Source organism: Streptomyces sp. KLMMK, assembly GCF_036961605.1.
GTDB lineage: Bacteria > Actinomycetota > Actinomycetes > Streptomycetales > Streptomycetaceae > Streptomyces > Streptomyces telluris.
The window spans coordinates 1-57,671 of record NZ_JBAMDC010000002.1 but is presented as its reverse complement, the minus strand read 5'-3'; the positions used below and the strand labels follow the sequence as shown (position 1 = coordinate 57,671).

The 57,671-nt window shown below is 72.6% G+C and carries 35 protein-coding genes and 2 pseudogenes (1 of these 37 running past the window's edge); 14 read left to right on the top strand and 23 right to left on the bottom strand.

Going from position 1 to position 57,671, the window contains the following annotated elements:
- From V7793_RS00830 to V7793_RS00820, 3 genes are all read right to left on the bottom strand, one after another.
- A protein-coding gene (locus V7793_RS00830) for a non-ribosomal peptide synthase/polyketide synthase (protein WP_335580890.1) crosses the window boundary here: on the bottom strand, positions 1-17,276 show its 5' portion. Its footprint begins 6,751 nt before the window's first position; the window shows 17,276 of its 24,027 coding nt (coding positions 1-17,276); its start codon is at positions 17,274-17,276; the stop codon falls past the left edge of the window.
- Between the two features lie 134 nt (positions 17,277-17,410).
- Complete coding sequence (locus V7793_RS00825; RefSeq protein WP_335580889.1) at positions 17,411-18,205, bottom strand: phytanoyl-CoA dioxygenase family protein; 795 nt, start codon at positions 18,203-18,205, stop codon at positions 17,411-17,413.
- Between the two features lie 244 nt (positions 18,206-18,449).
- A complete protein-coding gene (locus V7793_RS00820; protein ID WP_335580888.1) occupies positions 18,450-21,395 on the bottom strand; it encodes a helix-turn-helix transcriptional regulator in 2,946 nt (981 codons plus the stop codon).
- Positions 21,396-21,832: 437 nt separating this feature from the next.
- On the opposite strand from V7793_RS00820, the gene V7793_RS00815 reads away from it, so the two are divergent.
- From V7793_RS00815 to V7793_RS00805, 3 genes are all read left to right on the top strand, one after another.
- Positions 21,833-23,047: a cytochrome P450 gene (locus tag V7793_RS00815; protein ID WP_335580887.1), complete on the top strand. Its 1,215-nt coding sequence runs from the start codon at positions 21,833-21,835 to the stop codon at positions 23,045-23,047.
- A gap of 88 nt (positions 23,048-23,135) precedes the next feature.
- Positions 23,136-23,960, top strand: a complete 825-nt coding sequence (locus V7793_RS00810) for an FkbM family methyltransferase (protein WP_335580886.1) — start codon at positions 23,136-23,138, stop codon at positions 23,958-23,960.
- Entirely contained in the window at positions 23,957-24,760 is an 804-nt protein-coding gene (locus V7793_RS00805; protein WP_335580885.1) for a thioesterase II family protein, read from the top strand. The genes V7793_RS00810 and V7793_RS00805 overlap by 4 nt, the downstream gene beginning before the upstream one ends.
- 117 nt (positions 24,761-24,877) lie before the next feature.
- Here V7793_RS00805 and V7793_RS00800 read toward each other — a convergent pair whose 3' ends face one another.
- The 3 genes from V7793_RS00800 to V7793_RS00790 all read right to left on the bottom strand — a co-directional run bounded on the left by V7793_RS00800 (position 24,878) and on the right by V7793_RS00790 (position 28,589).
- Positions 24,878-26,158 (bottom strand): cytochrome P450 family protein, encoded by a 1,281-nt coding sequence (locus tag V7793_RS00800; RefSeq protein WP_335580884.1) that lies wholly within the window; start codon positions 26,156-26,158, stop codon positions 24,878-24,880.
- A gap of 332 nt (positions 26,159-26,490) precedes the next feature.
- Positions 26,491-27,282 carry a response regulator transcription factor gene (locus V7793_RS00795; RefSeq protein ID WP_335580883.1) on the bottom strand — a complete coding sequence of 264 codons (792 nt, stop codon included), beginning with the start codon at positions 27,280-27,282 and terminating at the stop codon, positions 26,491-26,493.
- Positions 27,279-28,589 (bottom strand): sensor histidine kinase, encoded by a 1,311-nt coding sequence (locus tag V7793_RS00790; RefSeq protein ID WP_335580882.1) that lies wholly within the window; start codon positions 28,587-28,589, stop codon positions 27,279-27,281. The genes V7793_RS00795 and V7793_RS00790 overlap by 4 nt, the downstream gene beginning before the upstream one ends.
- 202 nt (positions 28,590-28,791) lie before the next feature.
- Between V7793_RS00790 and V7793_RS00785 the strand changes: the two genes are divergently transcribed.
- Positions 28,792-30,315: an alpha/beta hydrolase gene (locus V7793_RS00785; RefSeq protein WP_335580881.1), complete on the top strand. Its 1,524-nt coding sequence runs from the start codon at positions 28,792-28,794 to the stop codon at positions 30,313-30,315.
- Between the two features lie 79 nt (positions 30,316-30,394).
- Here V7793_RS00785 and V7793_RS00780 read toward each other — a convergent pair whose 3' ends face one another.
- Positions 30,395-31,681, bottom strand: a complete 1,287-nt coding sequence (locus V7793_RS00780) for an MFS transporter (protein WP_335580880.1) — start codon at positions 31,679-31,681, stop codon at positions 30,395-30,397.
- 303 nt (positions 31,682-31,984) lie between these two features.
- Positions 31,985-32,764, bottom strand: a complete 780-nt coding sequence (locus V7793_RS00775; protein WP_335580879.1) for a DeoR/GlpR family DNA-binding transcription regulator — start codon at positions 32,762-32,764, stop codon at positions 31,985-31,987.
- Between the two features lie 270 nt (positions 32,765-33,034).
- Here V7793_RS00775 and V7793_RS00770 point away from each other — a divergent pair, with 270 nt between their 5' ends.
- Genes V7793_RS00770 through V7793_RS00755 form a run of 4 tightly spaced genes read left to right on the top strand, consistent with a single transcriptional unit; the run spans position 33,035 to position 37,814 of the window.
- Positions 33,035-34,588, top strand: a complete 1,554-nt coding sequence (locus V7793_RS00770; protein ID WP_335580878.1) for an FGGY-family carbohydrate kinase — start codon at positions 33,035-33,037, stop codon at positions 34,586-34,588.
- The gene (locus V7793_RS00765) at positions 34,581-36,119 is read left to right on the top strand and encodes an FGGY-family carbohydrate kinase (protein ID WP_335580877.1); all 1,539 of its coding nucleotides are present in this window, start codon (positions 34,581-34,583) and stop codon (positions 36,117-36,119) included. The genes V7793_RS00770 and V7793_RS00765 overlap by 8 nt, the downstream gene beginning before the upstream one ends.
- Positions 36,116-36,742 carry a histidine phosphatase family protein gene (locus V7793_RS00760; protein WP_335580876.1) on the top strand — a complete coding sequence of 209 codons (627 nt, stop codon included), beginning with the start codon at positions 36,116-36,118 and terminating at the stop codon, positions 36,740-36,742. The genes V7793_RS00765 and V7793_RS00760 overlap by 4 nt, the downstream gene beginning before the upstream one ends.
- Positions 36,743-36,773: 31 nt before the next feature.
- On the top strand, positions 36,774-37,814 hold the full coding sequence (locus V7793_RS00755) for a 2-hydroxyacid dehydrogenase (protein ID WP_335580875.1): 1,041 nt from the start codon (positions 36,774-36,776) through the stop codon (positions 37,812-37,814).
- 66 nt (positions 37,815-37,880) lie between these two features.
- On the opposite strand, the gene V7793_RS00750 is transcribed toward V7793_RS00755, so the two are convergent.
- The 5 genes from V7793_RS00750 to V7793_RS00730 form a co-directional block, all read right to left on the bottom strand.
- Positions 37,881-38,360: a hypothetical protein gene (locus V7793_RS00750; RefSeq protein WP_335580874.1), complete on the bottom strand. Its 480-nt coding sequence runs from the start codon at positions 38,358-38,360 to the stop codon at positions 37,881-37,883.
- Between the two features lie 17 nt (positions 38,361-38,377).
- Complete coding sequence (locus V7793_RS00745; RefSeq protein WP_335580873.1) at positions 38,378-39,715, bottom strand: NucA/NucB deoxyribonuclease domain-containing protein; 1,338 nt, start codon at positions 39,713-39,715, stop codon at positions 38,378-38,380.
- A gap of 257 nt (positions 39,716-39,972) precedes the next feature.
- Complete coding sequence (locus tag V7793_RS00740) at positions 39,973-40,974, bottom strand: alpha/beta hydrolase (RefSeq protein ID WP_335580872.1); 1,002 nt, start codon at positions 40,972-40,974, stop codon at positions 39,973-39,975.
- A gap of 228 nt (positions 40,975-41,202) precedes the next feature.
- Positions 41,203-42,795 carry a serine/threonine-protein kinase gene (locus tag V7793_RS00735; RefSeq protein ID WP_443057817.1) on the bottom strand — a complete coding sequence of 531 codons (1,593 nt, stop codon included), beginning with the start codon at positions 42,793-42,795 and terminating at the stop codon, positions 41,203-41,205.
- 63 nt (positions 42,796-42,858) lie between these two features.
- Positions 42,859-43,671, bottom strand: a complete 813-nt coding sequence (locus tag V7793_RS00730; protein WP_335580871.1) for a serine/threonine protein kinase — start codon at positions 43,669-43,671, stop codon at positions 42,859-42,861.
- A gap of 190 nt (positions 43,672-43,861) precedes the next feature.
- On the opposite strand from V7793_RS00730, the pseudogene V7793_RS00725 reads away from it, so the two are divergent.
- A pseudogene (locus tag V7793_RS00725) lies at positions 43,862-45,295 on the top strand (hypothetical protein); the annotation flags it as partial.
- A 50-nt stretch (positions 45,296-45,345) separates the two neighbouring features.
- Here V7793_RS00725 and V7793_RS00720 read toward each other — a convergent pair.
- A complete protein-coding gene (locus V7793_RS00720; RefSeq protein WP_335580870.1) occupies positions 45,346-45,768 on the bottom strand; it encodes a winged helix-turn-helix transcriptional regulator in 423 nt (140 codons plus the stop codon).
- A 143-nt stretch (positions 45,769-45,911) separates the two neighbouring features.
- On the opposite strand from V7793_RS00720, the gene V7793_RS00715 reads away from it, so the two are divergent.
- Complete coding sequence (locus V7793_RS00715; RefSeq protein ID WP_335580869.1) at positions 45,912-46,832, top strand: NADP-dependent oxidoreductase; 921 nt, start codon at positions 45,912-45,914, stop codon at positions 46,830-46,832.
- Between the two features lie 162 nt (positions 46,833-46,994).
- The gene (locus V7793_RS00710; RefSeq protein ID WP_335580868.1) at positions 46,995-47,336 is read left to right on the top strand and encodes a hypothetical protein; all 342 of its coding nucleotides are present in this window, start codon (positions 46,995-46,997) and stop codon (positions 47,334-47,336) included.
- 42 nt (positions 47,337-47,378) lie between these two features.
- Here V7793_RS00710 and V7793_RS00705 read toward each other — a convergent pair whose 3' ends face one another.
- Together V7793_RS00705 and V7793_RS00700 are read right to left on the bottom strand one after the other, a co-directional pair.
- Entirely contained in the window at positions 47,379-47,549 is a 171-nt protein-coding gene (locus tag V7793_RS00705; RefSeq protein ID WP_335580867.1) for a hypothetical protein, read from the bottom strand.
- A 248-nt stretch (positions 47,550-47,797) separates the two neighbouring features.
- Positions 47,798-48,997: an alginate lyase family protein gene (locus V7793_RS00700; protein WP_443057816.1), complete on the bottom strand. Its 1,200-nt coding sequence runs from the start codon at positions 48,995-48,997 to the stop codon at positions 47,798-47,800.
- Between the two features lie 339 nt (positions 48,998-49,336).
- Between V7793_RS00700 and V7793_RS00695 the strand changes: the two genes are divergently transcribed.
- Both V7793_RS00695 and V7793_RS00690 read left to right on the top strand, forming a co-directional pair.
- Positions 49,337-50,956, top strand: coding sequence for an alpha/beta fold hydrolase (locus V7793_RS00695; protein ID WP_443057815.1), 1,620 nt, complete (start codon positions 49,337-49,339; stop codon positions 50,954-50,956).
- 72 nt (positions 50,957-51,028) lie between these two features.
- Positions 51,029-51,153, top strand: a pseudogene (locus V7793_RS00690) (RidA family protein); the annotation flags it as partial.
- A gap of 12 nt (positions 51,154-51,165) precedes the next feature.
- Here V7793_RS00690 and V7793_RS00685 read toward each other — a convergent pair.
- Both V7793_RS00685 and V7793_RS00680 read right to left on the bottom strand, forming a co-directional pair.
- A complete protein-coding gene (locus V7793_RS00685) occupies positions 51,166-52,050 on the bottom strand; it encodes an NmrA family NAD(P)-binding protein (protein ID WP_335580865.1) in 885 nt (294 codons plus the stop codon).
- Complete coding sequence (locus tag V7793_RS00680) at positions 52,047-52,475, bottom strand: nuclear transport factor 2 family protein (protein WP_335580864.1); 429 nt, start codon at positions 52,473-52,475, stop codon at positions 52,047-52,049. The genes V7793_RS00685 and V7793_RS00680 overlap by 4 nt, the downstream gene beginning before the upstream one ends.
- Positions 52,476-52,567: 92 nt before the next feature.
- Between V7793_RS00680 and V7793_RS00675 the strand changes: the two genes are divergently transcribed.
- Entirely contained in the window at positions 52,568-53,158 is a 591-nt protein-coding gene (locus tag V7793_RS00675; protein WP_335580863.1) for a TetR/AcrR family transcriptional regulator, read from the top strand.
- 39 nt (positions 53,159-53,197) lie between these two features.
- On the opposite strand, the gene V7793_RS00670 is transcribed toward V7793_RS00675, so the two are convergent.
- The 5 genes from V7793_RS00670 to V7793_RS00650 form a co-directional block, all read right to left on the bottom strand.
- Entirely contained in the window at positions 53,198-54,019 is an 822-nt protein-coding gene (locus V7793_RS00670; protein ID WP_335580862.1) for an alpha/beta fold hydrolase, read from the bottom strand.
- 32 nt (positions 54,020-54,051) lie between these two features.
- On the bottom strand, positions 54,052-54,675 hold the full coding sequence (locus V7793_RS00665; RefSeq protein WP_335580861.1) for a TetR/AcrR family transcriptional regulator: 624 nt from the start codon (positions 54,673-54,675) through the stop codon (positions 54,052-54,054).
- A gap of 196 nt (positions 54,676-54,871) precedes the next feature.
- Positions 54,872-55,861 (bottom strand): tectonin domain-containing protein, encoded by a 990-nt coding sequence (locus V7793_RS00660; protein ID WP_335580860.1) that lies wholly within the window; start codon positions 55,859-55,861, stop codon positions 54,872-54,874.
- Between the two features lie 365 nt (positions 55,862-56,226).
- Positions 56,227-56,631: a hypothetical protein gene (locus V7793_RS00655; RefSeq protein WP_335580859.1), complete on the bottom strand. Its 405-nt coding sequence runs from the start codon at positions 56,629-56,631 to the stop codon at positions 56,227-56,229.
- A 182-nt stretch (positions 56,632-56,813) separates the two neighbouring features.
- Positions 56,814-57,671, bottom strand: an 858-nt coding sequence (locus V7793_RS00650; RefSeq protein ID WP_335580858.1) for an alpha/beta hydrolase, incomplete at its 5' end; no start/stop codon positions are given.

Sequence of the window (57,671 nt, the reverse complement as noted above, 5' to 3'; positions counted from 1 at the left end):
GGATAGGACGGGTCCACCGGGAGGAACGCCGCACCGCTCTTCGTCACACCGAGCACGGCCGCGATCTGGGCCGCTCCCCGCGGCAGGAGCACTCCGACCACGTCGTCCGGGCCCACGCCCCGCTCCCGCAACCTCCGGGCAATCCCGTCCGAGGCCGCGTCCACCTGGCCGTACGACCAGCTCCGCGCACCGTCGACCACAGCCACCGCATCCGGCCGGGCAGCGGCCTGCCGCTCCCACAACCGGCCAAGCGTGACCGCCTCGACAGAAGCGTCCGTCGCCTCCGCACGCCCCCAGTCGTCGAGCAACCGCACCCGCTCGTCGGCCCCGAGCAGATCCACCTCGCCCAACCGGCTCCCAGGCGCCGAAACCATCGCCCGCAGCATCCGCACCCAGCGGCGCGTGAACGCCTCCACCGTCGACCGCTCGTACAGATCGGTCGCGAACTCCACAACCCCCGTCAGCCCCGCCAGACCTCCGTCGGCGCCGGTGCGTTCGGTGATGCTCAGCGAGACGTCGAACCGGGAGGTGCCGGTGCCGTGTCCCTCCTGCCGGACCCGCAGGCCCGCGAGGTCGAAGTCGGCCTCGGCGTTGTTCTGGAGGACCAGGGCCACCTGGAACAGCGACTGGTGGGCCGCGGAGCGCTGCGGGTTGAGCGCCTCGACCACCTGCTCGAACGGGACGTCCTGGTTCGCGTACGCCGCCAGGCTGGTCTCCCGCACCCGGGAGAGCAGTTCGGCGAAGTCGGGGTCGCCGGAGGTGTCGGTGCGCAGCACCAGCATGTTGACGAAGAACCCGACCAGGTCGTCCAGCCGCTCGTCGGTGCGGCCCGCCACGCCGGCGCCGAGCACCACGTCGGTCCCCGCGCCGAGCCTGGTGAGCAGGCCGGCCAGGGCCGCCTCCAGGACCATGAACAGCGTCGAGCCGGTCGACCGGGCCAGCTCCATGAGGTCGCCGTGCAGCTCCGCGTCGACGGCGAAGGTGCTGATGCCGCCGACGTACCCGGCGATCGCGGGGCGCGGGTGGTCGGGGGGCAGGGTGACCTGGTCGGGCAGGTCCGCCAACTGCCGTGTCCAGTAGTTCAGCTGGCGGCTGAAGGCGCTGTCCGGGTCGGTGTCGTCTCCGATCAGGTCCCGCTGCCAGAGCGTGTAGTCCGCGTACTGCACGGGCAACGGCGCCCATGCCGGGATCCGCCCGCGGCACCGGTCGCCGTAGGCGGCGGCGATGTCCTGGGCCAGCGGGCGCAGGGACCAGCCGTCGGCGGCGATGTGGTGCAGGACCAGCGCGAGCACCCACTCGTCGTGCCCGAGGGCGAACAGCTCGGCCCGCACCGGGAGCTCGTGGGAGAGGTCGAAGGGGTGGCGCGCGGATTCCAGCAGCAGCCCCTCGACCTCGTCCTCGGCCGCCTCGCGCACCGGCAGCCCGACCTCGGTGTCGTCGAGGACCTGCTGGAACGGCGCGCCCTCCCGTTCCCCGAACACCGTCCGCAACGCCTCGTGCCGGCCCACCACATCGGCGAGCGCCGCCCGTAGCGCCGCCACGTCCACCGCGCCGGACAGCCGCAGCACCAACGGCATGTTGTAGGTGGGCGAGGGGCCCTCAAGCTTGTGCAGGAACCACAGGCGCTGCTGGGCGTAGGACAGGGGCAGCACGTCCGGCCGTGGCATCCGGTCCAGAGCGGTACGCGCTCCGGCGGGCCCGTCGTCGAGGCACCGGGCGAGAGCAGCCGGGGTCGGCATCTCGAAGAGGGTCCGCAGCGCCACCTCGGCGCCGAGCGCGGCCCGGATCCTGCTGATCAGCCGGGTCGCGAGGAGGGAGTGGCCGCCGAGGTCGAAGAAGCTGTCCTCCACCCCCGCCCGGGACACGCCCAGCACGTCGGCGAAGAGGGCGCACAGGATCTCCTCCAGCGGCGTACGCGGAGAACGGCTCCCCTCGGCCACGTCGAAGCCGGGCTCCGGCAGGGCGGCCCGGTCGAGCTTCCCGTTGGGCGTCACCGGAAACTCGGCCAGGACCACTACGGATGCCGGCACCAGGTGGTCGGGCAGCGTACGGCGCAGCTGCTCACGCAGGTGTGCGCCGGAGGCCGTCTGCGGATCGGCAAGGACGTACGCGTGGAGCGTCAGGAAGCCCTGTTGGTCGGGCCTGGCCAGAACGGCGGCCCGGGCGACGCCGTCCTGCCGCTCCAGCGCGGCCTCCACCTCACCGGGCTCCACCCGGAACCCTCGGATCTTCACCTGCTCGTCGGACCGGCCCAGGTATTCGAGCTCGCCGTCCGCGTTCCACCGGGCCACATCGCCCGTGCGGTACATCCGGGCGCCGGATCCCGCGAACGGATCCGCCACGAACCGGGACCCGGTCAGCCCCGGCCGGCCCAGATACCCCCGTGCGACTCCGGGGCCGGCGATGTACAGCTCGCCCCGCACGCCCGGGGCCACCGGCCGGAGGAAGTCGTCGAGGACGTACGTCCGCGTCCCTGCCAGGGGCGCGCCGATCGGGTACGACTCCCCCGACAAGGGACGGCTGATGGTTGCTGCCACCGTCGTCTCGGTCGGTCCGTACAGGTTCGTCATGCGCCGGCCCGCCGACCATCGCCGCACCAGGTCGGCCGAGCACGCCTCACCCCCGACCACCAGGCTCCGCAAGCCCGCCAGGCCCTCCGGCGGCATCGTCGCCAGCACCGACGGCGGGACGAAGGCGTGCGTCACCCCTGCCTCCGCGACCAGCGAGGCCAGCTCCGCGCCCGCCGAACGCGCCTCCTTCACGATGACGAGTGCCGCCCCGGCCCCGATGGCCATCATCAGCTCGAGTACGGAGGCGTCGAAGCTCGGCGAGGCCAGCTGGAGGACGCGGCTGCCGGCGTCGACGCCGGCGCGCTCCACAGCTCCGGCCGCCAGGACGGCCAGGCCCGCGTGCGTGACCACGGTCCCCTTCGGCCGCCCGGTCGAGCCGGATGTGTAGATCACGTAGGCGGCGTTCTCCACCCGCGACGGGACGCGGCGATCGCCGTCGGCCGGGTCGCGATCCACGCCGCCGGGGCCGCCGCCGGGGCCGCCGCCGGGGCCGCCGCCGACGACGATCGTCTCGACGCCGGAGACCGCATCCCGGCCCGCCTCGTCGGTCAGCATCACCTTCGGGGCCGCGTCGGCGAGCAGGAACCGCACCCGCTCCGCCGGATAGCCGGGGTCCACCGGCAGGAACGCCGCCCCGGCCTTGGCCACTCCCAGGATCGCCGCGATCTGCCACGCCCCACGCGGCAGGAGCACCCCCACCACGTCCTCCGCGCCCACACCCCGGTCCAGCAACGACCAGGCGACGGTGTTCGCCCGCGCGTTCAGCTCCGCGTACGACCAGCTCGACTCCCCGTCGATCACCGCCACCGCATCCGGCGAGGCTGCCGCGCGATGCTCGAACAGGGCCGACAGCGTCGAGGGCGGCTCCGGCGCCACGCGCGACCAGCGGTCGAGGACCTGCTCGCGCTCGTCCGCGCCGAGCAGCTCCACCTGGCCGATCCGCTGCTCCGGGTTCCGCACGACGGCGCGGAGGAGTCGCAGCCATCGCTCGACGAACGCCTCGACCGTGGACCGGTCGTACAGGTCGACGGCGAACTCGACGGCGCCCGTGACACCCGCCGGGCCGTCGGCGTCGCGCCGCTCGCCGAGGCTGATGAACAGGTCGACCCGGGACAGGCCGGTGCTCACGCCCTCCAGGCGCGTACGCAGCTGCGGCAGTTCGAAGCCCGCGTCGGGGTTCTCCTGCAGCCCGAGCAGGATCTGGAAGAGGGGCTGGTGGGCGGCCGAGCGCTGCGGGTTGAGCTTCTCGACCAGGAACTCGAAGGGGACGTCCTGATGCGAGTAGGCGGCCAGGCAGGTCTCGCGGACCCGGCCCAGCAGCTCGGCGAACGACGGGTCTCCGGAGACGTCGGTACGCAGCACCAGCGTGTTGACGAAGAATCCGACCAGGTCGTCCAGCGCCTCGTCGGTACGGCCCGCTATCGGTGTTCCCACGGGGACGTCCGCTCCGGCGCCCGACCGGGACAGCAGCGCGGCCAGGGCCGCCTGCAGCACCATGAACAGCGTCGCGCCCGAGGAACGGGCCAGCTCCAGCAGGTCCCGGTGCAGGTCCGGGTCCATGCTGAACATGGCGACGCCACCGGCGTAGCTCGTCACCGCCGGCCGGGGCCGGTCCGTCGGCAGCGTCACCTGCTCGGGCAGGCCGTCCAGCTGCCGCGTCCAGTACTCCAGCTGCCGGTCCAGCAACCCGTTCTCGTCGAGCAGCCGCCGCTGCCAGAGGGCGTAGTCCGCGTACTGGACGGGCAGCGGCGACCATGACGGCGCCTGCCCGCGGCACCGGGCGCCGTAGGCCGTCGCGATGTCCTGGGCCAGTGGCCGCAAGGACCAGCCGTCGGCGGCGATGTGGTGCAGGACCAGCACCAGCACCCACTCGTCCGACCCGAGAGCGAACAACTCCGCCCGCAACGGAATCTCGCGGGCGAGGTCGAACCGGTAGCGCGCCGCCTCCCGCATCAGCTCCGCGACGTCGTCCTCGGCCACCTCGCGCACAGCGAGTGGGGCCTCAACGCCCTTGAGAATGTGCTGGTACGGGGTGCCGGCGCGTTCGGCGAACACCGTCCGCAGTGCCTCGTGCCGGCCCACCACATCGGTGAGCGCAGCCCGCAGAGCCGCCACGTCCAACCGGCCGGACAGACGCAGCGCGAGAGGCGAGTTGTACGTCGCCGACGGGCCTTCGAGTTTGTGCAGGAACCACAACCGCTGCTGCCCGAACGACAACGGCACCAGCTCCGGCCGCTCCACCGCCGTCACCGGCGTCTGTGCCGCATCGGCCCCTGCGGCGAGCACCTCGGCCAAGCCCGCCGGTGTCGGCGCCCCGAAGAGCGCGCGGGGTTCGAGGTCGCAGCGGAAGACGCGGCGGATCCGTATGACGAGCCGGGTGGCGAGAAGGGAGTGGCCGCCCAGGTCGAAGAAGCTGTCGTCGATGCCCACCTTCGGCACGCCCAGGACCTCGGCGAAGAGGTCGCAGAGCAGTTCCTGGAGCGGTGTCCGGGGCGCGGACTCCGGCGCGACGTCGTGCGCGGGCTCGGGCAGCGCCGCTCGGTCGACCTTGTCGTGAGGAGTCCTCGGCAGGGAGTCCAGGACCAGCACCGCCGCGGGCACCATGTACTCCGGCAGCCGGTCGACCAGGTGGCCGCGCAGCCGGCCCGCGTCGAGGATCCGTCCCGCGACGGGGACCGCGTACCCGAGCAGGCGCGTCCCCCGGTCGTCCTGCCGGGCGACGACCACGGCCTGGGCGACGTCGGGGTGCCGGCGGAGCACGGACTCCACCTCGCCCGGCTCCACCCGGTATCCCCGGACCTTCACCTGCTCGTCGGACCGGCCCAGGTACTCCAGCTCGCCGTCCGCGTTCCACCGCACCAGGTCACCGGTCCGGTACATGCGCGCACCCGGCCCGCCGAAGGGGTCCGCGACGAACCGCGACGCGGTCAGCCCCGCCCGCCCGAGATAGCCGCGCGCCAGTCCGGCGCCGGCGACGTACAACTCCCCCGGTGCCGCCGTCGGCACCGGCCGCAGCGCCTCGTCCAGCACGTACACCCGGGTGTTCAGGACGGGCCCGCCGATCGGCGCCGGGCCGGGACGCAGGGGCCCGCTCAGCGACGCGCACACGGTCGTCTCGGTCGGCCCGTAGGCGTTGATCAGCCGCCGGCCGGGAGACCACCGCCCGGTCAGCTCCGGCGGGCACGCCTCACCGGCCACCACCAGCGTGGCGAGGTCGGGCAGGGCCGCCTCGGTGCCTCCGGGCACCGTGTCCAGGACCGTCGGCGGCACGGTGAGATGGGTGATCCGATGCTCCCGGAGCACCGTCGCGAGCTCGGCGCCGGCCAGGCGTTCCGCGTCGTGGACGACCAGCGCGGCACCCGCGCCGAACGCCATCACCAGCTCCCACACGGCGGCGTCGAAGCCCAGGGCGGCGAACTGCAGCACCCGGGACCGCTCCGTGACGCCGAGCCGCTGCGCCTGGGTGGCCGCCAGACTCGCCAGGCCGCGGTGGGTCACCACCACGCCCTTGGGCTCCCCGGTCGATCCCGACGTGTAGATCACGTACGCCGGGTGATCCACTCCGAACGGGAGCTTCTGCTCCGCGGTGGGGGCGGTGCCACCGGCGGTCACGGCGCCGAGGTCCTGCGACATGACGAGGATGCCGAACTCGCCCTCCGGCAGCGCTGTTTGCTCGTCGGCGACGACTACTCGGGGCCGGGCGTCGGCGAGCACGTGGTCGATGCGTCGTTGCGGATAGGACGGGTCCACCGGGAGGAACGCCGCACCGCTCTTCGTCACACCGAGCACGGCCGCGATCTGGGCCGCTCCCCGCGGCAGGAGCACTCCGACCACGTCGTCCGGGCCCACGCCCCGCTCCCGCAACCTCCGGGCAATCCCGTCCGAGGCCGCGTCCACCTGGCCGTACGACCAGCTCCGCGCACCGTCGACCACAGCCACCGCATCCGGCCGGGCAGCGGCCTGCCGCTCCCACAACCGACCGAGCGTGACCGCCTCGACAGAAGCGTCCGCACGCCCCCAGTCGTCGAGCAACCGCACCCGCTCGTCGGCCCCGAGCAGATCCACCTCGCCCAACCGGCTCCCAGGCGCCGAAACCATCGCCCGCAGCATCCGCACCCAGCGGCGCGTGAACGCCTCCACCGTCGACCGCTCGTACAGATCGGTCGCGAACTCCACAACCCCCGTCAGCCCCGCCAGACCGCCGTCCGGGGTGGACGCCTCGACGAAGTTGACGGAGAGGTCGACCCGGGAGACGCCCGTGGCGACGTCCTCGGCGCGCGTGACGAGCCCCGGCAGCGCGACACCCTGTTCCGCGGTGTTCTGCAGGCCGAGCAGGATCTGCACCAGGGGGTGATGCGAGGTGGAGCGCTGCGGGTTGAGCCGCTCCACCAAGTGCTCGAAGGGGAGGTGCTGGTGGGCGTAGGCGTCCAGGCTCACGTCCCGGACCCGGTCGAGCAGGTCGTCCAGCGTCGGGTCGCCCGAGGTGTCGGTGCGCAGCACCAGCATGTTCACGAACAGTCCCGCCAGATCGGCCAGGGCGTCGTCGTCGCGACCGGCGATGGGTGATCCGACGGCGATGTCGGTGCCCGCGCCGAGCCGCGTCAGCAGGCCTGCGAGGCCTGCTTGGAGGATCATGAAGAGGGTCGTGCCGGTGGCGCGTCCCCGGTGGACGAGGGCCGCGTGCAGGTCGGGGTCGATGTCGAAGACCACCGTCTCGCCGCGGTAGCTCGCGACCGTGGGGCGCGGGTGGTCCGGGGGCAGGGTTACCTGGTCGGGCAGGTCGCTCAACTGCCGGATCCAGTACTTCATCTGACGGCTGAAGGCGCTGTCCGGGTCGGTGTCGTCTCCGAGCAGGTCCCGCTGCCAGAGCGTGTAGTCCACGTACTGCACCGGCAATGGCGCCCACGCGGGCTGCTCTCCCGCCCGCCGCCGGGTGTACGCGGCCGCGAGGTCGGACATGAGGATCTGGAGCGACCAGCCGTCGGCGGCGATGTGGTGCAGGACCAGCATCAGCACCCATTCGCCGGACCCGAGAGCGAAGAGCTCGGCCCGCAGCGGCATCTCGTGGGACAGGTCGAAGGGATGGCGCGCGGCCTCCGCCATCAGCTCCGCGACCTCGGCCCCGGCCGCTTCACGGACCGGGAGGCCGACCTCGACGCCGTCGAGCACCTGCTGGAACGGCACGCCGGCCCGCTCCCCGAACACCGTCCGCAAGGCCTCGTGCCGGCCCACCACGTCGGTGAGCGCCGCCCGCAGCGCGGCCACGTCCAACCGGCCGGACAGACGCAGCGCGAGAGGCGAGTTGTACGTCGCCGACGGGCCCTCGAGCCGGTGCAGGAACCACAACCGCTGCTGCCCGAACGACAACGGCACGGTCTCCGGGCGCGCCGCTGCCGTCACCGGCGCCGCGGCCCGGGTGTCCCCTGCCAGATGCCCGGCGAGCAGGCGCGCCGTGGGCGCATTGAAGATCGTCCTCATCGGGACGTCCATGTCCAGCAGGGCCCTGATCTTCGCGCCCAGCCGGGTCGCGAGGAGGGAGTGGCCGCCGAGGTCGAAGAAGCTGTCCTCGGCACCGACCCGGGCCACGCCCAGCACGTCGGCGAAGAGGGAGCACAGGATCTCCTCCAGCGGCGTACGCGGAGAGCGGCCACCGCCCGCCGCGTCGAAGGTGGGATCCGGCAGGGCGGCCCGGTCGAGCTTCCCGTTCGGGTTCACCGGGAATTCGTCCAGCACCATCACGGCCGCCGGCACCAGGTGGTCGGGCAGCGTACGGCGCAGCTGCTCGCGCAAGCGAGTGCCGGAGACCGTCTGCGCGTCGGCACGGACGTATCCGTAGAGCGTGAGGAATCCCTGCTGGTCGGGCCTGGCCAGAACGGCGGCCTGGGCGACGCCGTCCTGCCGCTCCAGCGCGGCCTCCACCTCGCCCGGCTCCACCCGGAAGCCGCGGATCTTCACCTGCTGGTCCGACCGTCCGAGGTATTCCAGCTCGCCGTCGGCGTTCCACCGGACCAGGTCACCGGTCCGGTACATCCGCGATCCGGCGGGGCCGAACGGATCCGCCACGAAACGCGAGCCCGTCAGCCCCGGCCGGCCCAGATACCCTCGTGCGACTCCGGGGCCCGCGATGTACAGCTCACCCCGCACACCCGGGGCCACCGGCCGCAAGAACTCGTCCAGCACGTACGTCCGCGTCCCCGCCAGCGGCGCGCCGATCGGGTACGACTCCCCCGACATCGGGCGGCTGATCGTCGCCGACACCGTCGTCTCCGTCGGGCCGTACAGGTTCGTCATCCGACGACCTGCCGACCACCGCCGCACCAGGTCGGCCGAGCACGCCTCACCCCCGACCACCACGCTCCGCAGCCCCGCCAGCCCCTCCACCGGCACCGTCGCCAGTACGGACGGCGGGACGAAGGCATGGGTCACCCCGGAACCCGCGATCAGCGACGCCAGCTCCGCGCCCGCCGAACGGCAGGGTCCCGGCATCACGAGGGTGGCTCCTGCCGTGAAGGCGCCGAGGACCTCGGCGATCGACACGTCGAAGCTCGGCGAAGTCAGCTGGAGGACGCGGCTGCCGGCGTCGACACCGGCGCGCTCCACGACCCCGGCCGCCAGCGCGGCCAGACCCGTATGCGTGACCACGGTCCCCTTCGGCCGCCCGGTCGAGCCGGACGTGTAGATCACGTACGCGGCGTTCGCCACCTGCGACGGCACGCGGCGATCGCCGTCGGCCGGGTCGCGATCCACGCCTCCGGTGCCGCCGTCGGGGCCGCCGTCGACAATGATCGTCTCGACGCCGGAGACCACGTCCTGCCCCGCCGGGTCCGTCAGCACCACCTTCGGAGCCGCGTCGGCGAGGAGGAACTGCACCCGCTCCGCCGGATATCCGGGGTCAACCGGCAGGAACGCCGCTCCTGCCTTCGCCGCCCCCAACACCGCCGCGACCTGCCGCACTCCACGCGGCAGGAGCACCCCCACCACGTCCTCCGCGCCCACACCCCGGTCCAGCAACGACCAGGCCACGGCGTTCGCCCGCGCGTTCAGCTCCGCGTACGACCAGGTCACCTCGCCGTCCACCACCGCCACCGCATCCGGCGACACCGCGACACGTTCCTCGAACAACGCCGACAGCGTGCGCTCGGGAACGGTCGCCGCGCCGGCCCCGGACAGCGCCGTGACATGTGCGCGCTCGTCCTCCGACAGGAATTCGACCTCGTGGAGGCGCTGTCCCGGTGCCGAGGTGACCGAGCTCAGCAGCCGCAGCCAGCGGGACACGAACGACCCGACCGTGCCGGCGTCGTAGAGATCGGTGGCGTACTCGACCGCTCCCCGGATCCCGCTCGGGGTGCCGTCGGCCTCGAACGTCTCGGTGACGTTGATCGTCAGGTCGAGGCGGGCGACACCGGTGGACGGCTCCTCGGTGCGCACCCGTACGCCCGGCAGCTCGAAGCTCGCGTCGGCGTTGTTCTGGACCACCAGGAGGATCTGGAAGAGGGGCTGGTGGGCGGCCGAGCGCTGCGGGTTGAGCTTCTCGACCAGGAACTCGAAGGGGACGTCCTGATGCGAGTAGGCGGCCAGGCAGGTCTCGCGGACGCGCCCCAGCAGCTCGGCGAACGACGGGTCACCCGACACGTCCGTACGCAGGACCAGCGTGTTGACGAAGAACCCGACCAGGTCGTCCAGCGCCTCATCGGTCCGTCCGGCCACGGGCGTCCCCACCGGAACGTCCGTCCCCGCGCCCGACCGCGACAGCAATGCCGCCAGACCGGCCTGCAACACCATGAACAGCGTCGCACCCGACGACCGCGCCAGCTCCAGCAGACCACGGTGCAACTCCGGGTCCACCGCGAACATGGCCACGTCACCGGCATAGCTCGCCACCGCCGGCCGGGGCCGGTCCGTCGGCAACATCACCTGCTCGGGCAGGCCGTCCAGCTGCCGCGTCCAGTACTCCAGCTGCCGGTCCAGCAACCCGCCCTCGTCCAGCAGCCGCCGCTGCCAGAGCGTGTAATCGGCGTACTGCACCGGCAACGCCGACCACGAAGGTGCCTGCCCGCGGCACCGGTCACCATAGGCAGTCGCGATGTCCCGGGCCAGGGGCCGCAAGGACCACCCATCCGCTGCGATGTGGTGCAGAACCAGCACCAGCACCCACTCGTCCGGCCCGAGAGCGAACAACTCCGCCCGCAACGGAATCTCGCGGGACAGGTCGAAGCGGTAGCGCGCCGCCGCCTGCACCAGCCCGGTGATCTCGTCCTCGGCCGCCTCACGCGCCACGAGCCCGACCCGGACCCCGTCGAGCACCTGCTGGAAGGGCACGCCGTCCCGCTCGCCGATCACCGTCCGCAGCGCCTCGTGCCGGCCCACCACATCGGTGAGCGCGGCGCCCAGCGCCGTCACATCCAGCCGACCCGACAGCCGCAGCGCCAACGGCGAGTTGTACGTCGCCGACGGGCCCTCGAGCCGGTGCAGGAACCACAACCGCCGCTGGGCGAACGACAACGGGACCCTCTCCGGGCGCGCCACCGCCGTGACGGGGGGCCGGACGGTGTCGTCCGTCCGCGCGTGCTCGATCCGCACGGCGAGCTCGGCGACCGACGGGGCTGCGAAGACGGCCCGCAGCGGCACTTCCACGTCGAGGACCGTACGGATGCGGCTGATCAGTCGCGTCGCGAGGAGCGAGTGCCCCCCGAGGTCGAAGAAGCCGTCCTCCACGCCGACCCGCGGCATGCCGAGGATCTCGGCGTAGAGCGCGCACAGGATCTCCTCCTGCGGCGTCCGGGGGTCGCGGCCGCCCACCGAGAGGACTTCGGGCTCCGGCAGCGCCCGGCGGTCGAGCTTGCCGTTCGGGGTCACCGGCATCCGCTCGATGGCCGTGAGGGTCGCCGGCACCATGTAGTCCGGCAGCAGCTCCTTGAGCGTCGTCCGCAGGCCCGACACCAGCTCACCCGCCGCCCGGGCCACGGCCGGCACGTTCGACGTCACCGGAACCGGCCGGCCGTCGCCGTCCCGGTAGACGCCCGTCAACGGCACGGAGTCATCCGTACCGGGCAGCACGACGAACTCGAACCAGCCGCCTCGACGCGGCGACCAGGTCGGCACGGCACGACGCCCCGCCCGCTGCGCCCAGGACCGCACCGCCTGCGGATCCACGCACGCCGCGTCCGCGTCGGCATCCGCGCCGGCGTCGTCCGCTTCGTCGTCGAGGCCACGCAGTACGGCCACGCCGCCGGCCAGGCGGGCGTTGGGAACGTCGACGACCCGGACCGGCGATCCGGTCATGCCGTCGGCGCCCACCACACGCTTGAGGTCGTCCAGACTGCTCACGTCGCGGCCCCACACCACCACCGGGGCATCCGCGACCGATCGCGCCGGTCCCTTGTGCAGGACCACCTCGTACCGGTACCCGGTCAGTTCGTTGTGCGCCGTGCCGTCCTTCAGCCGCACTTCCACTCCCGGCGCGCCGCAGGCGTCGGCGAAGGCGGTGAGGAACTCGGGGGCCAGGAGCAGCTCCTTCTCCGTGACCACCGCCTGTTCCACCGCGGACCGCATGGCGTCGGCGCTCATGCCGGGGTCCCGGTGCTGCTGCACGGCGGCGTGCTGCATCCGCAGCAGCCCGTGGTGGCGCACGTCCCCGAGCACCACCCGGCCGCCGTCGGCGACCAGGCCCCACACCTCTGCCAGGACGTCCCGCAGGTAGTCCGCGGAGGGGAAGTACTGCATCACCGAGTTGATCACGACGGTGTCGAAGTGGTTCACGGGCAGCCCGGACAGATCGTGCGCCGGCTGACAGCTCAGCCGCACGTGATCCCACTCCCGCCCGGCCGCGTAATGGTGCAAGCGGTCGATGGCGGTCGCCGAGAAGTCGGTGCCCCAGTATTCGTCGACCGCCTCGGCCAGCGGCACCGCCAGCAGCCCGGAACCGGAACCGATCTCCAGGACCCGGCGGGGAGCGAATCGCAGGATCTGCCGCACAGCGGCGTCCCGCCATTCCCGCATCTCGTCCACGGGGAGGGGGTCCCCGGTGAAGGAGCTGTTCCAGCCGATGAAGTCCTCGCCCGGGACGCCCAGCTCGCTGTACACCGAGTGGTAGATGTCCTGCCATTCGCCCATCTGGACCTCGGCGGCCACGTCCGTCCCGCCGGCCAGGACGACGTAGGCCGCCAACGACGCCGCCTCGTCGCCGCGGCGGACGACCACCGCCGCTTCCCGTACCTCCGGCCGGGCTTCCAGCACGCGCCGTACCTCGTCGGGCTCCACACGGAACCCGCGGATCTTGACCTGCTCGTCGGACCGGCCCAGGTACTCCAGTTCGCCCTCGGCGTTCCACCGCACGACGTCGCCGGTCCGGTACATCCGCGCACCTGGCTCGCCGAAGGGGTCGGCCGGGAACCGTGACGCCGTGAGCCCCGGCAGCCCCAGATACCCTCGGGCCACTCCCGTACCACCGACGTACAACTCGCCCGGCACCCCTGCCGGAACCGGTCGCAACACCTCGTCCAGCACGTACAGCCGCGTGTTCACCACGGGGCGGCCGATCGGTGCCCGGGGGCCGGTCAGGCCGGAGGTGTGCGAGGCGACGACGGTGCACTCCGTGGGCCCGTACGCGTTGACCATCCGCCGCCCCGGCAGCCACAGCGCCACCAGCTCGGGCGAGCACGCCTCGGCGCCGACGCTCAAGGTGCGGAAGCCGGGCAGGCGCCCGGCCGTCTCCAGGGCCAGGGTGCTCAGCGCGGAGGGCGGGATGTGGGCATGCGTGATGCGGTGCCCGGCGAGCGCGGCGGCGAGTTCGTCCCCGGCCAGGCGGTGCTGGTCGGCGATGACGAGGCGTCCGCCCGCGCCGAAGGCCCAGACGGTTTCCAGCACCGACGCGTCCACGCTGGGCGAGGACAGCTGGAGGATCCTGCTGCCGGGGTCCGCCGGGCAGCGCTCCTGCAGCGTCGCCGCGAGGCCCGCCAGGCCGCGGTGCGTCACCACCACGCCCTTGGGCACGCCCGTCGACCCGGACGTGTAGATCACGTACGCGGGGTGGTCCACGGCGAGCGGGCGTACCCGGTCCGCGTCGGTCGGGTCGGCATCGGTCAGGTCCGCGTCGGCCGGGCCGGCCTCGGCGGCGGCGTCGGTGCCGTGCCCGTGGGTTGTCGGGTCGCCGGCCGAGCCGAGGACTACGACGCGGGATGCCAAGAGGCCGGGGAGCGCGTCGACCGTTTCGGGGGCCGCGAACACGATCCGGGGTGCGGAGTTCTCGACGATGTGCCGGATGCGCCGGGCGGGGAAGACGGGGTCGACGGGCACGTAGGCGGCGCCCGCCTTGAGGACGCCCAGCACGGTCGCGACCTGGTCGGCCGAGCGGGGCAGCACCACGCCCACCAGGTCCTCCGGCCCGATGCCCTCACCTATGAGCCAGTGGGCCACGCGGTTGGCCCTGCGGTTGACCTCGGCGTAGGTCCGGCTGCCCCGCTCGTCGGTGACCGCGATCGCCTCCGGGGCGGCGGCCGCCCGCTCCTCGAAGATCCGGGCGAAGGTCGTGACCGGGACGTCCTGCTCGTACCGGCCCCAGTCGGCGAGGGTCTCCCGGTCGGCGGCGGTGGTGATCTCCAGGTCGGCGACGGGCTGTTCGGGGTCCTCGACCGCCTGGTGCAGCAGTTGCGTCCAGCGGGCGACGACGGATCGTACGGTGGCCGCGTCGTAGAGGTCGGTGGCGTACTCGACGGTGCCGGTGATACCTGCGGGGCGTCCGTCGGGCCCGGTCCGTTCGGTGACGCTGAACGACAGGTCGAAGCGTGCGGTGCCGGTCGGCACCACCTCGGAGCGGACCGCGAGCCCGGGCAGGTCGAAGCGGGCGTCGGCGTTGTTCTGGAGGACGAGCGCGACCTGGAAGAGCGACTGGTGGCCCGCCGAGCGCTGCGGGTTGAGCGTCTCGACGACATGCTCGAAGGGGACGTCCTGCCGGCCGTAGCCGTCCAGGCCGGTCTCCCGGACGCGGCGCAGCAGTTCCGAGAAGCGGGGGTTGCCGGAGGTGTCGGTGCGCAGCACCAGCATGTTCACGAAGAGCCCGACCAGTTCGTCGAGCTGCGGTTCGCTCCGGCCGGCCACACCCGCGCCGATCGGGATGTCGGTTCCGGCGCCGAGGCGGGTGAGCAGCGCGGCGAGGGCCGACTGCAGCACCATGTAGGCGGTCGCGCCGCTGCGGCGGGCCAAGGCGAGGATGCCGGCGTGCAGGCCGGCGTCCAGGTGGATGCCGACGACGTCGCCGCGGTGGGTCGCCACGGCGGGCCGGGGGCGGTCGCCGGGGACCGTGGCCAGGTCGGGCAGGCCGTCGAGCCGACGGCGCCAGTAGGCCAGCTGGTGCGTGAGGGGGCTGTCGGGGTCGTCCTCGGTGCCGAGGAACTTCCGCTGCCACAGGGCGAAGTCGGTGTACTGCACCGGCAGAGGCGGCCACTCCGGTGCGGTGCCCAGGCGGCGCGCGGAGTAGGCCGTGACCAGGTCGCGGGCGAGCGGCGCGCCCGACCATCCGTCGCCGGCGATGTGGTGGATGACGACCATCAGCGCCGCGTCGTCCGGTGCGAGGGTGAGCAGCCGGGCGCGGACGGGGACGTCACGCGCCAGGTCGAACTCCCGGCCGGCCAGCTCGCGGAGGGCGCCGTCCAGCTCCGTCGGATCCACGTCGTGGACGGGGACGTCGATGCGGGCCTCGGCCGGGTCCAGGACGCGCTGGTAGGGCTGTCCGTCGTGTTCGGGGAAGACCGTCCGCAGCGGCTCGTGGCGGTGGACCACGTCGTTCACGGCGTGCACCAGCGCGGTGGTGTCGAGCGGGCCCTTCATCCGCAGGGCGAAGGCCATGTTGTACGTCGCCGAGGGACCTTCGAGCTTGTGGACGAACCACAGGCGCTGCTGGGCGAACGACAGCGGCACCCGGGCGGGCCGGGGTGCCGGGGTCAGCTCCGGGCGGGACGCGCCGGTGGCGGAGCGGTCCAGCCGGACGGCGAGCAGCGCCGGTGTCGCGGCGCCGAAGAAGGTGCCGAGGTCGACGTCGATGCCCAGGGCCGCGCGGATCCGGCCGGTCAGGCGGGTGGCCAGCAGGGAGTGGCCGCCGATGTCGAAGAAGTTGTCCTCGAAGCCGACCTGGGGCACTTCCAGGACCTCGGCGAACAGGGTGCGGAGGACGTCCTCCAGGGCCGTGCGGGCGGCGCGCTCCGGGCCGGTGGGGAGGAAGCGGGGTTCGGGCAGGGCGTCGTAGTCGATCTTGCCGTTCGGGGTCAGGGGCAGGCTGTCGAGCGGGACGACGAGGGCCGGCACGAGGTAGCCGGGGAGGCTGGTGCGCAGCTGGGACAGCAGCGCCGGCGCGTCGACCGTGCCGCCCTCGACCGGGACCACGTACGCCACCAACTGGCTTTCGCCCCGGGGGTCGGTGCGTACGGCGACCGCTGCCCGGGCGAGGCCGGGGCGCCGGTGGAGCGCCTCGGCCAGCTCGCCGGGTTCGACCCGGGCGCCCCGGATCTTGACCTGGTCGTCGACGCGGTGCAGGAACTCGAGCTGGCCGTCCTCGCCCAGCCGGGCGACGTCTCCGGTGCGGTACATCCGGGAGCCGGGCGGGCCGTAGGGGTCGGCGACGAAACGGGCCCCGGTGAGCGCGGGGCGCCCCAGGTAGCCGCGGGCCAGGTTGGCACCGGCGATGTACAGCTCGCCGGGGGTGCCCGCGGGGACGGGTGTCAGGCGGTCGTCGAGCAGGTGGACGCGGGTGTTGGCGATGGGGGTGCCGACGGGTGCGGACGGTCCGGTCAGCGGCGCGCTGAGGGTGGCGGCCACGGTGGATTCGGTGGTGCCGTAGCCGTTGACGAGGCGGCGGCCCGCCGACCAGCGGGTGACCAGGTCGGGCGAGGAGATCTCGCCGCCGATGTGCACCGTGGTGAGATCGGGCAGCCGGGTCTCGGCACCGGCCGGCAGGGTGGCGAGCACCGAAACCGGGATGGTGACGTGGGTGACGCGCTGGTCGCGCAGGACCCGCAGCAGGTCGTCCCCGGCCGGTTGGCCGGCGCCGGGGAGCACGAGGGTGCCGCCGGTGGCGACGGCGGTCAGCAGCTCCCAGATGGCGACGTCGAAGCCGGGGGAGGCGAGCTGCAGGACCCGGGGCCGGGCGCCGGGGCCGTACTCGCGGCGGACGGCTACCGCCAGGTTCACCGTGCTGCTGTGGGCGACCGCGACGCCCTTCGGGGTGCCGGTGGAGCCCGAGGTGTAGATCACGTACGCGAGGTGGCCGGGGTCGAGGGGCGCGGTCCGGTCGCCGTCGGTGGGGTCGCGGTCCGGCAGGCCGGCCCCGAACGCGGCCGGGTCCAGGACGGGCCCGGTGAAGCCCGGGACGGCGTCGGCGGCCAGCACCAGGTCAGGTGCGGCGTCCGCGAGCAGGTAGCCGATGCGTTCGGCCGGCAGCGCGGGGTCCAGGGGCAAGTACGCGGCACCGGCCTTGAGGACGCCCAGCAGGACGGCGACCTGTTCCAGGCTCCGGGGCACGGCGACGCCCACCAGCCGCTCCGGCCCGAGCCCGCGCTCGATGAGCCCCCGGGCGACCTGGTTGGACCGCGCGTTGAGCCGCCCGTACGACCAGGTGGTCGTGCCGTCGGTGGCGGCGGGCGTCCCGGGGGCGGCCGCGACGGTCGCCTCGAACAGCTCCGGAACGGTCCTCGGCGAGGCCGGCAGTGCGTTCACGTGAACTCCAGCGGTGCTCGGGCTTCCAGCGGGCAGAGTCGAGCCGCGGCGCGCGTCGGTGGACCGGCCGCTGCGGGGAAGGCGTTCCGGTGGGGGAAGGGCGTTCCCGTACGGAGAGGGGTGGTTCTGATGGGTCAGGCGTGCTTGAGCAGGCCCCGGTCGATCTCCAGGGCGTTGCGCGCGCGGCCCACGAGGTACTCGGGGCGCGGCTCGCCGGCCGGGCGCGGGGCCTGCGGGACCGGGTTGTAGGTGAGGATCAGCAGACGGCGGGGGTGCGGGGAGACGTTGGTGTTGGAGCCGTGCACCATCTGCGGGCTGAAGAACAGGACGCTGCCCCGCCCGGCCTTGGGGGCGACCATCTCGTGCCGCTCCACGACGTCGGAGAGCTCGCGCGGGGACAGGGCGTAGCGGTCCGGGTCGATGTGGCCCGTGCCGTCCGCGGCGGCCCCGCGGTCGCGCTCCAGGGTGCCCAGGGTGTGCGAGCCGCGCAGGAAGATGACCGGGCCGTTGAACTCCGTGCAGTCGTCCAGCAGCAGCGCGACGTTCACCTGTGACGGGGCGGGCATGCCGTCGGCGTCCCGCCACACGATGTAGTCCTGGTGCCAGGCCCATCGCTCTCCGGCGAACGACTGCTTGACGTTGATCTTCATCTGGTGGACGTACAGATCGTCACCGGCGATCTGCCGGGCCGGGCCGAGGAGGCGCTCGGTCCGGGCCAGCCGGCGGAACACGGGGTGGCGCAGGTGCGAGGCGTAGACGGCGCGCAGCGTGCGGCCGTCGCTCTCGGTGACGACCTGGGGTCCTGGTGTCCGGGCGTCCTCCGTCAGCGCGTCGCGGAGCAGGTCCACCTCGTCGGCGGTGAACAGGTCCTCCTGCACCACGAAGCCGTCCCGCCGGTAGCGGTCGAGGTCGTCCTGGGTCAGGGCCATGGGGGGTCCCTCCGTATGCCGATGCGGGGACGGCTCTCGGTGGCGGGCGGCTGGTGGCGGGCGGCTGGTGGCGGGCTGTGGGTGAGGCGCGGTGGCTCGTGGCGGCTGGTCCGGTCGGCGGCTTCCGGTGGGCGGGCCCGCACGGCCACGCCGCCGGCGAGCACGGACCACAGAGATCGTCACGCCGCCCGCGACACCGGCACAAGGGATGCGGACCCCAGAGCGATCCCCAGGTTCCGCCGCTTCAGCTCCCCTCTGGGGTCACGGCGTCGAGCGCCCCGGGGAGGCTCTCCCGGGAGGTGACGCGCAGTTTCCGGTAGGCCTGCGTGAGGTGCCACTCCACGGTCTTGACGGTCACGAACAGCGTCTGCGCGATGTCCCGGTTGCTCAGCCCCCGGGCGGCCAGGTCCGCCACCCGCCGTTCGGCGGGCGTCAGGGCGGAGGGGGCCCTCTTGCGCCGGCCCTGGCCCCGGGCCGGCGCGTCGAGGGACCGCAGCTCCTCGCAGGCCCGGCGGTGCAGTGCGTACGCCTCGCAGTCACCGGCCAGTTCGGCGGCGAGGTGGAGCTGCTCGCGTGCCGCGGAGGTCTTGCCGGCCCGGAGCAGCACGCTGCCGTACGTGTAGAGGGTGTGGGCCCGTTCGAGGAGAGCCGACGAGCCGTCCAGCACGTCGACGGCCTCCTCCAGCAGGCGCAGGCCGCGGTCCGCGGGCACCGCCGGGGCGAGCGTCCGCAGGACGACGGCCAGGGGGCGGGCGGCTCCGAAGGCGTGGGCCCGGGCGAGTTCCTCCTCGCCGAGTTCGCGCGCGTCCTCGGCCCGTCCGCTGCCGTGGAGGGCCGTGATCACCGGGGCCCAGGCGCCGACCGCCTCCGCCGCCAGGCCGAGTTCCGCATCCAGCCGCCGGCCCTTCACCAGGTCCGCCAGGCCTTCGCCGGGGTGTCCGAGTTCGAGCCGCAGCCGCCCCCGGGCGCGCAGGAGGAAGAGGTGGGCGAAGGTGTCGCCGTCGGCGTCGAGGAGCTCGCGTGCCGACAGCGCGGCGCCGGCCGGCTCCAGGTCGCCCTGTTCGATCAGCGCCTCGACCAGCGCGGCCGCCGCGACCGGCTGGACGACGCTGGGGCTGCCCTCCGACTCGCTGGCCTCCAGGGCGCCGGCGGCGAGCTCGGCGGCGGCGGACACCTGGCCGAGCTGCAACTCGACGTAGGCCTGGAGGCACTGGTCGAGATGGAAGAGGTTCACTCCCCGGCGCCGTGATGCGTCGCCCAGGGTCCGTGCGGCGCGGCGGGCCTCCGGGAGGCGGTCGCAGACCACCAGGGACCAGGCCGCGGTGAGGGCCGCGCCCCAGCCGACGCCGTGCTCGGCCGCCGGCTCCGCCCTGCGCAGCGTGTCCGCGGCGAGGTCCGCGACCTGCGTGGCGTCCGTTCCGTTCCGCAACAGGTCGAGGAGGGCGTCGCCGACGAATCCGTCGGTGCTCGGCCCCGTCGCCCGCTCCCGGATCCGGTCCAGGTGCCGCCGGATCCCGGTCAGGTGGTGCCTGCGGAGGTCACGGGCCCCCGGGGACAGCCTGGCGATGCAGGACAGCGCGTCGTCCAGGTGCGCGACGGCGTCCGCCTCGTCCAGTTCGACGATCGTGCCGGCCAGCACGGTGACGGCTTCCTCGAACCGGGAGCCCAGTGCGAGCGCCCAGGCCAGGTCCCGCGCGACGGCGCTGCGGGCGTCCGGGGCGGAGGTCTGCTCCAGGGCTTCCCGGAGGTGGACGGCGGCCTCCTCGTGGTCGACCGACAACTCGGCGGCGCCGAGCCGGCTCAGGACCGCCGGCAGGTCGTGGCCGGCCGGTGGTTCGCGCAGGGCGCGCCGCAGGTAGCGGACGGCGTCCGGCCCGCACCGCCCGGTGGCCGCCGCGGCGGCGTCCAGGAGGCTTCGGACCGTCCGCCGGTCGCCCTGGGGCGGCGCTTTCAGCAGGTGCCCGGCGACCTGTTCCGGCGGGGCGCCGGCGGCAGCCAGGGCGCGTGCCGCGCGGGCGTGCAGCCGGCCGCGGGTGAGCAGCGGCGTGCTGTGCTGGACGGCCGTGCGGAGCAGCGGTTGCGCGAACCGCAGCACCGGGCCGTCGACCAGGATCTCGGCGTCGATCAGCGCGGCGAGCGCCTTCTCGGCGCCGGCCGGGCTGAGGCAGGCGATGTCTTCCACGATCCGCGGATCGGTCACATGGCCCAGTAGCGCGACCGTCTGGGCCAGTTCGAACGAGGGGTCCGGAAGGCTGCGCAGTTTGCGGACGACCCATCGCACGAGGCTGCGGGGCGCGTGATCGGAGAGCCCGTCCAGGCCGCCTCCGGCGGGGCTCGCGGAGCTCGCGGCGCCGGCATGGCTCCCGGGCCCGGCGGAGCTCCCGGGGCCGGTGGGGTTCCCGAGTCCGTCGGGGCTTCCCGGCCCGGTGGCCGCCTCGTCGAGTACGGCCCTCACCAGCATCGGGTTGCCGTGGGTCGCCTCGAAGAGCGACTCGGCGAGCGCGGCGGGGTCGGGTCCGCCGACGGTCTCCGCGACGACCTGTTCGAGGGCGCGCAGGCTGAGCGGCGCGGGCCGGAGCACGGTCGACTCGAAGGAGGTGACCACGGCGCCCAGCAGGTCGGCGGCCGGGCCGGGGCCGCAGGGCTCCACGGCGACGGCCAGCACCATGTGGCTGCCCCCGACGCGGGCGGCGAGGTAGCTGAGGAAGCGCAGCGACGGCAGATCGGCCCACTGCGCATCGTCGACGACGATCACGAGGCGCCGGTCACCGGCGAGGCCGAGGAGGATGCGGTGCAGTTCGTACAGCAGCGGGTGCCACCCCGCCGCGTGCGCCTCGTCCGGCAGTTTGCCGTGCAGCAGGTGCGCGATGCGCGAGCCGTGCGGCCCGGCGGGCCGGCTACCGGCCGGGGCGTCGTCGTCCGCCGATTCGACCAGTTGCGCAACGGCCCCCAGGGCGAACGACGCCTCGAATTCATTGCCCCTGGCGTGGAGGACCAGGAATTTCTTGTCGACCGCTCTGGTCTGCAGGAGGTGCAGCAGACTGGACTTTCCGGTCCCCGCAGTGCCTTCGACCGCGAGAATTCCGCCGATTCCATCGCTCAAGTCGTCGAGCTTTCGCTCGATCTCGGATATTTCCGCCTGCCGTTCGAGCAGTCCGGCCCGCGGCCCGTCCCATGCGTTGATTATCACGGTTGGCGATTCCCCCAAATTGCCTGGCCGAGAAAGTTCACTCCTGGAAAACTATTGAGGTTCCTGACGGATCGGACACCAAAGAGGACATCGATAAGGACATCGACGTGGACATCAATGCGGACATCGATATGGACACGTCCTTCGCCTGAACTTCCGGAAAGAAGCCCGAAGATCGAACACTAGCCTAAGCGCTGCGCCGCCGGTCTCACAGCGGGCGGACGACCGAAGAACGACCGATTCGAGCCGACGCGCCGGGGCCCCGCCGAGACGCCGTCACCGCCGCCCGGCCCCGGTGGCGGTGCCGCCGACCCCCAGATTTTCGGGCCGACGACCCCGGAATCGGACCATCCGTCCCGTGGCACGTTTCTGGGGTTCTGCCCAGGGCGGGCGGCAGGCATGATCGGGAGGTCCCGCCCACCCTAGGAGCCGCAGGTATGCCACGTGCTCGAACGGTCACCGTGCCCTGCTCGCTGGAGCTCTGCGACCCGGACCTCTACGCACAGGGGCGCCCCGAGGAACTCTGGCAGCGGATGCGGCAGTCCGGATCCGTGCACGAGGGCGAGTACGACGGCCGCCGGTTCCACGCCGTCCTGTCGCACGCCGGGATCTCCCAAGTCCTCAAGGACCCGCGGAACTTCACCTCCCAGCAGGGCATGCGGCTGGATCAGAACCCCGCCGCGACGGCGGCGGCCTCGGGCAAGATGCTGATCATCACCGATCCGCCCCGGCACGGCGAGATCCGGCGCATCGTCAACGGCGCTTTCACCCCGCGCATGGTGGCCCGGCTGGAGCACACCATGCGCGAGACGGTCACCGCCGTGCTGGACGAGGTGCTGGACGCGGGCGAGTGCGACTTCACCCGGGTGGCGGCCAGGCTGCCGCTCTCGGTGATCTGCGACATGCTCGGAGTTCCGCCGGGCGACCGGGACTTCATGCTCGACCGCACCATGGTGGCCTTCGGCTCGGGCGAGAGCGCCGGCACCGACCCGCTCGCGCCGGCCCAGGCACACGCCGACATCCTGGCGTACTACGCGGACCTGCTGGAACGCCGTCGGCGCGAGCCCCGGGAGGACATCATCACCGCGCTGGCGCACGGCACGGTCGACGGCGTCCCCCTCACCGACGAAGAGATCTTCCTGAACTGCGACGGCATCGTGTCGGGCGGCAACGAGACGACACGGCATGCCGGCGCCGGCGGCCTCCTGGCCCTGGTGCGCAATCCGCAGCAATGGGCGTCGCTGCGCGAGGACCCGGAGCTGCTGCCGGGCGCGGTGCAGGAGATCCTGCGCTTCACCAGCCCCGCGATGCACGTCCTGCGGACCGCCACAGCCCCCGTCGAACTCGCCGGTCGCACAATCGCCGCCGGCGACCAGGTGGCGCTGTGGCTGGCAGCGGGCAACCGCGACCCCGCCGCGTTCCCGGACCCCGACCGGTTCGACGTCACCCGGCGGCCCAACCCGCACCTCGCCTTCGCGGCCGGAGCCCACTACTGCCTCGGCGCGGCGCTCGCCACCAGGGAACTCACCGTTCTGTTCGAGGAGTTGCTGCGGCGGGTGCGCAGTGCGGAGCTGACCGGTCCGCCGCGGCGGACACGGTCGATCCTGATCCGGGGGTACGAGGCGCTGCCCGTGCGACTCCTCGCCGGCTGACCTGCCGGCCGACCCTCCGATTGCCCTGTCGGCTGCCCCGTCGGTTGCCTCATCGACCGTCCCGCCGCGTGAGCCTGAGGAAGCAAACATGAGCGAAGAGCGGGCCGCACCCGCCGTACCCCTCGCACCACGGCAGGAGGTGCGCCTCCCGGACGGCCGACGGGTGTCGTGCACCAGCCCCGCCGAAGCACTGCTGATCTGGCGGGAGGCGACAGGCGACGGCCTGTACGGACTCGCCGCTCGGCAGCTGCGCCCCCACGACACGGTGCTCGACATCGGCGCCAACGTCGGGCTGGTCTCGATCGCGTTCGCGGACGTGCAGCGGACGCTCCGGATCGTCGCCGCGGAGCCGGTGCCGGACGTCTTCGCCTGCCTGCGGGACAACCTCGGCCGCCACGTCCCGGGCGGAACACCGGTGCGGACGGCAGTGGGGACCGCGCCCGGCGTCCAGGACTTCACCTACTACCCGGCCGCGCCCGGCAACTCCGGCTTCTACGCCGACCGAGCCGCCGACGACGCCCTCACCAAGACGTTCCTGCGCCGCAGCGGACTCGACGAGGAATCCGTCGAGATGATGACGGAGGGACTGCACGACGGCTGCACGATCGAGGTCCCGGTCACCACCGTCTCCGAACTCATCAGGGAGCACGGCCTCCGGTCCGTGGCCCTGCTCAAGGTGGACGTCGAACGCGCGGAACTCGACGTCCTGCGCGGCGTCGACGCCGCCGACTGGCCGCGCATCGGCGCCGTCGTGGCGGAGGTCCACGACGAGGGCGGCCGGCTCGCGCAGCTGTGCGAGCTGCTGCGGGACGCGGGCCTCGCGCCGCAGGTGCGGCAGGACCCCAGCCTGCGCGACACCGAGATGTACGAGGTCTACGCCCGCAGGGCCCCCGGGACGGAGCCGGGCCGGTGAGCGCCGAGCGGGCGGAGCTCGTCACGCTGGGCGGGGAGCGGGACCGGACGGACCGGATGAACCGGTTGGGCCGGCCGGCGAGCGCCGCGGTGCACCGGACGCTGATCTGCGTGCCTCACGCGGGCGGCAGCGCCGCGGCCTTCCACGCCTGGCACCGGGCGTTCGGCCCGCACCGGACAGCCGTCCGGGCCGTGCACTGGGAACGCCCGGACGGGTCGGAGCACCGCTCCAGCATCGAGGCCCGCGCCGCCGCCCTCGCGGCCGCGGCACGGGAACTGACGGGGCCCTGGATCCTGCTCGGCCACAGCCTCGGCGCACTCATCGTCGCGGAGGCGGTACACCGACTGGAGAACTCCCCCGGCCCGCTCCCGGAACGCGCGGTGCTCTGCGCGAGCGCGCCTCCTGGCACGCCGCGGTCCTTCCCGGCCGACGTGCTGCAGGCGTGCGACGAGCGCATGGCCTCCTACGTCCGACGGCTCGGGGGCACGGACGAACGCATCCTGGCCGACGTCGAGTTCGGCCCCCGCCTCCTGGCCGCGCTCCGCGCCGACCTGGACCTGATCGAGCGCTACGCACCGGACTTCACGCGCCCGCTCGCGACGCCCGTCTCGGTGTACGGCGCCAGGGCGGACCGCGACGTCCCGGTCGAGTCCCTCGAAGGGTGGCGGCAATGGGCCCCGAAAGCCCGGGTGCGCGTCTTCGACGGCGGCCACTTCTTCCCGCACGAGGACCCGGCCGCGATCTGCCGGGCCGTCATGGCGGACTGCACGCAGGGCGACCCGGGCCCTTCCCAGCGATAGCCGGCCGCACACCGCCGCAGCTCCTGAACCGTCCGGGCGAACGGTGGAAGTGGCACCGCTCCCCCGGGGGCCGCCATACGACCCCTGGGCGAGCGGTGCAGGATCCGTCCCCGGCGGTCAGGCTGTCGGGGCACCGGCCCCGTCCAGCCGCAGCGGCAGCCGTTCGAGCTTCCGCATGCCGGACACGGGCTGCCAGTTCAGCTCCTCGGGGCGCACGGCCAGGGTCAGGCCGGGCAGGCGGGCGAACAGCCGGTTCAGGGCGATCTCGGCCTCGTGGCGTGCCAGCGCGGCGCCGAGGCAGTAGTGCGGCCCGGCACCGAAGGAGACGTGCGCCTCCCCGCGGTTCTCGTGCCGCCGGGTGACGTCCAGCCGGTCGGCCTCCGCGAACTCGCGCGGATCCTGGTTGGCGCCGCTCAGTGCGGCCATCACCGCGTCCCCGGCCTGGAACGCCGCCCAGCCGAGGTCGGCGTCCTCGGTGACGTACCGCATCCGCGACACCAGGACGGGTCCGCACCAGCGCAGCAGTTCCTGCACCGCCTGAGGCATCAGCTCCGGTTCGGCGCGGACCAGGGCCAGTTGGTCGGGGTGGGTGAGCAGCGCCCAGACGCTGTTGGCGAGGAAGTTGGCCGTGGTGTCGTGCCCGGCTATGACGAGGCTGAGCACCATCGTGACCAGCTCCCGGTCGGTGAGGCGGTCGCCGTCCCGCGCCCGGATCAGTTCGCTGATCAGGTCGTCCGCGGGCCGGGACCGACGGCGGTCGACCAGCGCGTGCGTGTACTCCACCAGAGGGCCGATCGTCTCGCCCAGGTGCTCCTGGTCGAAGGAGAGCGCGTGGGTCCAGCGCAGCCACGCGGGGCGGTCGGCGCCCGGCACGCCGACGAGTTCGCAGATCACCGTGATCGGCAGGGGGTAGGCGAACAGGCTCAGGAAGTCGGCGACGCCGTCCTCGGCATGTGCCTCCAACCCGTCCAGGAGCTCGTCCGTGAGCCGCTCGATGCGCGGGCGGAGGGCGAGCATACGGCGCGCGGTGAATGCGGGTGAGACCAGGCGGCGCAACCTGCTGTGGCTCTCCCCGTCGCTGTCGAGGAGGGTGTCGGCGAGGTACGGGATGAGGTTTTCGGCAAGGCCGAGTTTCCGCATCGCGTCGGCCTGCATGCGCGGCGCGCCGCCGCCGGGGACCGAGGCCGGGTCGTTGGCGAACCGCGGATCGGTGAGCACCGACCGCACGCCCTCATGACGTCCGACCACCCACATCAACGACCCGTCCAGCGAGCGCATGGGGCAGGCCGCCGCTTGCTCCCGCAGATGCGCGTAACCGGCGTGCGGGTCGGTGAGAATGTTCGGCGGCGCACCCGCTTCGGCCGCATCGCGCTGTTTGCTTCCGGGCTGACCACTCATCTCTGCCCTCCGTCTGCTCGTGGCGGCATGCTCAGGGATTGGCGACCGGCCCGCGGAAACCGTTTCCACTCGTCGGGCAGAAACGCTGAAACTCTGAAACGCTGAACGCGCATTCACAGAAGACCACGGGTCAAGGTTCCGCAGACCACGAGTCGGGGTTCCGCGCGCGGGCATAAGACGAGGGCGTCCCATGTCAGGACAGAAAAACAGTCCCGGACACCCTCCAAAGGGACTCTACCCCCGGTTGGACGGCGAGTTGAAGACTCCGACGAGGGGTGACTGCACGGCTTCTCATGCCGCCCCAGGCCCGGCCCGGGGCGCCTCAGGCCGCGTCAGCCGGTGACCCCGGGTACCACGAGACCGGACTCGTAGGCGATCACCACCGCGTGGGTCCGGTTCTGTGCGCCGAGCTTGGTCAGGACGTTCCCGACGTGTGTCTTCACCGTCTCCAAGCTCACCGTGAGCGACTCGGCGATCTCCGGGTTGGACATGCCGGTGGCCATCAGGCGCAGCACCTCCTCCTCGCGCCCCGTCAGCGCCGCCTTCGGCAACGCCTCGGCGGAGGCCAGCGGGCGGGGGGTGACCATGCGGCGCAGTGCCGCCGGGAAGAGGATCGCCTCCCCGGCGGCCACCACCCGCACCGCCTCCGCGATCTGCCGGACCGGAAGCCGCTTGAGGACGAACCCACTGGCTCCCGCGCTGAGCGCAGCAGTGACGTAGTCGTCGTTCTCGAAGGTGGTGATCACGACGACCTTCGGCGGTTCGGCCACGGCCGGCTCGGCCAGCAGCTGCCGGGTGGCCTCGATCCCGTTGCGACGCGGCATCCGCACATCCATCAGGACCACGTCCGGTCGCAGCCGCCGCACCTGCTCGACCGCCTCGACGCCGTCGCCCGCCTCCCCGACCACGGCGATCCCCGGCTGTGCCGCGAGCAAGGTGCGCAGACCGCTGCGGGTCACCTCGTCGTCGTCCGCGATCAGGAGTGTGACGGGGCTGCCGGTAGGGCTGCTGGTGGCGGGACCTGTGCCGGTGGCGGTGGCGGTGCCGGCAGCAGCGCCGATCACGACGGTATCGCGGGCCTCCGGGCTGGTTGCGACAGCTGCGCTCGCGTCAAAGCCGATCATGCCGGCAACCGTACCGGCAGCCGGACCGCCAGCCGCCAGTGCTGCGGCCCGACCGGGCCGGCCTCGATCTCGCCGTGCAGGAGCCTCACGCGCTCGGCCAGCCCGGGCAGGCCGTGCCCGGACGTCGGAAAAGCACCCCGGCCCGTACCCGCGCCCGTACCCGCGCTCGCCCCCGCCCCGGTCCGGTTGACCACGCTGAGCTCCAGACGGTCCGCCGCGGCCGCCACGCGGACTTCGACCGGACCGCCCGCCCCGTGCCGCAGCGCGTTCGTCAGTCCCTCCTGCAGGATCCGGTACGCCGCCCGGGAGAGCGTCCCCTGCACCTGCGTCAGCTCGCCCGACAGCTCCGGCTCCACCACTGCGCCCGCATGCCGCAACCTGTCCAGCAGCTCGGGCAGATCGGCCAAGGTGCGGGTGGGCGCGGTCTCCGCCTCCTGCTCGCGCAGCACGCCCAGCACGTAGTCCAGGTCCTCCAGCGCGGCCCGGGCCGACTCCTCGATGCTGCGCAGGGCGGCCCGCGCCGCCACCGGGTCGGCGGAGAGCACCTCGCCCGCGACCGCCGCCTGGATCGTGGTCGCCGTCAGCGTGTGCCCGATCGAGTCGTGCAACTCGTGGGCCAGCCGGTTGCGTTCGGCGAGGGCCAGCTCCCGCTCGGCCGCCAGCGCGAGCTGCTCGGCCGGCGACGGTCCCAGCAGCTTCGGCGCCGACCACCGCAGAGCGTTCGTCACCACGACGCACACCGTCGCAGCCGGCAGCACGCAGCCGAGTGCCACCGCCCAGCTCTGCCAGCCGCCCACCACCCGTACCGACCGGCCGAACAGGCTCAGTCCCGCCTCGGCGCCGAGCGGGAGAGTCAGGCTCGCGAGGAGCAGCAGTCCACTCACCAGGGCCCCCGCCCACCCCAGTGCCACGTGCAGCAGCAGCCAGAGCGGAGTCCGCCAACGGTCAGCGGCGGGATCGGGAGCGGGAACGGGAACAGGGGCCGGCGCGGTGGGACTCGGCCCGGCCCCGGACGGGCTCGCGGGCCGGCGCGCGGCCACGGGATCCGGCAACGGCACCCTCAGCAGCCGGCGGGCGGACGCGATCAGCACCCGCCGCGTGGTGCGGGCCAGCCCGGCCACACCGATCAGTACCACCCAGAGCAGCAGGGTGAGAACGAGCTGCACTCCATAGGGAGCGGATGGCCACGCCAGCGTCGGCAGCATGGCGACAGGCAGCAGGGGAAGGCTCGCCAGCGCGCCGCAGTAGGCGAACAGCGCACCCGAATACGTGGAGCCGCGCAGCAGCGGCCGGACACTCTTGATCATAATCCGCCCAGTATGACCAGGTAGCTCACCGGGGTCCTCCCCCGATCGAGGGAGCTCTTTCTCCCGCCTTCCCGCGATGTGCACCGAGCCCTCAGAGGCCAGGATCTTGCCCTGAACAGTTGGCCGGAGGACGGCCCGCCCGCACGCAGCAGGGCGGACGGCGCCTTGACCACTCTCCCCCCCCGTAAGGACGAGCATCACCGTGCGAAACAGACGAGTAGCACCTCTCCTGAGCGTCGGCATCGCGACAGCTTTCGTTTCGGCGCTGACACCAGCAACAGCATTCTCCGCGCCTGAGGCCTCTGCGGCGAAGGACCCTCTGCGGCAGTACGCACAGCAGAAGCCCCGGTGGCAGCGCTGCGACAAAGGCAGCCCCGCCGACTTTGAGTGCGCGACTCTCAAGGTGCCGCTGGACTACAGCGATCCCGGCGGCAAGGAGATCGACATCGCGATATCGCGGCTGAAGGCAAGCAGCGCGAAGGAACGCCGCGGCGTTCTGCTGCTCAACCCCGGCGGCCCCGGCGGCCCGGGCCTGGACATGCCCGTCGACCCGGACATGAAGCTCCCCGAGGAAGTGACGAGACGGTACGACGTCATCGGGTTCGACCCGAGGGGCGTCGGGCGGAGCTCTCCCCTCACCTGCGGTCTGACTGAAGACGAACAGAACTTCGAGCGCCCGTACAAGGCCGAGACCTTCGCCAAGGATGTGGAGTGGGCCCGTACGGTGGCCGACAAGTGCCACGCCAAGGCGGGTGACACGCTGCGGCACCTCACCACCCGCAACACCGCTCGCGACATGGACGTCATCCGTGCCGTGCTGGGCGAGGAGAAGCTCTCCTACCTGGGATTCTCCTACGGCACCTACCTCGGCGCCGTCTACACGCAGATGTTCCCCCGGCGAACCGACCGGTTCGTGCTGGACAGTGCAACCGACCCCGCGCGGTTCGGGCGGGGCATCTTCCAGGGGATGGCGGAGGGGACCGAGCCCGCCTTCACGCGGTGGAGCGAATGGACTGCCCGGCACCACACGACGTACCAACTGGGTCGCACCCCGGCCGAGGTCCGCAAGACCTTCTGGGACCTGATCGCCCGGGCCGACCGCGAACCCGTCGTCCACGACGGAAAACACCTCACCGGCGACGACATCCGCTCCGAGCGTGCCATGTTCTTCCGCGTCCAGAACGCCGCCCGAAGGGTCGCCGAACTGAAGCAGGCCGCCGAGGGCAGGAAGCCGGCCCCGTCCGGCACCCCGGGGCAGGCCCCGGCCCCCGTTCCGCCGGCGTCCGCCCGTGACATCCCCTCGGACAACGCGGCCGCGAGCGCCTGGGCCGTCATCTGCGCCGACACCCGCACGTCCTGGCCGGACGACCCCGAGCAGTACCGCCGCGACGCGATCCGCGACAAGGCCCGGTATCCGCTGTACGGCGATTTCGCGTCCCATATCAAGCCGTGCGCCTTCTGGAAGCAGGGCAGCGAGCCCGTGACAGCCGTGAACAACAAGGCCCGTGTTCTGATCCTGCAGAACGAGTGGGATCCCCAGACACCCCTGGCCGTCAGCCAAGGCATGCACCGTGCTCTGCACGGCTCCCGGATGGTCACCGTCGCCGGCGGCGAGGGTCATGGCGTCTTCGGTACCGGCTCCTGCGCGGACCGGAGCGCCACGGACTATCTGACCACGGGCAGGCTCCCGGCCGAGGACCTGACCTGCCAAGCGCCGACCGGGTAACAGGAACGGCCGGCCGGCGCCGGGCATGCTGCGGGCGGGCGACCCGGCGCTCGGGCGCAGCGCCGTCGGCCCGCCCGGTTCAGCAGTCCGTGCCTTCTTCCGGTGCCGGCAGGCGGAGGAATGCCGTCAGGAAGGCACTGGTGAGGTAGAGGGCGGCGAAGACCCACATGAGGCCTTCGACGCCGAGGGGGCCGAGGAGGAGGCCCACCAGGGCGGGGCCGAGAAAGGTGCTGGCGCCCGCGCCCAGGTTCAGGGCCGACATCGCCTGGCCCTTGTGGTCGGGTGCCAGTGACGGCATCAGGGCGGACAGCGGCACGTATCCGGCGAGCGTGGCGCCGAAGAGGCTCACCAGCACCACGGCCATGGGGAAGTCGTCGCCGGCCGCGACCGTCCCGTAGTGGAGCAGGAGGGTGGTCACCGCGCAGCCGACGCCACCGCACCAGGCGACGGTGCGCTGCCAGCCGATGCGGTCGCCGACCACGCCGAAGACGAGGTTGAAGAATATGTTGGTGGCGAACATCGCGGAGAGCAGCCGCAGCCACTCGCTCAGGGTGAAGCCGAGCGTCTCGGTGAAGAACACCGGCAGGAAGACGAGGAAGCCGAACTGGGGCGCGGTGTTGATGGCCCGCACGACAGCTCCGATCCCGATGCGGGGCCTGCGCCAGACGATGGCGAGCGAGCCGATCAGGGTGGCGAGGGGGCGTTCTCCGGCGGGGGCGAGGCGACGGCGGCCGGTGGGTTCGCGCACGAGCAGCAGGGTGATGGCACCACCCGCGGCGACCAGCCCCAGGGCGAGCCACAGCGTGCCGTAGGCGCCGATGCGCGGTACGGCGAAGCTGGCGACGAGGGAGCCGAGGGTGGGGAGGCCGCCGGTGAAGGCGAACCAGAACCAGCCGACCGCGGAGCCGAGCCGCCGCCGGGGCGTCACGGCGGTGACCCAGATGAGGAAGCCGTAGGCGAAGAGGGGGTAGCCCAGGCCCCGCAGGCCGTAGCTGATCAGCAGGAGGGGGAAGTCGGTCGTGGGGAGGGCGAAGAGCAGCAGGGCGATCTGGAGGACGACCCAGATGCCGAGGCCGAGCGTCATGACGCGGCGCGGCCCCCACAAGTCGCACAGCGCGCCGGAGAACCAGGCGGCGACGCTGGCGGTCACGCCGTAGACGCTGAACAGCAGGGCCACCTGCTGCTTGGACAGGCCCTCGTCCAGCAAGTAGGGCGACAAGTAGCCGGATTCGACGCCGTCTCCGATCATGAAGACGAGGACGCCGAGGTAGCCCCAGGCGAGGGCCCGGGGCAGGCCGGCGCGGTCCAGCAGGTGTCTTCGGGGGGCTCGGTCGGCCGACGATGCAGGGTCCATGACAACGGTCACGGCAACCACCTTCCGGGGGCGGTGCGGAGCGGGAGGGGGCGCGGCGCAGCACGGAGGGGGGTGTGCCGGTGCGCAGCGACGAAGCGCCACGATGAAACGGGGCGGTGCGGGCGTCAACGCGGCGGGGAAAAGCCCCCGCGGCGGCTCCGGCCGGTGGCGTGAAATCACCGGCCGGTGCGCGTCATGCGGGTCGGGCGACGGTGCGTCGGCCCTGTTCAGGAAGGTGACGGCAGGGGTCCTCAGCCCGCTCCGGTACGTGAAGTGTGCGTGAAGTTCACACGGGTCGCACGGACCTCGACGGCGTCAGCGGCCGGGGACGACGCGGACCTCGACGCCTTGCTCGCGCAGCCGCCGCACCTCCGCGACGGGGGCGGCGTCGTCCACCAGGACCAGGTCGAAGTCGGTGAGGGGGGCCAGCGCGTACAGGCCCTGGTTGGCGAACTTGGTGTGGTCGACCAGCAGCACACGCCGGGTCGCGGCCGCCATCATCGCCTGCTTGACCTGCACCGTTTCCGGCGACATGTGGTAGCAGCGGCCGCCGGTGACGGCGGTCGTCGACATGAACAGCACGTCGGCGCGGTACGCCTGCGCGCTCTGCGCGGCGTGCAGGCCCATGAAGGCGTCGTAGGCCGGGAAGTAGGTGCCGCCGAGCGCGATCAGCGAGATCCCCGGTTCGCGGGCCAGTGCGGAGACGACCGGCAGCGCGTTGGTGATGACGGTCAGCGGTGTGCGGCCGGCCATCTGCCCGGTCAGGCCCAGGCACGTCGTGGAGTCGTCGATCATCACGACCCGGCCCGGCGCCAGGAGGTCGGCCGCGGCACGCGCCAGCCGCTGCTTGGTCCGCGTCATCGACGTCATGCGTTCGCCGACGCTGCCGTGGAACTGCGTCGACGGCAGGCAGCTCGCACCGCCGCGCACCTTGCGCAGCCACCCCTGGGCCTGCAGCGCGTCCAGATCGCGGTGCACGGTCATCACGCTGACGCCGAACTCCTCGGCCAGCGCGGACGTCCGGACGAACCCCTTGGCCGTCACCAGGTCGCGCAGCTGCCGGCGCCGCTCCTCCTGGCCGTCTCCGCGCGTCACGCCACCGCTCCTCCCCGGGACGCCCGCACCGCAGCGGGGGCTCACCGCCGTCACCATCATGTGAATCTCACATGAACCTAACACGGCGCTTCCGGGCCGGGCCCCGCCCGTACCGGCCCCGGGAAGGACCTCACACCGCGCGCCTCCCGCGGCGCGGGAAATGGGCCGTGGCCGATTGACGCCCTGCCCGGCGGCGGGTTTCGCTACGACCGCGAACCGGCCGTCGTCCCTGGTGACGCGGCCACTGCGAAGAGGCAGGTACTCGAAGTCATGTCGGTTCTCACCATCGACGTCGGTACGTCGGTGATCAAGTCGGTCGTCTTCGACGACCAGGGGCGCGAGATCGCGGTCTCGCGCGTCGCCACCGAAGTCCTGCGGCCCCGGCCCGGCTGGGCGGAGCAGGACATGGACGCGGTGTGGGACGGCGTGGTCCGCACCGTGCGCGGCGCCCTGTCCGGGCTCGGTCCGGACGCAGGCTCCGTGTGGCTCGTGAGCCTCACCGCGCAGGGCGACGGCTGCTGGCTGGTGGACGGCCGGGGCCGCCCCACCGGGCCCGCGGTCCTGTGGTCCGACGGCCGCGCCGGCGGCCTGCTGCGGCGCTGGGAGGCCGAGGGCGTCCTGGAGGAGGCGTTCCGGCGCAACGGCTCCCTCACGTGCGGCGGCATGCCCAACGCGATCATCAGCTGGCTCGCGGAGCACGACCCGGAGCGGCTGGAGCGCTCCGCGACGGCCCTGACGGCGGCGGGCTGGCTGTTCCTCAAGCTCACCGGCGTCGCAGCGATCGACGCGTCCGACGCGTCCGCGCCCTTCCTCGACCACGCCAGCGGCGACTACGACCCGCGGATCGTGGAGCTGTTCGGCCTCGCCGGGGCCCGCCGGCTCCTGCCCCGCGTCCTGGGCGAGGACGAGCGCATCGCCGGGATCACCACGCGCACGGCCGGCGAACTGGGCCTGCCCGCCGGGCTTCCCGTGGTCATGGCCCCGTACGACATCGCCGCGACCGCCCGCGGCGCCGGAGTGGTCGACCCCGGCCAGGCCTGCGGCATCCTCGGCACCACCTTGTGCACCGAGATCGTCACCCGGCACGTCGACACCACGGGCGAGCCCTGCGGGATCAACATCGCCTACGGGGACCGCGAGCGCGTCCTGCGCGCGTTCCCCACCTTGTCGGGCACGGAGGTCCTGGACTGGGCGGCCCGGACCCTCGGCGTCGAGGGGCCCGCCGCGCTCGGGGAGCTGGCCTTCGGCACCGGACCGGGCGCCGCGGGCCTCGCCTTCCTGCCGTACCTCTCCCCTGCCGGGGAACGCGCCCCCTTCCTCGACCCGCGTGCCCGCGGCACCTTCTGGGGCCTGTCACTGGAGCACACCCCCGCCCACCTGGCCCGCGCCGTCTTCGAGGGCCTGTCCCTCGTGGTGCGCGACTGCCTGCGCGCCTCCCGTACCGAGGTCCGCGAACTGCGCCTGTGCGGCGGCGGATCGGCCAGCGACGCCTGGTGCCGGCTGATCGCCGACGTCACCGGGGTGCCCACGGCCTGCAGCACCGACACCGAACTCGGCGCCAAGGGCGCGTTCCTGACCGGCCTGGTGCTGACCGGGGCGGAGCCCAGCCTGCGCGACGCGGCGGCGAAGTACGTCCGGATGCGCGCCGGCTGGGAGCCCGACCCGGAACGGAGCGCCTTCTACGACGAGCTCTACGCCTCGTTCCTCACCTGGCGCGACGCCGCCCGCTCCCTCGGCTGGTCGCCCGCCGCCGCACCCGCGCGCGTACCGGCCCCGATGCCGGCACCCGCACCGGCCCCCGTAGGAAACGCCGCACATGCCTGATCACCAGCACTCGCAGCACGCCCCCTCCCCCGTTCCCTCCCCTCTCGTCGACCCCGGCGCCGTCCACCTCGGCCTCGACCTCGGCACCCAGAGCGCCCGGGCCGTCGCCGTGGACGGCACCGGCCGTACGGTCGGCGCCGCCTCCCGGCCACTGACCGGGAGGCGCGAGGGCGTACGCCACGAGCAGGACCCCGAGCAGTGGTGGCCGGCCCTCGCCGACGCCTGCCGCGATGCACTCGCCGGCATCGCCCCCGAACGGGTGCGCGGCCTGGCCGTCGACGCCACCTCCGGCACGATCTTGCTGGCCGACAGGCACGGCACGCCGCTCACCCCCGGTCTGATGTACGACGACGGGCGCGCCCACGCCTGCACCGAGCGCGTCAACACGACCGGCGCCGCGGTGTGGGAAGCCTGCGGCTACCGCTCCATGCAGCCTTCCTGGGCCCTCCCCAAACTCCTGTGGCTGCTGGAACAGGGGCCGCTGCCCGCCGGGGCCCGGCTGCTGCACCAGCCGGACCTGATCACCTGGCGGCTGACCGGTCAGCAGACGGCCGCCGACGCCAGCCACGCCCTGAAGACCGGCTACGACCTCGTCGAGGAGCGCTGGCCGGAGGCGGAACTGGCCGCGCTGGGCGTCCCGCACCAGCTGCTGCCCGAGGTCGTACGCCCCGGCACCGTCCTCGGCACCGTGTGCGCCGACGCGGCGCGCGCCACCGGCATCCCCGCCGGCACCCCGGTCGTCGCGGGGATGACGGACGGCTGTGCCGCGCAGATCGGGGCGGGGGCGCTCGCGCCGGGCTCCTGGAACTCCGTCCTGGGAACCACCCTCGTCCTCAAGGGCGTCAGCAGCCGCCTGGTACGGGATCCGGCGGGCGTCGTCTACTGCCACCGCGGCCCCGGCGGCACGTGGCTGCCCGGCGGGGCGTCCAGCAGCGGCGCCGGGGTGATCACCCGGCACTTCCCCGGGGCCGGCCTCGACGCCCTCACCCGGCAAGCCGCCGCGTCCGCCGCCTCCGGTTCGACGGCCGTGGCCTACCCGCTGACCGGCGCGAGCGGGGAACGCTTCCCCTTCCGCGCCCCGGAAGCGACCCCCTTCGTCCTCGGCCGGCCCTCCGGTGAAGCCGAGCACTTCCATGCCTGCCTCCTCGGCGTGGCCTGCGTCGAACGGCTCTGCTTCGACTACCTGGACCACCTCGGCGCCCCCGCCGACGGCCCCGTCACTTTCACCGGCGGAGGTGCCGGCAACCCCTACTGGTCGCAGCTGCGCGCCGACCTCCTGGGCCGCACCGTCCGCCTGCCCGAGCAATCCGGGAGCGCCACCGGCATGGCGGTGCTCGCCGCGACCGCCTCCGGCGCCACGCTGGAGGACGCGGCGGCCGCCATGATCCGCGTTCGCACCGAGCTGCGCCCCGACCCTGCGCGCACCGCCCGTCTCCTTCCCCGCTACCTCGACTTCGTCGACGAACTGACCCGCCGCGGCTGGCTGGAGCCTGCCGTGGCGGCGCACGCCCGCAGAAAGGCCGAGCAGTGACCGACTTCCTCCTCGCACGCCACGGCGAGACCGAGTGGCACGCCGAGAACCGCTACGCGGGCCGCAGCGACGTGGCCCTCACCGAACGCGGCCGCCGCCAGGGCGAAGCGCTCGGTGCCTGGGCGGCCGGACAGGAACTGGACGCCGTGATGTGCTCGCCGCTGTCCCGGGCCCGGCTCACCGCCCGGCCGGCCGCGGCCGCACTGGAGCTGCCTCTGCAGGTGGACGAGCGGCTGACCGAGGTCGCCTTCGGGCGGGGCGAGGGCCTGACGCGTACGGAAATGGCCCAGGCGTTCCCCGCGGAACTGGCCGCCTTCCTCGACGACCCGGTGGCCCACCACCTGCCCGGCGGCGAGGACCCGGCGGCAGCCGCCGCCCGGGCCGTCTCCTGCCTGACGGAAACCGCGCGCGACCTCCCCGGCGGCCGCGTCCTCGTCGTGGCGCACTCCACCCTGCTCCGTCTCGCCCTGTGCGCGCTGCTCGGCATCCCCCTCTCCCGCTACCGCGTCATCTTCCCGGCCCTGGAGAACGGAGCCCTGACCGAGCTGAGGCTGCGCGAGGGGCAAGCGTCCCTGCTGCGCCTCAACGCGCCAGTCACCGCCGCCGCCCCCACCCGTGCCTGACCCTTCGTCCGATCCTTCCTGGAGCACCACCGTGACCACCACCGTCCTTGCCGCGGGCGACCACTTCGTCCTCCCCCGCCTGCTGACAGAGGAACTCCGCGCCGCCGTGCCCGAGGCCCCGCTCGACGTCCGCGAGCTGACCCTGCCCTGGCCGCACACCCCCTTCGGACCGGTCGCCGAGGTCGACGAGGCCTCGGGCACGGAGGACGCCCTGATCGAGGCGCTGCGCGGGGCGCGCGTGTGCGTCACCCAGATGGCACCGCTGACGGAACGGGTCCTGCGGGCCTGCCCCGACCTGGAGCTGTTCTGCATCAGCCGGGGCGGCCCGGTCAACGCCAACCTGGCCGCCGCCACCCGCCACGGCGTCGCCGTCAGCTACGCGCCCGGCCGCAATGCCACGGCCACCGCCGAGCACACCCTCGCCCTGCTGCTCGCCGCCGCCCGGGGCATCGGCGACGTCCACACCGACCTCAAGCGGGGCACGTGGCGCGGCGACTACTACGACTACGACGCCTGCGGCATCGAGATAGAGGGGTGCGTCGTCGGGCTGGTCGGCTTCGGCGCCATCGGCTCCCGCGTGGCCCGCGTGCTGGTCGCCATGGGGGCGCGTGTCCTGGTGCACGACCCGTACGTGCCGGCGGAAGCGCTCGCCGGCCTGGCCGAGCAGGTCACCCTGGAGGAACTGCTGCGCCGCTCCCGCATCGTCTCGCTGCACGCGCGCGTGACGGACGAGACGGTGGGCATGATCGGCCGGGCGCGGATCGCGGCCATGCCGCGCGGCTCCGTCCTCGTCAACTGCGCGCGCGGCGCCCTGGTCGACTACGACGCCGTCTGCGACGCCCTGGAGTCCGGTCACCTGGCCGGCGCGGGCTTCGACGTCTTCCCCGCCGAACCGGTGCCGGCCGGCGCCCGGCTGCTGTCCGCTCCGGGCGTGGTGCTCACCCCGCACATCGCGGGCGGCAGCCGGCAGGTCGCCCACAAGGCCGCGCGGATCGTCGCCGCGGAAGTCTCCCGCTTCCTCGACGGCAAACCCCTGGCCCACTGCGCCAACCCGGAGGTACTGGCGGCGTGAGACGGGGCTCAGCGGCCCGCCCCGGCCGTTCTGCCCGGGGCGGGCCGCCTCGGTCGGAGCCGCGGCTCAGCGCGGCCAGAGCTGGATCAGCCACTCCTCCGTGCCGTGGAAGAACATCTCGCCGGCCGTGTGCCGTTCCCGTGCCGCGACGCGGCCCCGGCTCGCCGCGCGCAGCCGGTAGGCGCCCGGCCCGCCGAGGTCGACCGGCTCTCCCGACGGATAGCCGTCCCACTCGTTGAGCTGCACCTTCCCGTGGCGGAACAGCTCGAACTCCACCGTGTCCAGGGTGTCCCAGCTGCCCGGCGGCGCCGGCGGTTCGCCGGACCAGCTCTCCAGCCGCACCCGCGGGTGGAAGTCGGTGGTGGCGCACCGGAAGAGCACGCCGCCCGGCCCGGCGAGCACCGTCCAGCGTCCGGGGGCGGTGCTCACCGCCGCCTGCGGATCGGCGCCGTCCTCCAGGCCGCGCAGGAAGAAGGTGAAGTACGAGACACAGGGCTCGGCGGTGCGCGCGCCGAGGAGTTCGGCGGGCGGGGGTGCGGCCGTCACCGGCTCACCTCCGGCGGTCAGCTGCGGATGTGGACGTAGAACGCGTCGGAGTCGAGGATACGGTCGAGTTTGTAGAACTCGGCGATCCGTTCCCCGCCCTTCCTGTTGTCCTCCGCCGGAATGGCCTTGGCCGCGTAGTTCTGGTGGGCCGGCTGGGCGCCCGCGCTCTGGTACGTCGACGCGAAGGGGTACTCGTCGCACTGCAGGCCGCGGGAGGCGTAGCCCGGCCAGTAGCGCTCACAGGTGGCGCGGACCCGGTCGCCGCTGCGCTTCTGCATGGCCTTGTCGTAGTAGTTGCGGGTGAGCGCCTGGCCGCTGGACGGCGCTCCGGGCACCTCCTTCGCCCGGTAGACCGGCTTGGTGCGCTCCGGCCGGAACTGCGCGTCACGGATGTTGCGCGCGGTCTGCCGCACCTCGCGGTCCCGGATGCCGATGCTGCTCATCACCGGGACGACGACGTCGAAGACGCACGCGCTGCTCCGCCCCGGTATGTAGGACGCCGAGTCGCAGCGGAAGCCGCCGCGGCCGGTGGTCACGGACTTGTGCCGCCCGCCCTGGATGCCGGTGAAGCGCTGGGTGATGTTGTAGTAGGCCCGCTTGTCCGGCCCGTCGCCCGCGTGCGCCGAGTTGAACCAGTGGTACGAGCCGGTGCTGTCGCGCATCCACTCACTGAGGGTGTCGGTGCGTCCGTTGCCCGGCTCGGAGGTGCAGCGGGGCGAGCCGCTGAGGTTGGCGCAGGCGATGCTGTGACGGAGCTTCAGCCCGGAGACGTCGCCCTTGACGTCGATCTTGTCGAGGAGCGTGCCGTAGTAGATCCGGCGCTGCCCTTCGTAGCCCTCGCCGATGGTGGTGGCGCGGAACCTGAAGGAGCCGATGGGGTAGCACCCGATCAGCCACCTGCACTTCTGCTTGTACAGGGTCTGGGTGGTGCCCTGGCAGTGGAAGAAGTGGTCGATGGTCCAGCCGTAGGTCCGGTACGTCTTCCGGTTCTCCATGCAGACGTTGATGTTGGGGTCGGTGCGCCGGAGGGCGGGGGCCTCGGGGCGCCCGTCGGGGCCTTTCCGCTCGGCGAGGGAGCTCGGCGTCTTTCCTTCCTTCTTCAGCGTTTGCAGGGTACGGGAAGCGGTCATGCGCTCCTCCATGTCCTGCGCGCTCTCCTTCGGCAGGCCCTGATGGGCCTTGCGGTCGTCGAGGCCGAACGACGGCGTTCCCCCGGGGTCGGGGGCCGGCTCCTCGGTCACGATGGTGAAGTCCGTGGTGTCCGGCGTGGGCGCGGCGGTCGCCGCTCCGGCGGGCACGGTCAGCAGCACGCTGAGGCCCAGGGCGCTGATGACGGTGACGAGTGGTCGCCTCACGAGACGGTGTCCTCCTTGCGGTGCGGCACCGCCGGAGGGGCCCGGACGCGTACGACGACCCCGCTCCACCGATGCCATGTGCATGACATGTCACAACGTAGCCCGTACGCCACCAACTCGTTTGGAGAACACGCCGGTTGAACGGAATCGGCGAGCACCGGTCCGGGCGCCTGGTCCGGGCCATCGCCCGCCAGGCGCCTCCTGTTCGAACGCGGCTGTGCTCTGCTGCTTCGTGCTTCCTGCTTCCTGCTTCCTGCTTACGCCTTGCGGAGCCGGTCGATGATGCCGTCGAGGTCGCGGGTGAACAGGTCGGGGCGGACGTAGTGACCGCCGGGCACCTCGTGCCATTCGTGCGGGATGCCGGCCCTGTCGAGGAAGCCGCGGAACTCCCGCTGGGTGTCGAGCACGGCAGTCTCGTTGAACCTGTCCCAGAAGGTCGGCTCGGGGCTGGTGCCCGCGACCATGAAGACCCGCTTGTTCCGGTAGCTCTCGACGCGCTCGCACGGGTTGTCCATGCTGACCCTGTTCTGGTCCCACGGCACGCCGTAGACCGTTCCGCCGCCCAGTTCGATCGCCGCGGAGGACGCGTTGGCCCAGTGGACGACGCCGCCCTGGATCCCGCCTGCGGGGCCCCGCAGGCTGGCCGGGCCGGAGTGGGAGCTCACCGAGGCGAAGTGGCCCCAGTACTTGGCGGCGTACTTCAGCGCGCCGAAGCCGCCCATCGAGAACCCGGAGACGGCGCGGCCGTCGTATTCGGCGAAGGTCCGGAAGTTCGCGTCGATCCACGGGATCAGCTGGTTGATGTGGAAGCTCTCCCAGTTCCGGGGGCCGACCGTCGAGCTGACCGGGTTGGAGTACCAGCCCGCGTGTCCGCCGTCGGGCATCACCACGATGACGGGCTTGCCGGCGGTCCAGGCGCGGATGTTCAGGGGCGGGCGGTCGAAGGTGATGAAGTCCTGGTCGGTACCGCCGCCGTGCAGCAGGTAGAGGACGGGGTAGGTGCGTCCGCTGAAGTGGTAGTCGTCGGGGAGCAGGACGTTGACGGCGGGCTTCCAGCCGATCTCGCGGGTCTCGAACCGGTAGTACCACATGCGGGGGTCGGCTTCGCCACGCTCCACGATGCGCAGCCCGAAACCGTCGCCGGCCGCGTTGGCCGCCGACGCCGACGCGACGACGGACCCGGCGCCGAGGGCCATGGCGGCGGAGACCCCGCCGACGGCTCTCAGTACGTTCCTGCGGGTGGGGCGGTGCTCGCTCAACGGGACCTCCTGGTCGGGGGCGGCTGATCGGTGGGTGACCGGTCGGTGAATGAGTCGGATGTGAGCGCGGTCCGGGGACCGAGGGTCCGCAAGGTAGCGATGGGCGCGCGGGGCAAGGCATCCGGAACGATCCGGGGTGACACGCGCGAGGGTTCCTGCTGGACTCGGGGAGTGCGACGGCGCAGGCACGACACGGTGCCGGATTCCCAGCGGCCCCGGAGGCCTGGCTCACCGCACGGATGCGGGGCGCGGGCACTCGGGGACCCGCGGGTGGTCCTTCGTCCGTACGGCGGGCAGCCAGGCAGTGGGCCGTGCGGAGCCCCGCGGGAGGCGCACGCGGTACCAGGCGGCGGACTGCGTGTCCGCCTCGTCGATGATCGGCATCCCTTGCGGGAGAAGGCAGTCGACGGTGAGCTCATCGCCGTGCCACACCCGTGTCGGTACGACGTTGTCGATGGTGTAGGGCCGGAGGGGGTCGATCGCCAGGCCGAGACTGCACTGCGGATCCCTGTCCGTACGGCCCCGGCAGCTCAGCTCGGCGTTGAAGACCCGGAGGCGGCCGGCTGCTCCGGCCGCCGCGACGCCGGACTCGCCGGACGTGCCGGACGTGGTGCCGGACGTGCCGTGTGCGGCGTGCGTGCCGTGCGTACCGGCCACGCCGTCGCCTACGGCGTACGGCCAGATCGCCGCCCCCACCGTGCACACCGCAACGGCTGCGAGAGTGGCGCGGGCTCTTCTCCTTCGCCGGCGCATCACCGGATGCCCGGTCTCCACCGCGGCCTCCACCGTGGCCTCCGCCATGGTCTCCACCGGAGGCTCTGCTGTCGTGGCCGCCGCCCGCCGGCCGGTGATGCGCGCCAGCAGGCTCTCGGCGGTGTGCGCGGCGCGTGCGGCGTGGGTCGGGGCCAGGCAGTCGGCGGCCAGCGCGCGCCAGAACGGCGGGACCGCGCTGTCCAGGCGGAGTGGTGCACGCCCCTCGGCGTACTCCTGCGTCGCGGCGCCGCGGGCCATGGGCGTGGCGCCGGGAAACGGCGAGGCACCGGCGGCGAACACTTCGTGGATCATGATGCCCAGGGCCCAGATATCGGCGCTCGGACGGACCTCCACCCCCCGCTCGCCGAGCGGGGCCCTCCACCGCTCGGGCGGGAGGTAGTCGAAGGTCCCCATCGGGGGCGCGTACCCGTGGGTGCCGTGGGTGCCGGTCAGTTCCGTGGCCAGCCCGAAGTCCGAGAGTTTCACGGAGCCGTCCGGCATCAGCAGGATGTTGTCGGGTTTGAGGTCCCCGTGCACCCAGCCGCTGCGGTGCAGGTGTGCCAGGCCCTCACAGATCTCGGCGAACAGCCGGGCGCCCACGGCATGGGCAGCGTCATCGCCATCGGCGCCGACGGCTCCGGCGTCGAGCATGTCCCGCAGGCTGCGCTCGGCCCGCTCCATGACCAGCACGACGGCGCCGTCCAGGATCGGGGATTCCGGTTCGCTGAGTACGACGGAGTCCAGCAGGCGGATCAGCCTCGGATGGGAGGACCGGCGGCCGAATTCGACCTCGCGCCGGGCGGTTTCCGCGGCCTTGCGGGCCTGGCGCGGTGCCAGCCCCGCGGTCGGCAGAACCTTGAGCGCGACGCCGCGAGGCCCGCCGTGCCCCGCCCCCGCCATCTGTCCCGAGTGCGGCGAGGGCCCACCGTCGCCTGCTAACCGTCCCTCGTAGACGGTCGCCCAGCCGCCGGCCCCGATTCGCTCGGTGACCTCCCAGTCGCCCACGCGGTAGCCGCGTGGGAGGAGTTCCGTGCGGTCACCGTCCGCCGATCCGGCCGAGCCGTGCACCGTATCCCCCTCCGGATCCGCTTCCGGTCCGCCTTCCGCATCGACGTACGCGTCCACCACACCTCATCCGGCCGCCTCCCGCTCCTGCGCACCGGTTCCGGCCCGGGGCGGCAGCAGTGCGAGATGCTCCTCCCGTACGAGCCCGAACCGCAGGACGAGTCCGACGATCGTCTCCCGCTTGCCGTTGCGGCGGGCTTCCCTGCGGGGCCCGTGCTCGGCCGGAGCGCTGATCCGCATCTTCTCGTCGGCCAGGTAGTCGATGTGCGAGCTGACCGCCCGAGCCGTCAGCCGGCCGCAGGCGGCGTGGCCCCGGAGCCTCTCGACGATCTCGGGAGTGGTCGGCACCGCGACCGGGGACTCGTCGCGCAGCCGCGGTTCGCAGAGCGCGACCAGGACCAGGAAGTAGAGGGCCGTCTCGTCCAGCGAGTAGGCCGTGACCGTGCGGCTTCCCCACTGGTCGCCCATGCCGTCCGGGTCCAGGTCCAGGTAGACGTGATCGGGCGCGAACACCTGGAAGGCGACCGTGGTACTGCCGCGGGTCGGCAGCACGACCCGGGAAAACTCGAAGGGGATGGGTGCCCCGGCCCGCCGCGGCGGCACCCTCAGGTACTCCCCCGCTCCTTCCGGGTTCTCCACCAGATAGCTCTGGGTCGTACTGAGGTTGCTCAGCTGCCAGTGGTCGTCCGTCACCCGGATCTCCCCTGCCAGCCGGGAGATCGCCTCGTCGTCGAGGCGGAGCTCGACCGGGCACGTCGCGGAGCCCCGCCCGAAACGCGCCACCTCCCCCGGGCCGAGCCGCAAGGTCACCGCATCACCGCGCGGCTCCCCTCCGGCTTCCCCCTTCCCCTGCGGCAGATAGATCACTATCCCGCTCACTGCCCCCTCCTCGCCCTGCAGCACCGGTCCGCACGCACGGCGAACGTTACACATCCCGCCCAGCCGCTCCCACTCCCCGACTCCGGCTGATTTCGGTCTTGCGCAGCGCGGTCGTCGTGGTGGCCGACACACCGCGGCGAGAACGGCGCCCCATCCGTAAGCGCCCGCGCATCCACGGCACCTCGCCACGCCGCTGCCGCCCGCCGGGTCCGACGAGATCGGCCAACTGACGGACAGTTTTGAGCACATGCTCGCCGCGCTGCGCCGCTCCCGCGCCCAGCAGCAGCAACTGGTCCAGGACGTCGGCCACGAACAGTGGACGCCCCTCACCTCGGTGCGCGGGAGCGCCGAACTGCTCCAGCGGGCGCGCGGCAGGCTCGCCCCCGAGGCCGTAGACCTGACCGCCGCCGCGGAGGGCAGCGCGCAGCGCTTCCGCCTGCGGACCGGGCGCACCGTCCTCGTCATCGAAGACGACACGCACCCGCCGGTGCCGGTGCGCGCCCGGCCGCGCGCGCTCTGGCCATCGTGCACGACATCAGAGGCTGCTGGCAGCATCGTCGCTATGAATGTCGTCCGTACCCCGCCGCGGCCGCTCGACGTCACCGCGGTCTTCCCCCAACTGGGCCCGCTGGCGCGCACGGCGACCCGGTTGCATCCCCGCCGCGGAGCTCCTTCGGTGCACGACAGTTCGATCGGCGGGCCGCTGCTGTGGCCCGCCGACGACCCGTGGCCACACTGCGACGCCCCGCACGAGGGTGGGGACCACGCGCTGGCTGAGCTGCGCCTGCGGCAGCGCATCCGGGCGAGCGAGGCGATGCAGCCGGACGGTGATCCCCGTGTTCCCCAGTACACGCCTGAGGAGCAAGCGGTCCTGGACCGGCTCAACTCCGACGAAACGTGGCACGACAGCACGTGGCTCGAGGGCCCGGTCGCCCTGCTGCCCCTGGCCCAGCTCTATGTGCGTGACATCCCCCTGTTGCGCCCGCCCGCGCAGGCCGGGGCGGATCTGCTCCAGGTGCTGTGGTGTCCCTTCGACCACCCTCCGGAGAGCTACATGCCCAGGACCGTGCTGGTCTGGCGGTCCGCGGCCGCTGTCACCGAGATCCTCACCTCACCCCCGGAACCGCCCCTGGTGGTCGAGGAATACGTGCCGGAGCCGTGCGTGCTCGCGCCGGAGCAGGTCACCGAGTACCCCAGCCCCATGGAGTTGAGCAAGGAACTGCGAGAGCAGATCGGGGACTGGAGCATGTGGCAGGCAGCCGGCGCCGGTGTCGACAGCTCCTACGCCCCCTACCCGGATTCGCTCTATGGGAGCCACCTGTCCGTCGCCCCCGGCTGGAAGGTCGGCGGCTGGCCCATGTGGGGCTACACCGACCCCGCTCCCCGGCCCTGCCCCGCGTGCGACACCCCGATGGACCCGCTGCTGACCATCGCCACGTTCGAATGGGACAGCAGCGACCGCAGCTGGATCCCGTATGAAGACCAAGCCGCCGCGTCCTCGGCTGACCCCCGCTACCGCGACCTGATGCAACCGACCGCGATCCAGATCGGCAGCGGCCACAAACAGCAGCTCTACTTCTGCCCGGCGGCGCCGGAGCATCCCCACATCGAGCTGATGCAGTAGCCGGCCAGATGCCCCCCGTGGCCGCCTCTGCCGACGCCCGCCCGAGCGGCCTAGTCGCCGACCGGTCGCACCGCCTCCACCTCGGCTGCCGCCCGCCGGTCATAGGTCCGGCGGGCTGCCAGTACCTCGCCTTGGTGTTCCTCGGACCAGTCCTGGATCACCGTCAGCAGGCCGGTCAGGCTGCGGCCCAGCTCGGTGAGTTCGTAGACGACCTTCGGCGGGATCGTGGGGTAGACGGTGCGGGTGACCAGGCCGTCGCGCTCCATGGTGCGCAGTGCCTGCGTGAGCATCTTCTGCGTGACGCCGTCAAGGCGGCGGCGCAGTGCGTTGAAGCGCAGCGGACCCTGCTGGAGGGCGCCGACCGTGAGCAGGGCCCACTTGCTGGTGAGCAGCGACAGGACCGGGCGGGACGGGCAGGTCTGCAGGTAGGCGTCTGCGCCGCCGTATTGCCGCAGGTCATTGCAGGTATCCATAGGGAACCTGAGTATCAGGAGGGTGCCTCCTTTTCAAGTGCCTTTATCCGGCGCAGGCTGGTGTGCGCCGCGCGGCGACCGTGAGAGATCAGCAAGAAGATCAGAGAGACGATCAGTAAGAGGGGTACGTGATGGGTGTGCGTATGCGCGCTGTCAGTCAGCTTGCCTTCGGCGGCCCGGAGGAGCTGCGCGTGGCGGAGGTGGAGCGTCCGGAGCCGGTGGCCACCGAGGTGCTGGTGCGGGTCGAAGCGGCCGGCGTGAACCCGGTGGACGCGAAGTTCCGGGCAGGAGTGGTCCCTTGGGGGACGCTGCCGTTCATCCCCGGCTGGGACGTGTCGGGGGTGGTCGAGGCGGTCACCCCCGGAGTCACCCGCTTCGCACCGGGCGACGAGGTGTACGGGCTGGTGCACTTCCCGTGGCGCGGCGGCGGCTACGCCGAGTACGTCACCGCCCCGCCCCGCCACCTGGCCCACAAGCCCGCCGCCCTCACACACGCCGAAGCCGCGGCCCTGCCGATGGCGGCGCTCACCGCCTGGCAGGGACTGGTGGACACGGCACGGGTCTCGAAGGGGCAGCGGGTGCTGATCCTCGGGGCGGCCGGCGGGACGGGCCACCTGGCCGTGCAGGTCGCCAAGGCGCTCGGTGCGTACGTCATCGGCACCGCGCGGGCGGAGAAGCACGCGTTCGTGCGCGGCTTCGGTGCGGACGAGCTCGTCGACTACACCACGACCGATGTCGGTACGGCCGTACGGGACGTCGACATGCTCTTCGACCTGGTCGCAGGTGACGACGCGGCGCGGGCGGTCGAGACGCTGCGACCGGGCGGGATCCTGGTGAGCGCCACCCGTGCGGCGGCCGTGCCGGGCCTGGCCGAGCGGGGGGTGCGCTTCGCCGCCCTCGGCGTCGAGCCGGACTACGCCTCGCTGGAGAAGCTCAACGCGCTCATCGCACAGGAGCGGCTGCGGGTGCACGTCGAACGCGTCCTGCCGCTGACGGAGGTGGCCGAGGCTCACCGCCTGATCGAGAGCGGGCGGGTGAAGGGAAAGATCGTCCTCGTTCCCTAGTCGAGGCCGCTGCCGCCGCTGCCGCCGCTGCCGCCGCCGAACTGACAAAGTATCAACCCTGTTGCATTCAAGACTGTCAGCACTGGCGTCCCATTGAGCACAGTAGTCCGTGAGGTGGCGCATGCAACCCCGCGTCGCACCCCGTCACGGAGGGAAACGGCCATGAAGTCAGCCAACCGCTTCATCTTCACCCGCCGGCACCTGGCACTCACCGCCGGTGCGGCCGCACTGGCCGCTTCCGGTGGAGTGTGGTTCGCCGCGTCGTCGGCCTCCGCCCAGGCGGAGCTCAAGCCGGACATCGTCACCGCCACCGCGAGCAAGCACAACACCGCCCAGGCCACGGCGGTCTGCCCGCCCGGCAAGCACGCCACCGGCGGCGGCTGGCAGAGCAACGGGGACGGGAAGGACAGCTACCCCGCACCCGACGGCAGAGGCTGGACCGCCGTCGCCGCCGGTCCCTACACCATCAACCTCACCGTCTACGCCATCTGCCAGGCGGACTGACGCCGGGGTTCATGGGGCGCCCATGAGGGCGTCCCATGGACATCAGTCATCGACGGTCAGGGCGAGCACGGCGACGTGGGACCACGTAACCAGCACCAGCGGCGCTCGTGGGGGAAACCCGCCAGTGAGCGGCGAGGCGGCCACCAGGGCGATGCCGGCAGCGTGGTCGGTATCGCTCAACGCCTCCTCCAGGGGCAGGGCGATCTCGCGCACCGCGGCCTGGGCCGAGATCGCTGCCTTCTCCGCCGGGCGACGTCCGGTCAGGTGGTCGTGGTGATACCGGTGGTATGCGCATTCACCGACGGTAACGTGCAGGCACCCACGCACAGACACCCACGTGCACGCATCGTGTGTGCACGTGGGTGCGCTGCCCGCTCGGTCGGCGACCGGCAATCGGCGACCGGCGACCGGCAATCGGCGACCGGCGACCGGCGACCGGCGACCGGCAATCGCCGCCCCGCTCAGCGGTTCTTCGCGTGGGTCACCGCTTCCCAGGCGACGAAGAGGTCGTCCGTTCCCACCTTCCGCTGCCGCTGGGCGGCCCGCTGGGCCTGGGGCATCTTGATGTGCCGGCGGGTGTGGAAGTGGTTGAGGGCCACCTCGGTGTCCGGCCCCATGGCGCGGTCCAGGTGCCCGCCGCAGAGCCAGCGCGGCGCGTGGGCACCCAGTTGGTACCGGGCGTGAAGGGTGAGGGCTGCCCGCATCCGCTTGCCGACCTCGCCGTAGAGGTCGAGGCCCTGGTGCCAGGCGGTCTCCGCGATGTGGGCGGTGGCCGCGAGGGAGTAACCGATGTGGGTGAAGTTCCGGCAGGTCTCCTGGCCCAGGCCGTTGACGAACCTCCGCTGACCGAACCAGTACTCCCTGGTCCTGTCGGGGGTTCCGATGTGGCTGCCCGGCGGGCGCTTGGGCAGGGGGCCGTCGGACTTGAGGTAGAAGTAGGCCGGGACGCGGGCGCGGAACCTGCGCACGGCCCTGTTGAAGCCGCGCCGGTCGTCGAGGAACACCGAGATCCCCATGGCGGCGTCGGTCATGACCAGGTCCCAGTTCCCGTTGTAGTCCGGTACGGGCGCCGTCACCTCGCGGAGGTAGACCGTGCGCAGCATGCCGGCGAACCGCCGCACCCGGTTGCGCGGCCATCCGCCGTACGTGTGCCGCATGATCTCCGCGGCCCGCGCCCAGGAACTGCCGGCCCATGCCGCCTGCAGCCCGGCGTTGCCTTCGGTGTGCTCCCTGACCACGCCGGACCAGGCGTCCATGATCTGCACGGCCTTGCGGGCGTGCGCGCGGTCCCGGGTGACGTACCACAGGAGCGCGTGCGTGTACGCGGCGATCGCGTCTTCCCGTTCCTCGACGCACCCGTATCCGGGCCGGTCGTCCGGCGGGCACTCCACGATCCGTTCGGGCCTCGCGGTGTAGTAGAGGGACCCGTACCGGCTGTGGCGCATGGCGGCGAACGACGACCGCCACTGGCCGCCGGCCTTGGCTCGTTTGCGGAGGCGGTCGAGCTGACCCCTGCTCACCAGCACCCCTGGGTGCTTGAATCCGCGCGCGTGCGCGGATGGCCGTACCACCGGCTCTGCCGTACCGGCGGCTTCCGCCAGTGGGACCGGCGACGTCAATGTGGTGAGCAGAGCGACCGTCAGAGCCGTAGGGCGAAGCAACCGCCTGATGCCGTTGCCGCGTAGTCCGGACACAACACTCCTCCCATTCGCTGCGGTAAGCCTCACTCCCCCCGCGAGCCCGGGCGCCATATGCCGTGTTATCGACACGAAACCATCTTTACCTATCGATAGGACCCCACCGAAGACTAGGCACCCTCTGCCGCGGACCCCGGAATCGCCGCGCGCTGCGCGGAGTGCGTCACCGGAAAGAAGGCCGAGATGCATGCACTCGCCGCGGCAGAGAGCGACGGCCCCGAGAGCAGCTGGGGGTGGCCCCACCAGGATTGGGGGGCCGGCCGTAGTGAGGGGGAACTGCTGCTCCGTCTAGCGTCTGACGGTGTGAAACACATACGGATCAGGACGAAGCGATCCTCCTCTCCCCTCAGCCCCGCCGTACGCCGTACCGCGGCCGCGGGCCTCGCCCTCGCCGCCTGCCTGGGCGCGGTCCCCACCGCCACGGCCGCGGCGGCCCCCGCCACGTCGAAATCCGGGGCCGGACTCGACCGTTACTACGACCAGCGGCCGGGCTGGGGAAGCTGTACCACGGGCCCGGGCGACACCATGGGCCGCGATCTGGACAAGGCCGGCGTGCAGTGCGCGAACATCACCGTGCCGCTCGACTACGCCGCCCCCGGGGGCCGTACGATCACCGTCGCGATATCCCGGCTCAAGGCCACCGACACCCGCCACCGCATCGGCTCGGTCCTGCTCAACAACGGCGGCCCCGGCGGCACCGCCCTCGAGTCCCCGCCGGAATTCCGCACGTGGATGAAGGAGACCGGCCCGCGGTACGACATCGTCGGCTTCGACCCGCGCTTCGTCGGCCGCAGCACCCCTCTGGACTGCGGCTGGCCCGTCGGCACCAACCTCTTCTCGGCCGGTCTCGGCCGGGCGTCCTTCGATCGCCAGGTCGCCCTCCAAAAGGACCTGGCCGCCAAGTGCCGCGCCACCAACGCCTCCGTCCTGCCGCACGTCACCACCCGCAACACGGCCCGCGACATGGACGTCATCCGCGGCGCACTCGGCGAGAAGAAGATCTCCTACTTCGGCTACTCGTACGGCACCTACCTGGGCACCGTCTACAGCCAGATGTTTCCCGGCCGCACCGACCGCATGGTCCTGGACGGCGCCATCGACCCGCGCAAGTTCGGCCCCCGGATGCTCCGGGAGTCCGTCGGCGAGAACGAGCAGGCTCTCGCCGACTGGGCCACCTGGGCCGCCGCCCGCAACGACGCCTACGGCCTCGGCCGCACCCGCGCCGAGGTCCTCGCCACCGTCGACCGCGTCATCAAGACCTCCTCACGCGCTCCCCTGACCGTCGGCACCGCCCCGGAGACCTTCCGGCTCGACGACACGCAGATCCCGTTCGTCCTGCTGGCCGGGGTCGACAGCGACACCGACACGTCCCGGGCATCCCTCGCCGAGCAGGTGTCCGTGCTGAACAAGGCCGCGGCCGGGCAGCCGACCCGGCTGTCGCCGCTCTTCGCCGCGACCCTGCGGCTCGCGATGACCGGCGAGCAGTCGCACCACGGCAGCGCGCAGTCCGCGATCATCTGCGGGGACGCGGCGGCCCCGCGGGACCCCGAGGTCTACTGGCGGGACATCGAGCGCAGCCGCGCCGCACACCCGCGCTTCGGCGCGCTGACCGGCAACATCGGCCCGTGCGCCTTCTGGGACCGGCCCCGCGAGGAGCCCACCCGGGTGGAGCACGACACCAAGGCGCTGATCGTGTCCTCCACCGGCGACCCGCGCACCACCCACAAGGGAGCCGTCGCCCTGCACGGCCTGCTGCCGAGCTCCAAGCTGATCACCCTGCAGGGCGCCAACCGGCACGCGATCTACGGCCTCTACGAGAACGCCTGCGTCGACAACAAGGTCAACCAGTACCTCGCCACCGGCAAGCTACCCGCCGAGGACCAGACCTGCTCCAAGCAGGCCGGGCTCCAGCCCACCGGGTGAGCGCACAGGCCCGATCAGGAACTTGCCGCGTGGCGGCGAACGGGCGATGCAACCCTCGTCAGGCGTCGAAGCGGTGGCGGGAGCGCGGCCGCGAAGCTGGGGGTCACCCGGTACCGCCCGCCACACTGCTGGGTGTCGCGGCGCTGGACGTACCCGAGCACCTGGTCGAGGTCGAAGCCACCGCCGTCATCGACTGAACGGGCGCGCTCCTATCGGGTCAAGCCGGTCTCCGTCGCCGCCCGCACGGTCAGCTCCCGTTCGGCGACCACCCGGAAGCCGTGGGGCGGGCGTCCGGTGAGGCGCTGGACGGTGTCGGTCGTACGGTCCTCGGCTCCCCCGGCGATGGCGCGGTCCATGCCGGCCAGCATCGCGGCGAACTCCTGCGGCATCAGTGCGGCGAGCCGGTCGCACATGTCGTCGTAGGTCAGGTGATGGTGGGCCACATGGCGGCCGGTGACATCGCCGACGATCGAGGCGATGTCGTCGTGGCTGAGCGCCTCCGGTCCGGTCAGGACCAGGTCGGTATTGGGGGCGCGGTCGTCGGTCAGGGCGCGTACGGCGACGGCGGCGATGTCGTCGGCGTCGACGAAGCCGACCCGGCCGGCGCCGGCCGCGGTCAGGATGGCGCCGTGCTCGCGGATGCTGTCGGCGTGGAGGTGCGCGCCGGTGAAGTTCTGCATGAACCAGGAAGGCCGCAGCACCGCCCACTGACCGAACAGCCCGGGCAGGGCCTGGTGCACCGCCCCCACCCCCGGGCCCCCGGCGGGGATGGCCGAGGAGCTGAGGAGTACGGCGCGGTGCACGCCGGCGGCGCGGGCCCGGTGGAGGAAGGGCAGCATGACCGCGGCCGGGTCGGGGGCGCCGACGGGCGGGACGAGGTAGACGCGGTCGGTTCCGTCGAGCGCGGCTCCGAAGGTGGCGGGGTCGTACCAGTCGAAGCGGACCGGTTCCGCGCCCGGGAACGCGGGGGCCCTCCGGCCGGCGGCCTTGACGCGGTGGCCGGCGGCGATCAGCTGCGCGGCGGTGCGGCTGCCGGTGGTACCGGTGGCGCCGACGACCAGGACGGCGGCGCTGCAGTCATCGGTGATGGTCATCGGGCGCTGCTCCCCGTGAAGTCCATCCCGGGCGTGCGGACGGCGAGGGGGTTCCAGTAGTCGCGGTAGGAGGTGAATCGTCCGTCCTGGGCGGTCACGACGGCGATGTAGGTCATGTCGAAGGGACTTCCCGTCGTGACCATGCGACCCACGCCGCGCATCTCGGCCACGATGGTCGCGGGGTCGGCGGTCTGATGGATCTTCAGGTCGGGGAAGTCGTGCAGGTCGATGTGGTCGGGGTAGTCGCGCATGTAGACGGCGACGGCTTCCCGCCCCTCCAGCCGCCCGGGCCACCCCGGAGGAGCGAAGGGGAATTCCATGACGCCGTGCTCGGCCCACAGGCCGACCCAGGCGCGGATGTCCTTGTCCAGGAGCAGGCTCAGGCTGTGGCGGTACAGATCCGCCGGTGAGGTCGTTACGGGCATGAGGTTCTCCGTCCGATACGATACGGACCAGCGGTCCGCTTCTTTCGGCAAAGATACGGACCGGCGGTCCGTATCGCAACCGGAGGAGCCCCATGCCCGAACCCGAACGCAAACCGCGCAAGGACGCGGCGCGTAACCGGGCAGCCGTCTTCGCGGCCGCCGACTCCCTCTTCGCCGGCTGCCGGAGCCCCGAAGAAGTGACCATGGCCGACATCGCGGCGGCAGCCGGCGTCGGTAAAGGAACGCTCTTCCGCGCCTTCGGTGACCGCACCGGACTGATCCGCGCGCTGTACGAGGCGCGGCTCGAACCCATCAGGAACGCCGTCGAAGAAGGCCCGCCACCACTGGGACCGGCCACCCCGCCGCTGCAGCGCGTACCGGCCCTGCTCGACGCCGTCCTGTGCTTCAAGCTCGACAACCGCCACCTCGCGCAGGCCCTGGAAGGAACCGGCACGGACAGCCCCTACCGGACGGAACACTACGAGCGCTGGCACACCCTGCTCCGCGACCTCCTGCAAAGCATCCCGGGGCAGGGCGACAGCGACTTCACCGCCCACGCCCTGCTCGCGGCCACCCGGGCCGACCTCGTCACGTACCTGGCCGACGAGAAGGAGACGCCGCGCGAGGAACTGCGGGACCGCCTGGCGAAGTTCACGGCCGGGGTTCTCGGCAGCGCCAGGTGAAACGGCCTCGGGGTGCCGCACCCGGACATCGGGTGCGGCTCACTCGATCCCCTCCAGGAACGGGATGATCGCGTCGATGAAATGCTCGTTCCGGTCGCCGGCCACCATGTGCCCCGCGTCGGCCACGTCGACGCGCCGCGCGTGGGGAACCCTGTCGCAGAACTGCTCGGCGATGTCGTCGCGCACCACGTCGCTGAGGACGCCGCGCACGAGCAGGATCGGCGCGTCGGCGTGGCGCGCGGCGTCGAGGAGACGGTCCGCCATGCCGGGCGGGTCCACCCGGCTCTCCAGGCTGTCCAGCATCCGGGGGTCCCAGTGCCAGACCCAGCGATCGCCGCGGCGTCGCAGGTTGTGCCGTAGCCCTTCGAGGTCGTCCGGACGTCGGCGATGCGGCAGGTAGGCGGCCACCGTTGCGGCAGCTTCCCCGACACTGGCGAAACCGTCCGGTCGGCGGCGCATGAACTCGACGATCCGGCGGACCCCGCGAGGGTCCGGTCGATGGGCTACATCGACGAGCACCAGCGCGCGGATGGCCGCCTTGGGCGCCTCTCCGGCGGCGAGCAGTGAACTCAGGCCGCCGAGCGAGGCGCCGATGAGTATCGGCGGGTGGCCGAGTTCGGCGACGAGCGCCCGGACGTCCTCGGCGAACAGGCCGACGTCGTAGTCGCCGTCGGCCGACCATTGGCTGGCGCCGTGCCCGCGCAGGTCCGGGGCGATGACCCGCCACCCCAGCCCGGCCAGTCGAGGGCCGGTCCGTCCCCAAGCGCGTCGCGTCTGGCCGCCACCGTGCAGCAGGACGAGCGGTGGCGAGGACGCCTCGCCCCACTCATTCGCCGCAAGCAGGATCCCGTCGCGGCCCACGAAACTTCGGGGCCGTGGCAGTGCGCCGGCCGTCATACCGCGCCCCGGGTCCGCAACGGCGCCAGCAGTTGCTCGCGACAGGGATCCGCAGCCGCCGCGGCGAGCGCGACGTCCAGTGCGAACAGAGCACGCGCCAGGAACCGGTCGTCGTCGATCAAGTGGACGACCCATTGATGCAACGCGCCCACGCACGAGGTGCCGACGACGGCGGCCAGCGCGTCGGTGTCGACATCGGCGCGCAGGAGCCCCTGTGTCCGCGCATCCGCCATCGCCCGGCGGAGCTGCGTGAGCGGACTGCGGTCGAGTACGAGACCGCTTTCCTCCCACTCACGCACCATGCGGCGCGACACGACCGGGTCGCCCGCGAACAGCAGGACGGTCGACCTGACGACCTCCCGCGGGTCACCGTCTCCCAGCGCCGCCAGGCGATGCTCCAGTTCGTCCATGAACCCGGCGGCGAGCGCCTCCCAGATCTTGTCCCGCGATCCGACCAGGTTGTACACGGTGGCCGGGGCGACCTCCGCCCGCTCGGCGATCCGCTCGGCAGTGATCACCGACTCCGGGCCCTCCCGCAGGAGTTCGCGTGTCGCCTCGAGGATCCGGGCCCGCCGCCGGGCCTTGTGCTGCTCGCGCAGCCCGCCTTCGACCGTCTGCATACGCGCGCACCCCTTCAGTAAAAACTTAGAGAGTTCCCTAAAATTAGGGGTGCCTCTGGGCCTGGTCAAGGGTCGGGGTGGCGCAGTCCGTCAGGAGGTCGAACCGGCCGGCGATCGTCGCGGACGGCGCGCGGTCCGGGCTGCCCGGAAGGCAGCCCGGCGCTGTGCACGGCCCCCGTCCAGGACTGACGATCCGTCAGCCCCGGAGTATGCCGTCGAATTGGGCCCAGTTCGACCAGGGTCCGCCGATGACGTTCTGCCAGCGGTGATACACCCAGCCGCCGCTGTTCACCCCGAACAGTTCGACTCGGCCGTCCGCGTTCGTCTCCGCGGCCACCTGGGTCAGGCCGCCGTCCATCTGCGCCCATCCCGTCCAGCCATTGCCCCCGCCGATCCGGGTCTGGGCACGGTGGTAGATGTTCCCGGCGCTGTTCGTCCCGAAGATCTCCAGGCGCCCGTCGGCGTTACGGGCCGCGGCGATCGACGAAAGGTTCCCGTCGAACTGCTCCCACCCGGACCAGGGGCCGCCGGGCCGCCCGAGCTGCCAGCGGTGGAAGACATTGCCGGCGCTGTTGACACCGAACAGCTCCAGCCGCCCGTCGCCGTTCGTCTCGGCGGCCACCTGGGTCAGGCCCCCGTCCATCTGCTGCCAGCCCGACCAGGCACCGCCGACGGAGGTCTGCCAGCGGTGGTAGATGTTCCCGGCGCTGTTCGAGCCGAAGATCTCCAGGCGCCCGTCCGCATTGCGGGCCGCGGCGATCGACGTCAGAGCCCCGTCGAACTGCTCCCACCCGGACCATCCGGCCCCGGGCGACGTCTGCCGGCGATGGTAGATGTTCCCCGCCCCGTTGACGCCGAACAGTTCGACGCGCCCGTCCGCGTTCGTCTCGGACGCCACGGCGCGCAAGGCCCCGTCGAACTGCTCCCAGCCCGTCCAGACACCGCCGACGACACTGGTCTGGCCGCGGTGGTAGATCGCGTCCCCGGGGTTCGTCCCGAAGATCTCCAGTCGTCCGTCCGCGTTCCGCGCCGCGGCGATCGACGACCCGAACACGGCGAACGGCACGGCCGGCCCCGTACGGCCGGCGGCCGACCCGACCCCCGGCAAGGCCGCCACCAGCGCCGCCGCCACGGCAACGACGACCAGCCGGAGCGTACGGACCGTGCGTCTGTGTCTCTTCCTCATGCGACTACCCTTCCTGCGCAGTTAGACCACTGACTGCAATCGGTAACAGGGAGGTACGTGAGCCGATGGACCTGCGGAACCCGGTGGAGACGCGGCCCGCACCCTACTGCGCCGGGCCCGCGACAGACAGAGCGACAGCCGGACGGCTTGCGGGCCGGGTCCACGAACTGCGCGGCGGCGAGCGCCGCCGCGCTCGCGAGCGGGACCGGAAGGTTCACGGTCGCCGAGGCGGGTGGCCGGGACGACGGCTGCGGCGGCAGCACGCGGACAGCGCACCCGCGCCGCAACAGCGACGTCGCCGCGGGCGCGGGCCTCATCCCGCCGATGCGGCGTCGGAGGAGGCTTGAAGGAGCGACCGGGGCGAATCAGTATCCCGGGACCGAGCCCGGCTCCGGGAGGCTTCCCTTCGGGAGGCTGTCCCTCGCCGCCGAGGTCATGGCGCCGCCGATGGACTGCGCCGCCGACCCCGCCGCCCCTCCGACGAACCGCTGGACGCCGGAGGTCGTCTGCCTCAGGGCGCCGCCGCCTGCCCGGCCGACCGCGGGCAGGGTCCTCCCGAGCTCGCCGCCCCCGGCCGCGCGGCCCAGTTCCGCGGTCGTCTTCTGCAGGGCGGTGTCCACTGTCGCGGTCACCCTTTCCGGGTCGATGCCCCCGCCGACCAGGTCGATGCCCGGTGCCCCGCCCGCAGCATGGGCGACGGCGCCCGGGCCGAGGACGCCTGCGCTCAGCGCGGCCGCGGTCAGGGCGGTCGCCGCGAGGACTCGTCGCATCTGGACTCCTTCAGTCAATTCCGGCAAGACGGGCCTTTACCGCAAGAACGAGCCGGAGGAGCTCCCGGACACGTCACCCATTCGCCACACCCGCCGACCGGGTCGCGAGCCGGTGGCGGACCCCTGCGGCCTCTCCCCCTCCCCCTCGTCGCGCCGAGCACGCGGTTACGCCGAGCACGCGGTCACGCCAGGCCCGCGAGGACGGCAGCCAAAGGGGCCGGGTCGGCGGGCCCCAGGTGCGGAGCGGGCAGGGAATGGACGTCGAACCGGGTGCCGGGTGTCGCCGCGTCAGCTTCCTTGATCATGCGGTCCTGGAGGGCGAGCGGGATGCTGCGGTCGAGGGTGAAGCGAAGGTAGCTGCGGGGGATGCGGCCCCACGTCGCCGGGTGGCCGCGGGCGTCGTCGCGGATGAGCGAGGCCGATTCGTCCGGCTCGAAGGTGTTGAGCGCGTTGCGGAAGGCCACATCGCTGTAATCCGCCGCGAAGGCGGCCTTCGCCTTGGCGACGAAGTCGGCGTCCGCCGAGCGCCAGTTGTTACGAAGAACACCGGTCCGTTCGGGATCGCCGACGCTGGGAATGGTGGGGAGCAGCGTCGTCCTCCCCTCCGGGAGCAGGAAGCAGTCGAGGATGGTGCGTATCCGTACGCAGCAGAACGCCGACATGTACACCAGCCGCGCTATCGCGTCCGGCGCCTGATTGCCGACCCTGGTGATCGTGGCGCCGCCCATGCTGTGACCGACGAGGATGACCGGGCCCTGCCGGGCGACGCGGCGTACGACGCCAGCGACGTGGCGTGCGTTGTCCTCCAGGCTCGTCCCGGAGAGGACCGGTGACGGGGCGGTCGCGAACGCGACCGGATCCTGCGGCGCCTGGTAGGAGGGCGGGAAGTTCGCCTGCACTCCATGGCCGGGGAGGTCGATGGCGAGCGCGCGGTGGCCCTCCAGGGTGAGCGCGGCGACCAAGGGGGCGAAGGCGTAGGCGTTGCTGTTGGCGCCGTGCACGAGGAGGAAGGTCGGCTGCTTCCTGGTCGCGCCTTTCTC

Coding starts and splice junctions, on each gene's coding strand:
- V7793_RS00825 (WP_335580889.1), bottom strand. CDS start 18,205: ATGGCCCTGACCCAGGACGACCTCGACCGCTACCGGCGGGACGGCTTC.
- V7793_RS00815 (WP_335580887.1), top strand. CDS start 21,833: ATGCCACGTGCTCGAACGGTCACCGTGCCCTGCTCGCTGGAGCTCTGC.
- V7793_RS00810 (WP_335580886.1), top strand. CDS start 23,136: ATGAGCGAAGAGCGGGCCGCACCCGCCGTACCCCTCGCACCACGGCAG.
- V7793_RS00800 (WP_335580884.1), bottom strand. CDS start 26,158: ATGAGTGGTCAGCCCGGAAGCAAACAGCGCGATGCGGCCGAAGCGGGT.
- V7793_RS00795 (WP_335580883.1), bottom strand. CDS start 27,282: ATGATCGGCTTTGACGCGAGCGCAGCTGTCGCAACCAGCCCGGAGGCC.
- V7793_RS00790 (WP_335580882.1), bottom strand. CDS start 28,589: ATGATCAAGAGTGTCCGGCCGCTGCTGCGCGGCTCCACGTATTCGGGT.
- V7793_RS00770 (WP_335580878.1), top strand. CDS start 33,035: ATGTCGGTTCTCACCATCGACGTCGGTACGTCGGTGATCAAGTCGGTC.
- V7793_RS00765 (WP_335580877.1), top strand. CDS start 34,581: ATGCCTGATCACCAGCACTCGCAGCACGCCCCCTCCCCCGTTCCCTCC.
- V7793_RS00720 (WP_335580870.1), bottom strand. CDS start 45,768: ATGGATACCTGCAATGACCTGCGGCAATACGGCGGCGCAGACGCCTAC.
- V7793_RS00715 (WP_335580869.1), top strand. CDS start 45,912: ATGCGCGCTGTCAGTCAGCTTGCCTTCGGCGGCCCGGAGGAGCTGCGC.
- V7793_RS00710 (WP_335580868.1), top strand. CDS start 46,995: ATGAAGTCAGCCAACCGCTTCATCTTCACCCGCCGGCACCTGGCACTC.
- V7793_RS00685 (WP_335580865.1), bottom strand. CDS start 52,050: ATGACCATCACCGATGACTGCAGCGCCGCCGTCCTGGTCGTCGGCGCC.
- V7793_RS00680 (WP_335580864.1), bottom strand. CDS start 52,475: ATGCCCGTAACGACCTCACCGGCGGATCTGTACCGCCACAGCCTGAGC.
- V7793_RS00675 (WP_335580863.1), top strand. CDS start 52,568: ATGCCCGAACCCGAACGCAAACCGCGCAAGGACGCGGCGCGTAACCGG.
- V7793_RS00665 (WP_335580861.1), bottom strand. CDS start 54,675: ATGCAGACGGTCGAAGGCGGGCTGCGCGAGCAGCACAAGGCCCGGCGG.
- V7793_RS00660 (WP_335580860.1), bottom strand. CDS start 55,861: ATGAGGAAGAGACACAGACGCACGGTCCGTACGCTCCGGCTGGTCGTC.
- V7793_RS00655 (WP_335580859.1), bottom strand. CDS start 56,631: ATGCGACGAGTCCTCGCGGCGACCGCCCTGACCGCGGCCGCGCTGAGC.